Here is a 57,671-nt window from a genome sequence, read left to right as displayed (position 1 = left end):
AGTATCCTGTACTATGATGTTAAAAAAATGAAAGAATATAAATTATGATATTGAAAAAAATCAGGTAGGTACAGGATGCAATACCATAAAAAAACGAAGAAATTGCGTTTAAATTATCAAAATCATTAGGTATTTGATAATGATTATGTGCCTTTGAATTATTAAATTTTATGAAAATCAAAAACAATACCATTCACACACTCATTGGCTTACTACTGCTATGTCCTGCTCTAATTATTGGACAGGAAAAAACTCAGCGTAAAATGCATTATGTTCCCGAGGGAAATAGTTTTGTTTTGAAAAATGGTACCCGAAAATTCAACAGGGCACTTTATGGTTCTAATACAGGTTTTAGGGTTGAGACAGGAGATTTGCCTGAATTTGCCATGTACATGCCGGGAATGGGAGGAAACTTTAAACTGGGCTTGGTCAATGACAAAGAAAGCAAGTGGATTACAGAAGCTTCAAAAATTGATACAAAATATGTATTGGGTACGATGCAATACGAAATTCAGGACCCTATTTTAGATAACGGAAAACTGATTGTAAAAGTTGTTGCACTTAAAGAAAAAGAAGGTTTTATTGTAAAAGTATCAGGCGAAAATGTATCCAAAAAAGTAAATTTGGTCTGGGCTTATGGAGGAGCAACCGGTAAAAAGTTTAGTCGTGACGGTGATATTGGTGCCGATCCTGAATCGGTGTTTTATTTACAGCCTGAATATTGTACGAATAATAAATACACCCTAAAAAAACAGTCTTTTTTACTGGAATATGGTTCTGAAAGTAACAAAGAGAAAACGGGTAACAATAAAAAACTCACAGGTTATTTTCCGGGTTCTGATGTAAAATTAGCCAATCCAAAACGGCAAAAAACGCCTTTGGAATTATACAGTTCAAGTCCTGAAAATCTAACGCTTGTTACAGGAAAAAGTGCCATTTCAAAAAGCGAATTATACTGGCTGTTTGCAACTGAGGACTTAAAATCAGATGTTTCTCAAAAAGGATTATCGCAATTGTATGATAAATCGGTTCAGGAAACGCTTCTTTTGGCGAATAGAGTAAAGGTTACAACGCCGGATCCTTACATTAATATATTAGGTTCAGCACTTTCCATCGCAGCAGACGGGATTTGGGAAAGCCCGGCTTACCTTCACGGTGCTATCGCATGGCGTATGTATCTGAACGCGTGGCGTGGTGCTTATACGGCTGATCCTTTGGGCTGGCATGACCGTGCGAAAGCGCATTTTACAAGTTACAGCAATTCACAGGTTACCACTCCTGAAAACGGTCCCATTGTTTGGGATACGGTTCGCAATTTTGCACGCCAGAAAGAAGTCTTAGGAACCTCAATGTTCAGTAGTGGCTACATCAGCCGAAACCCAAATAAAAATACACTAGCACATCATTATGACATGAACCTGGTTTTTTTCGATCAGATGCTGAGGCATTTTAAATGGACGGGAGATACTTCGTTTATGAAAGAAATGTGGCCAACGATCCAAAGACATTTAAACTGGGAAAAAAGAAACTTTGATCCGGATAATGACGGACTTTATGATGCCTATGCGACAATTTGGGCGAGCGATGCTTTACAGTACAGCGGTGGCGGTGTAATACATTCTTCGGCTTATAATTTTTATGCAAATAAAACGGTGGCTGAAGTAGCCAAAAAGATTCAGCAGAATGAAAATCCTTTTGTTAAAGAAGCTGATAAAATACTAAAAGCTTCAAAAGACCAGCTTTGGATTCCGAAAAAAGGCATTTTTGCAGAATATAAAGATGTTCTTGGAAACAGATTATTGCATGATGTTCCCGGTGTCTGGAGCATTTATCACACTATCGATTCCGAATTATCGAATCCGTTTGAGAGTTATCAGATGCTGCTTTATGTGGACAAGCAGATTCCGCATATCCCGATTTCAGCGGAAGGACTTGATAAAACGGATCTTTACACGATAAGCACCACCAATTGGCAACCTTATACGTGGTCTATCAATAATGTGGCGCTGGCAGAACAATTACATACGTCGCTGGCTTTCTGGCAGGGAGGACATTCAGAAAAAGCATTTAAAATGTGGGAAAGTGTGCTGATCGAAAGTATGTATCTTGGCGCTTCTCCGGGTGGTTTTGAACAGCTTTTGTATCAGGATGCCATAAGAGGCGAATTGTACCGCGATTTTGCTGACCCGATTGGAATGGCGTCGAGAACTTTGGTAGAAGGACTTTTCGGTATTCAGCCTGATGCTTTGGCGGAGGTTTTAACGATTCAGCCTGGATTTCCTTCAAAATGGAATCACGCAGCTTTGGATATCCCGGATATTTCAATTGATTTTAAAAGAGAAAACAAAACAGACTCCTATTTCATAAAAAATCAGTTTACAGCAAAAATGAATCTGAAACTGGTTGTAAATGCACCTTTTGACGGAATTAAGGATATAACAGTTAATGGAAAATCAGTTAGCTGGAAAAATATTCCGGAAAGTATAGGTACTCCAAAAATTGATGTGGAAGTGCCGTATGAAACTGATTATGATGTAAAAATTAACTGGAAAGGTGATGTTTTAGAAGATATAAAACCTGTTGCTTCATTAACTGCAGGAGAATCTTTTAGCATAACAACCACTAAGGCAGAAATAGTTTCAGTTTATGACCCGCAGTCTATTTTGAATAAAATTTCGAAAACAAATAAATCGTATGAGGCAATTGCATACGGAAACCAGTCTAAAACATTTTTCGTTCAGTTAAAACAAGGAGATGTAACATGGTGGCAGCCAGTTGAAGTTGATTTGAAATCTAAAATTGAATCAGAAATTATTCAGTTAAAAAATAATAATGTAGAGATTACCCTAAAGAATAATTCGGAGAACAAAATTGAAGGAAATATAGTTTTTGATGCTTCGGAAAAAGGAAATCAGCAAAAGATTGTTTTAGATGCCAATCAAAAAGAAACCGTTGTAATTCCGTTTCAGAAATTAGTTCCGGGAACTAATAATTTTTCGATTCATACAAATTCAAATTCCATAAAAGAAATCACTTTTACGAACTGGGATATTCCCGTTAATGCTGCAACAAAAACAGAAACAGTTTCGCTTTCTTCTTTTTTTAATTCGAAAGTAACAGATGTTTTCAATCAAAAATATTTATCTCCAAGACCACAAACCGTGACTTTACAACTTCCAACAAACGGAATAGGGAATTGGTGTTACCCGAATGTATCGGTAAATATTGACGATTCAGGATTGCGCGGAAAAGCTAAATCAAACGGAGAAATTTCAACTCCATATGGTTTTTCTTTTAAAACTCCTTCTGATGGAAATCAGAAAAACATCATTTTTACATCGCAGTGGGATAATTTTCCAAAAAGCGTTAGTATTCCTTTAAGCGGAAAAGCATCGCACATTTATTTTATGGTTGCCGGAACTACTAATCCAATGCAAAGCCGAATCGTTAATGGTGAAATCGAGGTTAATTATACAGATGGAACTTCGGAAATTTTACAATTGAAAAATCCGGAAAACTGGTGGCCAATCGAGCAGGATTATTTTGTGGATGGATTAGCGTTTACAACCGATGCACCAAAACCACCAAGGGTATATTTGAAATCGGGAGAAATTTCAAGAACATTTAAGGATTTTAAAAGTATAAAAGGATATTCAAATTTTGGAATTGATGGCGGAGCTGCAACCATTTTGGATTTGCCTTTGAATAAGAATAAAACATTAAAAAACATGACAGTCAAAACTATCGCAAATGATGTGGTAATTGGTTTGATGAGTGCTACTTTAATTAGATAATATTTTTAAATTAGAAAATATGTCAATTAGATAATTAGATAATTTTTAAAACTTAAACGATCAAAAAATAAATTAAATATCAGATGAAAAAATATCAATTAATTATTGCATTTGTGTTTTCTATTTCCCTGTCGGCCCAGCAAAAAATAGACAGGAAAGCATTGGTAACAAGGCATAATTTTCAAATTACCGCAATAGATACTTTAGCTTCCTTGACAGTTGGAAACGGTACTTTTGCTTTTACTGTTGATGCTACTGGTCTGCAAAGTTTTCCTGAAAAATACCAAAACGGAATTCCGTTGGGAACACAATCTGAATGGGGTTGGGACAGTTATAAAAATACGGAGAATTATAAGTTTTCTGAGACTCTAAAAGACGTAGATCAGTATGGTCGTAAGATTTCGTATTCAACACAAATTAAAGAACCTGCACGAAAAAAAGAAGCAGTCGAATGGTTTCGTCAAAACCCGCATTTATTGCAATTGGGAAATATAGGTTTTGAAATCACCAAAAAAGATGGCAGTTTGGTAAAGCCGGAAGATATTGAAGCGATTAATCAAAAGCTGAATTTATGGACAGGAATAATTGAGAGCTATTTTGAGGTCGAAGGCACTTCTGTGAAAGTGATAACGGCTTGCGATCAGACAAAAGATGCTTTAGGCTTTAAAGTAGAATCAGATTTAATTCAACAAGGGCGTTTGAAAATTCGTGTCCGAATCCCTTTTCCAACAGGACTATGGGGTGATATGGGTACGAAATGGGAAGAAAAACAGGATGTAAGTATTTCAGCCGTAGCTATTGCGGGGACTGATATGGGGAAAAAATGGAGCGGAAAACAAGATTATAAAAGCAATCTGAAAATCAAAAATAAATCAGAAGCTACAATTACACACGTAATGGACAGTATTTCGTATGATATTAATTTGAAATGGAAAGGCACTGCATCGATTAAAGAAAAAGCGAAACATTATTTTGTTGTAGAGCCTTCAAAAAGCAATACAATCGAATTGAGTTGTTCGTTCGTTCAAACAGATAAAAACAAATCTGTAATTCCTTCTTTTGAAGCGATTGAAAAAAGCAGTATTGCTGGTTGGGAATCCTTTTGGAAAAGCGGTGCAGCAGTAGATTTTTCAGGAAGTACAGACAAACGTGCACATGAATTGGAACGACGTGTAATTCTTTCGCAATACCTGACCAAATTACAATGTACCGGAAAAGTTCCGCCACAGGAAACGGGGTTAACTTATAACAGCTGGTACGGAAAGCCGCATTTAGAAATGCATTGGTGGCACGGAGTACATTTTGCACTTTGGGACAGACCTGAATTACTGGAAAACAGCCTTCCGTGGTATCAAAAAATTTTCACAAAGGCTAAAGACATTGCCAAAAGACAAGGTTTTGAAGGGGCAAGATGGCAGAAAATGACAGATTATGATGGTAATGAAAGCCCGTCGTCTGTAGGGGCATTCCTGATTTGGCAACAGCCGCATTTTATTACCTACGCCGATTTGATCTATCAGGCGAAACCAACAGCAGCAACTTTGAATTTATATAGCGAACGTGTTTTTGCAACGGCAGATTTTATGGCTTCATTTGCCAATTACGACAGTAAAAACAATCGTTACGTTTTAGGGCCGGGCGTAATTCCTGCGCAGGAAAGATTCAAAGCCATCGAAACTTTTAATCCTACGTATGAATTAGCATACTGGAACTGGGCTTTGAAAACGGCTATCAGCTGGAAGAAAAAATTAAATCAAAGAGTGCCTGAAAAATGGGAAGATGTTTTGAAAAAACTATCGCCATTGCCAATTGCGAAAGATGTTTATCTGGCAACAGAAAGCGCTACTGATTCGTATACCAATCCGGAGTTTAAAACCGATCATCCGTCAGTATTAGGAACTTTCGGGATGCTTCCTGAAACGTCTCTTTTAGATAAAAAAATCATGAAAAATACTTTCGATTTGGTTTGGGATACCTGGTCATGGGACAAAACCTGGGGATGGGATTTCCCAATGACAGCAATGTCTGCAGCCCGTTTGCAAATGCCTGAAAAAGCAGTTGACGCTCTTTTTATGAATGTAGTAACCAATACGTATTTAATAAACGGACATAATTACCAATCGCCAAGACTAACGTTGTATCTTCCGGGTAACGGAGGATTACTAACGGCTGTTGCGATGATGTGCGCCGGCTGGGAGGGAAATACAATAGAAAATCCTGGTTTTCCAAAAGATGGGACATGGAAGGTTAAGAGTGAAGGGTTTAAGAAGATGTTTTAGTTTTTTTGAAGACGCTAAGTTGCTAAGATTCTGAGAAGCTAAGTTTTTTTAATCTCGCAAAGTAGCTAAGACGCAAAGAAAATGTAAAATCAAAACTTTGCGATTCTGCGACTTTGCGAGATTATTTTTTTTACAAATAAACCTTATCTGCTAAAATCAGTCTAAGTATGCATAAAACTTTATCTACCAAAACCAATTTATGAAAAATAAAATTTTAGTAACATTATTCCTTTTGTCGGGTTCCATTTTATTGGCCCAAAGACAAATGGAAAGTTTAGATCGTGGCGTTATTGCCATTAAAAACAAAGGACAGTTTTTTATTAGCTGGCGTGTTTTAGGAACTGATGCAGATGATCTGGCTTTTAATTTATATCGAAAAAGCGGAGTTCAAAAAGCTATAAAACTAAATGAAGAGCCTATTACCGGAGCCACGAATTTTGTTGATTCCAAAGCAAACCCTAAGGAAGAAAATACCTGGTTTGTAAAAACGGTTTTAAAAGGAAAAGAAACAGAAGCCAAAGGAAGTTTTACGATTCCGGCTTCAAGTTCGGACAAGGATTATTTGTCAATTGCTATAAAACCGGTTGAGGGTTATATTCCGAATGATCTTTCTACAGGGGATTTAGACGGAGACGGAAGATATGATTTGGTAGTGCATATGACCGGCAGAGGACATGACAATTCGCATACAGGTATTACGGATCCTCCTATTTTTCAGGCGTATACTTTAGACGGAAAATTTTTATGGCAGATTACCTTAGGCAAAAATATTCGCGAAGGGGCACATTATACACAGTTTATGGTCTATGATCTCGACGGAGACGGAATTGCAGAACTGGTTTGCAAAACAGCAGATGGCACAACTGATAGTCAAGGGAATGTAGTAGGAGATACTTCAAAAGACTGGGTAGAGCGAGACCCAAAATCACCGATTTACGGGAAAATTTTAAAAGGTACTGAATATCTTTCCGTTTTTGATGGAAAAACCGGAAAGCTGGTTACAACAACAGATTATATTCCGGAGCGTGGTGATTTGGCAGGCTGGGGCGGACATGGAGGTAGCGGAGGAAATGACACCAAAGGAAACAGAATTGACCGTTTTACCGCTTGTATTGCTTACCTGGATGGCATTCATCCAAGCGTGGTAATGTGCCGTGGATACTACGGCAGAACAGTTTTAGCAGCTTTTGATTTTAAAAATAAAAAACTGGTGCCAAGATGGTTTTTTGACAGTAAAGATGCTGACAATCCGTATTCCGGAATGGGGAATCACGGACTTACAGTTGCAGATGTAGATAACGACGGAAAAGATGAAATCATTTACGGATCGATGTGTGTAGATGATAATGGCAAAGGATTGTATACGACAGGTTTCAGGCACGGAGATGCGCTGCATGTTTCAGATTTAGATTTGGATTTTCCTGGCTTAGAAGCATTTGGAATACATGAGATTGAAAATAAAACTACCGGTCCGGGTGTAGCTGTGTTTTCAGCAGCAGACGGGAAAGTTCTATTTACGGATTCTCCCAATGAAGACGTTGGGAGAGGAGTAGCTGATAATATCGATCCAGCCCGAAAAGGCGCACAATGCTGGTGGTCCGGTTCTAAGTTTTTATATGATATGAAAGGAAATAAAATAGGGGATGCACCAAAATCAATTAACTTTTTGATTTACTGGGATGGAGATACTTCAAGAGAAATTCTGAATTCAAATTATATTGATAAATATAGAAAAGGAAGGTTGTTCACAGCAACGGGAGCTGTATCGAATAATGGTACAAAATCAACACCGGCGCTTTCTGCGGATATTTTTGGCGACTGGAGAGAAGAACTGATTTTAAGAAGCGCAGACAATACCGAATTACGAATCTATTCCACCATAATTCCAACTGATGTAAGGCAATATACTTTAATGCATGATCCGCAGTATCGTTTGAGTATTGCCTGGCAAAATGTAGGATACAACCAGCCGCCTCATACCGGTTTTTATTTTGGAAGCGGCATGCAGAAGGCTCCAAAACCTAATATTGTTTTGATGCCTTTGAAGTAAAATAGCAAAATAATCTGGATTAAAAAATGTATTGTTTTTGTACTAAAGATAAAAGTACCAAACAATATCTGTCAGTAACAGTTTTAGGATAATAAAAAAAGGGTCAGCTTTTAAATAAAGCTTAACCCTTTTTTAAATTATACATTTCTTAGAATAATTTTCTTCTTCCTAATAGTATTTTCTTTTTAAAAGTCTCGAATGAATCTTTTCCCCGGATATCAATTCGTTGTACTTCATAAATGGCTTTCATCGGAAATACATTAATTCTGTTCCCTATTCTAAGTCCATATTTAATTCCGTATTTTTTTAGTAATTCGAAAAACTGCTCTTGTTTAGGTCCTTTTTTTCTATAATACCCTCCAAAAGTATACGCTAAGGCAGGAAAAACATTTAAATTTTCTTTTGCGATTATTTCCTGACAAAGTTGTAAATCCTTTTCTATGTCTTCCAGTGATAAATGAGCATAATTATCATGCTTAAAAGTATGATAACCTAACTCAATATGAGAGCCAATTGCTAACAACTGTTCTTTGTTCATCAATTGCATATTATCACTTATAAATTTTCCATTCCAATCTACTTTCTGCCCAATCCTTCCAAGCACCATAAAACAGACTGCTTTAAAATCATACTCTTTTAGTAGAGGATATAGTTCTGTATAATTGTCTAAAAAACCATCATCAAAAGTAAGTACAATTGCTTTTTTGGGTAATTTTTGCTTATTATTTTTTAAAGCATCAACCTCTGAAAGCCATAATGTTTGATAATTATTTTTTTTAAGATACTCAAATTGTTCAATTATTTTATCTTTTTTAATTGTAATCTGATCTTCAAAACCATTTGTTGAAATAGAATGATATTCTAAAATTCTTAATTTATTTTTAGAAGGGTAAAATAATTTAAACTGGATATTTATTACGATTAAAAACAATAGTAATAAGACAATTAAAACAGAAACAATATAAATCATACTTTTTTAAATTACGAGATTAGTAGCTACTTCATTAATTACACTTAATATTTCAGTACCAATAATTAAGCGTGTAGAGGTACTCATCAAAAAATCAAATCCTTTTTGAACAAATTTATCTCTCATTATAGTATTATCAATAAGTGTTTCTACTTTGTTTGCAAAATCAATAGAATTTCCAGCTTCTGCAAGTAAACCGGTTTCATTATTTATCAAAACTGTTGGTATTCCACCTGCATTTGCTGCTACAACCGGAACTTTGCACGCATAACTTTCCAGAATTACTCCTCCGGTTGCTTCATTTTTAGATGTAAATAAAAACAAATCGAAATCCGGAAGACATTTATATACATCATTTCTAAAACCTGTAAAAATAATTTCATTTTCCAGTCCCTTTGAACGGACATAGTCTTTTATTTCATTCTGCAAAGATCCTTCACCAATCAAAACATATTTTGCCTTTACACCTCTATTATATAATTCTTCAACAGTATTTACCCAGGTAAAATGGTCTTTTACTTTACAAAAAGCAGAAACATTACCAATTATTTTATAATCTAAAGGAATATTAAATTCCTGATGAAGGAAACCATTTTTAGAGCTGAATATAAATTTATCAGTATCCACAACACTGCCTATAACAGTTAACTTTGTATGATCTTTTATAGATAGTTTCAGTATATCTGATACAGGATCTGATATACAAACAATTTTTTTTATTGACTTGTAATTGTATTTATATTTTCTGAAGAAATTTGTCCCCACATTTTTTATCAGGGTTCTAAACAAAACCATTGGTGTTTTTAATCCAAAAACCATTGCGGCCAATACAGCAATAGTATGTGCTTTACTATTATGAAGAAATGAAATATCCGGTTGAAATTTATTGGCCTCATTTTTAAATTTCTTAGCAAGACCAAGGCTGTACTCAGATTTAAAATCGACTCCTAAAACCTTTAAGTTTTTTTTTATGGCAACCTTAAATATCTCAGAATCTTTGGGACAAATAATCATTTGGTCTTTTACAAAATTATTATCTCTCAAAGACTCAAAAATGTCTATTATCATTTGCTCGTGTCCTCTCCAGCCAAGCGAAGAAGTAAAGTGTAGTATGCGCATAATTTTGAGAGGTCTTTTCCTTCTGCGAAAGTAATAGTTTTTTGAATTGTAAACTCTTTCATACCAAAAAAGTTATCTTAAGAATTACTTAAAATAAGATTACCCTGATTATACACTGAAAGCTTCAAAATTTCTTAACTTAAAACCGTTTGAAAATAGGGGATTTTTTATATCAGGTTTTGCAAAAAAGCGAGCTAATAGGTTTAGTTCGCTTTTTTATAAATCCTGACATTGCAAATATTACGATATTTGATTTAGAGAAAGGTTCAGGCAGATTCTAGCCTTTTGCTGGTGATACGTTTTTTAATAAATTATATAAATTACAGACTCTAATATCGATCCGATAAGAAAAGGTGTCCAATGCTTGTGGTCTGGTTCTCTGTTTTTATATGATATGAAAGGTAATAAAATAGGGGATGAGCCAAAGTCAATTAACTTACTTACGTTTGAGTGTTACATGGTAAAATATAGTGTACAATCAGCCGCCTCATAAAGGTTTTTATTTAGGAGTGGTAAGCAACTGGTTCCAAAACCTAATATTGTTTTAGTTGCTAAGAAGTAAAGTTTATATCAAAATAAAAAAGTCCGTTTCAAATTCATGAAACGGACTTTTAGATTTGTGATTTATTGGGGCAAAAAACAAACTTTGTTTTACTATTGAAAACTATTTGATTACTATTTTCGTGGTTGAAGTCTGATGGTTTTTACTCAGTTTTAAAATATATAAGCCAGTTTTTAAATTTAAATGAAGTGAATTGTTATTCGTTTTACCGGCAGCTTGTTTTTTACCTAATACATCAAACACTTCGTATTGTATATTTTCATTATCAGCATTATTGATAAAGAAATTTCCATCAGAAGGGTTTGGATATACCGCCACAACTTCTAACTTATCCTGATCTTTTACAGAAAGGGTAGGAGGAGTGTAGGTGAAAAGTTCCTGTCCGTCATTTCCGGTAGCTGCAAAAAACAGTTTATTTCCTACTTTCGTTAAACTGCTAACTCCTGTTGGATTAATGCTTCCTGAAACCAGAGAACTAACTAAAATTGTACCTGCTGAAGTATCATCAGTTTGCCATAATTCTCTAAAAGTATCTCCATCACTATCGGCCGCAAAATATATTTTTCCGTTTAATTCTACGTAGTCAGTAGATACCGTAGCTAATACAGCATTAAAATCGTATAATTTTGTTAAAAGATTATTTTCGTATTTGTAGAAATGATAATTAGTTCCGTTAACCGATGCAAAGAAGTAAACAACACCGTTTATCGATTGGATTTGAGTGGGATTTGAGTTACCTGCTCCAGGATTTATTTCTGTAACTTGAGAAGTTCCCTCAGGAGTCCCATCCGTTTTCCATAATTCTACTCCACTTGTTGTTGTCGTAGATCTAAAATATGTAATGTTGTCACTCGAATTTCCAAAATTTGAAGGTGATAAAACATTATTTCCAAGATTGTCTTTTACAGCTTTAGTTCCTCCTTCAGTTCCGTCTGTTTTCTATAATGAAGCCCCTGTTGTACCGTCATTTCCCTGAAAATAAATAGTATTCCCATTTTTAATATAACTTGTTCCTGAAACACCACTAGCTGTTAACGGATTAATATTTTTAATTATTTTAGTATTGGCTTTAGTACCATCAGATGTGTATAATTCTCTGCCTTGATCAACGGTTTGTGCTAAAACAGCAGTGCCGTTTAGGTTTTCTATCCAAACTATAGTATTGAGTGTGCCGGTGTAATCAACGACATTACTAACATTCGTTCCATCTGTTGTCCATAGTTCGTTTCCACCATCGTTATCTTTATTGCTAGGATCAATACCACTTGCAGTAAAAAGCATTGTCGTTGGATTAATTATAGTGAAGTTTTGCGGATTTCCATTGGCTGTACCAGGATTTATATCTTTAACCATTACTGTGCCTAATTCTGTTCCATCAGTTTTCCAAAGTTCTGAACCATTTAGTGTTGTACCAGTTGTAGCCGTAAAATAAATTTGATTATTAAAAGCTATAAAATTGGATGGATTTGAATTTGAAGTAGTACTTACAACAGGATTGATATTTTTGACCATTAGTGTTCCATTTGAAGTACCATCAGATTTCCATAATTCTACACCATCTGTACCATTATTTGCTCTAAAATATAATATTCCATTGTAATCAAAGAAAGTGGAAGGACTTCATGAATTTGCGACAGAATTAGCACTTCCGGGATTTATGTCTTTCACCTGACTAATTTGCCCAAACGACAGGGCGGATATTAATAATAAAAAAAGGTATTTGTTTTTCATATTTGAGTGGTATCAAATTAATGTACGTATAAAGAGTTGAATTTTTTTAATGAAATTATAAAGAGGTTATGATTTTACTTTTTTGATGTTAAGCGCAATTATTGCGGGTATTGAGACAATAAGCGGAAAGACAATAACAAGAAAAATCAAAACATAAGGTTGTTTAAATTTATGTCGGTCTTTTATAATATAGAATATTGCAAGAGGAGTTAGGATCAGATATAATAAAACGCAAAGTTGATATAGAAATAAACCTGTTTCAAATGGGGCAATTAATTCATTCATAATAGTTTCGATATTAAATTTTACTAAAATTATTTAGGAAGATCCGGAGCCATAATTCTTCTCGTTGGCGTACTTAAAGTTTCGATAAAGGCCAATAAGTCACTCATTTCTTCTTTGCTTAAGCTTAACTTTTTAAGCATTGGATCTACCTTTGGGATTAAAGAATCACGTGGCGTTCCCAGGTATTTTTTCTGAACAGGAGAAGGGTTGCCTAAATTGTAAAGTTCTACAACATCCAATAAAGTTGGAAAATGCCCATGATGCATCCATGGTCTGGTATTCACCACTTCACGAAGCGTAGGCGTTCTGAATTTTCCAATATCTTTTACATCTTTGGTCACATTGTAACGGCCGAAATCTTCATTTTTGGTTCCGAATAAAACCTGTCCGTCATTATGAAACTGGTTGTCACTGAAATAAGGAGTATTGTGACAGTTGATACATTGTGCTTTGGTTCTGAACAAATGCAGTCCTTTTACCTGTTGATCGGTGTAAGCCTCTGATTTTCCGCTAACGAAATGATCGAATTTACTTTTTGGACTGTTAATCGATCTTTCGAATGTGGCAATCGCATACTGAATTCGCTCAAGAGTCACTTTTTTATCTCCAAAAGCAGCTTCAAAAAGAGGATTGTAGCCTTTTATTTTTCCGATTTTACTTACTGCAATCGTAAGTTTTTCGTTCATTTCTAAAGGATCACCTACAGGAAATTGTGCCTGATCTTCTAAACTCTTAGCACGACCATCCCAAAATAAAGAAGTTGCATAAGCCGAATTTAAAATAGTCATCGAATTTCGTTTTCCGGTCTGGCGGTCATGACCAAAAGAACGGGTCAGGTTATCGGTCCATCCTAATTCCGGATTATGGCAGGAAGCACAGGCAATTTGTCCGCTGTTGGATAATCTTGGATCAAAAAATAATACTTTGCCCAGACTTTCTTTTTCTTTAGAATACGGATTGTAAGCAGGATAAGGAACATCAGGAAGTACCCCGATATCCTGAAATTTAGATTTGTCGATGCTTTCATGTAATTCTGCAGCAGGCCATTTTGAAGAGTCACCACTGGAATATAGCTTTCGTAATTCCTGAATATCGGTGTATTCAGGTTCTTCAATGCTTTTGTATGCTGTTAGGCTTAATAGCAATAAGACCGGTATTATTAATTTTTTTTCCTTCATAATTATAATTCAACTGCTTTTAAACAAGATTCACTTAAGGGTGGTAAAGTCGGAAATCCGGTTTTGTTGTAAATTCGATATTGGGAAGATACTGTTCCTCCAAATAGTTTATCATTTTTAAGCTGCAATTCGAATGAAATTTCATAAAATCCATTTGGCATTTGTTTGTAAGTTCCTTCTCCGGAAATAAAAATATTATGACTATTTCCGTTTTTGCCGGCAACCGTAATAAATTTAGGAATTACTAAGACACTGCCGCTCGTTTTGCTGTTTCTGTTATCTGGAAAAAATTCCAGAGCTGATGTAATATTAAATCCGGGAGAGTTTACAGCATCAGTAGACTCATTCGTAAACCAGTCTTTTAGCCCAAAGGAATTGGTTGTAGAGTTTCCGGTTACTACATTAAATCCAATTTTAAAAGCATCATGATAGACATCATCTGAAGGATCTGCAGTGTTCTGTCCGATGTATTGAATAGCGTCAGGATTGTCTTTTGTAACCACAATCGGAAATGTAAAAGCATTAAAATTGACCCAGGCGCATGTTCCGTTTCTGTCAAACCAATGTGCCCCATAAGTGCGGTAAAAAGTATCAGATAAATTATAAAAATTAGCTGCCGGGTTGGCCTGAACATCTCTTGGGGTTTTTATAGGTTTGGTAATCTGCAAAATAGTGTTGCCTTTGGTTGCGTATTCTTCAGTATTGTTAAGTATAATAAAGGATTGATAGCGAATGTCATCGTTTTGTAAATCTTCTAAAAGAGTTAAATGATAATTTATAGAGCTTCTATTATCTCCAAAATCATCGTGCGTTAAGGAATAGTCAAATCCATTTACGAAACTAAATATTTCCAAATTTTCAATTTCTGAAGGAACAAAGCCATTGGGGAAATTAACTTTGAAATCGATTGTTTCACCAATTTCTCCTTTAATAAAAAACTCATTTACGGGGAAAGTGTATACCGTATTTATTTCTCCTAAGTTAATAGTAAAAATAGCATTGAGAGCTTCAGTATTTAAGTTTCCAATATGAACTAATGGATCCGATACATCTTCTAATTTGAAAGTAATAGTCTGTTTATTCTGCCATCTTTTATCGAAAGAAATAAAAATAGTATCGGTTAGTTTATTACCTTCAAAAACTAATTCGTTTGCATGCTCAATTTTAAAGCTATCTGCTTCTCCCGAAATTAGGGTGCTAAAATCAACAGTTACCGGAGATTTTAAAGTTGTCGAAGTTAAAGTAACCGGAACTTTTAAGGTTTTAACTGATTTGTTTTCATAAGTATTTACCGGAACACGCCCTGTATTGACTTCTGGGTATTCTAAAGGAACACCAGCTGATGAAGTAATAAAGTTAAAACGCACAAAAGGATCAACACTTCTTGAATCTAAGTTGTAATCATCTTTTGAACAAGAATAAAGGGCTACAAAAACACTCAGGATACCTATAGTTTTAATAAGATTCATTTTGTTTTAAATTTGCGTTAAGGTTAATATTATTGCGTGGTATTGGTAAAATAAATTTGGGTGATGGGTAGGTAAGTCCGCAACTAAGGGCAATGCAGCCGTCATTTCTGGAAATATTTTTATGATTTCTGGCTATGTCAAAAAATAAATGTCCTTCAAAGCAAAGTTCTTTTCTTCGTTCTAAAAAGATGGCTTCTTCTAAATCTTCCGAATCTGCAAGTAAATCTGCGTTTGCTCTTTCCCTAAGAACATTAATGTCAGTTTTCGTCTGATCTGGGTTATTTAACTTTAATGCAGCTTCGGCACGAATTAAGTATTGCTCACTTAGTCTGAAGGCAACATAAGCTGCATTGTCTTGAAATTTTTTAGTGAAATAATAATTCACACTTACCAGTTGATTGTTTATTAATGTTTGAATTGGCCTTTCTAAAAACAGTTGTTTTCGAATATCCGAAGCTGAGTACAAATTCAATAAATCCTGTGAAGCAACATAATTATTAAAAACAGTTGGAGAAGTATAGCCAAAATAAGCAAACATAGAGCCTCCGACAGTTCCGGTAGTAGCATCTCTGGAGATTGAAAACTCCAGTAAAATTTCTGAAACAGGAGTATCAGTTTTTTCCCATTGCGCAATATAATCAGCTGAACTCATTAACGATACACCTGAATTTGTTATGACATCATTTGCAGTTGCATATGCATTTTGCCAGTCATTTTTTGCTAGATACACTCTCGATAATAAAGCTTTTGCACTATTTATATTGAAATAAGAATAAGCAGGTCCTGATGAAAGTTGAATGTTTGAATATAAATTTAAGGCTGTTGTAATATCCTCAACAATTAAGGTATAGGTTCTGGCAGCAGTTTCTCTGGCTGGGTATTTTAACCCTTTTGTTATGGACTCCGTATTGTAGATGATTCCTAAATGCGAGGCGTCATTGGTATAACTATAGTTTTGGCTATATATTTCAATCAACAAAAAGTGTGAATATGCTCTTATGGTTAAAGCTTCAGCTTTGATTTGATTTTTTTCACTTTCAGTAGCGTCTTTTAAAGCATCCGTAAATTCTAGAATCAAATTAGACTGGTTGATGATATCGTAACTATCACTGTAAAAACTAACGAAATTAGACTGATTAGCGTTGTCATTAAAAGAATATACATTTTGAATATTAGTCGGGGTAACGATTTCACCCTTGCCAGAAGATCTTGTAGTAGGGTAAGGGGTAAATTTTAAATTTCCGCCCTGAACATCAGCATAAACTGCAAAACGCTCACCTCTGACATTAGCTTCCAGCTCTCTGTAAGTTCCGTTAAGAGCTTGTAAAATACCAGCTTTTGTGCTGAGTTGTTCGTTAATAGAAATTTGTGTACCTGGTTCTTGTTCTAAAAAATCGCTGCAGCTTTGCAATAAAAAAAGTACTGCTAAAAGCATCGTAAATTTAAATCGGTATATGTTTTTTAAATCATTCATCTTCTTAAAATCTAGTGTTAATTCCTAAAGAAATTGTTCTGGCTTGTGGATAATTGTAGCTTAATTCGCGGATACCATTCATACCAGAAGGACTTTTTTCTTTGTACCAATACAATGCATTTGTAATATCTCCAAAAATGGTCAGACTATCCAAAAAGGTTTTTTTAACAGGAACATTATAGCTAAGTGTTATGTTATTGATTTTAATGAAAGTCGCATCATAAACATACTTACTCATGTTAGCTATTAAAGTATTATTACTCGGAGCAGGCTGAGTAACAATATCTCCCGGATTCCTCCAATAGTCATAAGCATTAACAGACATATTTCGGTTAGAAGTCGTGTTGGTTTTTGAAATAATCTGATCGGCTATTAATTTATCTCCGCCCCATTGAAAAGAGCCATTAAATGAAAAAGTAATTTGATTAAATGTGATAGAATTACTAAAACCACCAAAAGCATCTGCTCTTGTATCGCCAATAGGTTGCCAGTCAGCTTCTGTAAACAAACTGTCGTAAGTTGCAGCATCATAAACTTTACCATCTTTTCTAATCAAATCACGTCCAGTCGCCGGATCAACACCAATCCAGTTTACGCCCCAAATAGTGGTTGTACTGTAACCTACTTTTTGAGCAAGAGCCAGATTAGATACAGAATAAGCACTTCCTAAACCTATTAAATTGGTTACTTCGTTTTGAACAGTAGAGATATTAAAGGAACTTACCCATTTAAAGTTGTCTTTTTTAAACCAGTTTATTCTGGTCGTAAATTCAAAACCCTTATTGTACATACTTGAAGCATTGAGCTGCATCGTACCATATCCTAATTCTGTCGGAATGTTACGGCCGGTAATCATATCCTCCTTGTTATCGTAATAGTATTCGAAAGTAAGTTCAATTCGTTTAAAAATATTAAAATCAATTCCGGCATTGAATTTCAGGTTTTTTTCCCAGCTTAATTTTCCGTTTGGAGAGGCACCCGGAGTAACATCTGCTGAACCATTATATCCGTTTTGTGTAATGTTATAAAGTCCTTTAGATCGGTAAGAACCAATTCTGGAATTACCTGTCGAACCATAACTTGCTTTTAGCTTTAATAAATCGATCCATGAATTTGATTTCAGGAAGTTTTCGTTACTGATAACCCATGCCAATCCACCACTACTATTTAAAGCTACATCCGAATCATCACCAAAAACAGAACTCTGATCACGTCGGATATTGAATAACGCATAATATTTCTTTTTGTAATTATAGTTAAGCTGAGCAAATGCAGAAACTCTGGAGGCATTGCTTATTTCACTTCCAACAGTTTGTCTTCCATTTGTTTCATCTATTAAAGTATCCGGATCATCATCCTGAATAGCATCATGAATATTCTGAATTTTAGAATAATTCACAAATCCAGAAGCTGAAGAATAGTTGAAATCTCCATTTTCATCAGCAAGTTCAAAGCCTAAAACTCCGTCAATTTTATGGTTTTCATTGATTTCCTTTTCAAATAGCATTTGCCCTTGCCAATTCCATTTTTGGGTATGTCTCTGGTTTAAAAGTCTTCTCCCCCAGTTATTATATGATACTCCGTCTAAAGTAAATGTTCCGTTGTTTCTTCCGCTTTCATTATCTCCTGAATACCATCTGTCCTGGGTTTTATCAGTATAATCTATTCCGAATAAAGTATTGAATCTGATATTTTTACTCAATTTATATCCAATGTTTAAGCTACCAAGAAGTCCAAAACTTTCGGTTTCATTTTTGTTTTGTTCAATAGCTGCTAATGGATTCCCTCCGGTATTTCCCCCTGAAACCCCAAGCATCGAATAAGTTCCGTCTTCATTATAAGGAGACAGCGTAGGGATATAAGCAAAATCATAAAAAGTATTAGGTTCGTCTTTTTTAATTAAACTTGGGTTTAAAGACAAATTGACATTCCATTTTGAAGATTGAAACCCTAAATTGATTCCACCATTCAATTGTTTGGTCGTATTGCCTAATTGTGGCTCGTCAATATTTAGATAAGTAAGATTGTTTCGGTAGGAGAATTTAGAAGTTGCTCCGGAAACGCTAAAATTGTATTTGTTGTAAATTCCGGTTTGGTTTAATAAATCAAACCAATCTGTATTGATACCATTATAAGGTACAGCAACGTAGCCGGGTGTTGTATTTTTTAAGTATGTATTTCGAAGTTCTGTGTATTGTTCTCCGTTCAAATATTTAATTTGATTGATTGCCGATGAAACTCCTAATTGATTTGAAAAAGTAAATTTAGTGTTTCCTTGTTGCCCTTTTTTGGTGGTAATTAAAATTACACCATTCGCACCATCAGCTCCATAAATACCTACAGCAGCAGCATCTTTTAATACAGTCCAGCTTTCGATATTATCCGAAGAAATTTTCGCTAACGGATTTGACAATCCTTCCGAAAACCTTCCGCCATCAAAGTATTCATTGTCAATGCCAGACTGCTCACTCATAATGACACCGTCTACAATAATTAAGGGTTGTGTTGAAGTGTTTAAAATTGAACTATTTAAGGATTTTATGGTCCCTTCTCCACGAATATTAATTTTTACAGGTCCGCCAACGCCAGAAGTATTTTCAACTAAAACACCAGCCATTTGCCCTTCAAGCATTTTATCAATACTTTCTGAGGCTTGATGCACAGGGATATCTTTTGCCGTTATAGTTGAAATACTCCCTACAATTTCCTCTTTTAGCTTTTTTGTCCCATAAGAAGATGTAATAATAACTGGATTTAGTTCATCTATAGCTTCTTCCATGTAAAAAGTAAAATTATTTTTATGTCCAACTTCTTGATTTTGAGTTATCATTCCCAGAAGCACAACCTGAAGTACAACATTATTAATGTCTTTTTCTCTTAACTGGTAGATAAATCGTCCGTCAAAATCGGTTATGGCGCCTCTCCCGGTTCCTTTTACCATTACAGTAGCTCCTGATAGCGGCGAGCTATCTTTAGCACTTAGTACAATTCCTTTGATTGTTCTTTCTGTTTCGTCTGAACTATCTGCAGAGGCAGGAGCAGAGCTAGTTAATAAAACCTGTTTTTTCTGGATGTAAAATGAAATATTTCTGCCTTTGAATAGTTTTGTCAAAACAGTTTCCAAGGAGGCATTATTCACATTGATACTGGCTTTTTGATCTGTATCAATTTTTTTTGCATTGTAAATAATCCTGAAATCTGTTTGGCCTTCAATAGATTTGATAATCAGACTTATAGGTTCGTTGTTAAAATGTAACGTAATCGGCTTTTTTTGCGAAAAACCTTTAAAACAGGATAAAAAAATGGCTAAGAAAAATATAATTTTTCTTGAATAAATTTTTGTAAACGTCATATTTTTAATAAGTTATGGAAGGTTGTTAATGGTAATGGTATTTTGGTTAATTGTGTAATCAAACGGGGTGTCACGTTTTAGGAGTTCTAAAATGTTTTCGACGCTCGATTCACTAATTTTAATTGTCCCGGTAAAATTCTGTTTGGCCAAATCCGAATTTTTATTGATAATTTCAACATCATAGGTTCGCTGAATTATTTTCGCAATAGTTGAGAACGGGGTATCATGAAAAGTAAGCTCGCCTTTTGTCCATGTAGAATAAAAAGCAGAATCGACAGACTTTGTTGTGATTTTCTTCGTACTGTTTTGCCATGTAGCCATTTGGTTTGGTTTCAGCAATACAGAATTCGATGGATTTTGAGTTTCATACATCTGAATACTTCCTTCAACCAAAACACTATTAACAGAAGGATTTTCAGGATAAGCACTCACATTAAATTTAGTACCCAAAACCTCAATATCTACCTGATTTGAGTTTACTATAAAAGGATGTTCTTTGTCTTTAGTTACTTCAAAAAAAGCTTCTCCAGTTAAATAAACAGTTCTTTTTCCGTTAATTCCAAACTGTTCAGGATAGCGTAAAGTGGTTCCGGAGTTCAGGTTTACAATAGTTCCGTCTGAAAGTGTAAGTTTAAATGTTTTGCCATAAGGAACTTTAAGTAAGTTGTATATAACTTCGTCATCTTTTGTTTTTCCAAAGTAAACAATTTGACCGGGAAGTTTTTTTGCAATCAGTTCGCCTTTATCATTAACTAAGTTGCTGTGATTGTTTTTTGTGATATATTCTGTCTGACCATTGCCAAGTTCAAGTACAATTTCTTTTGAATTTTTTGCTCTTTGGTTGAAATTGAAGGCTATTTTCACTAAACCAAGTAATACAATAAAGACGGCAGCATATTGAAAATATTTACGAGTCTTATTTTTTGGTTTAATTTTAATTACCGGAGCAGTATCGGCAGAAATATCTTTTGTTAAAGCTGTAAGTACCCAGGTCTTCTTTATAATGATGAACTGCTTCTTATTTTCTTCAGAAGCTTCAATCCATTCAAAAAGAGTTTGAACTTCCTGCTCTGAGGCTTCCTTTGATAAGTACTTATAAATGATTTCTGATGTCATACTTTGAGTTTTAAACTTCTCGTTATTATTAGTACACTTCAGAAATCAAAAACCCTATGTTTAATTTTTAATTATTACAAATAAGAATAAAAATCAGGAATAAATAATCAGATAATTTTGTTTTTAAAATCTTCAAAGCCTTTGTCATATGGGCTTCAACAGCTTTTAAAGTTACCTGCATTTCTTCTGCGATTTCTGCGTTTTTTTTATTTTCAAAACGTTTTTTGATAAAAACTTCACGCGTTTTGGGAGGTAAATCGTTTATCGATTCGTTAATAATGCGTTCTAATTCGGTCAATTCTAAAGTATCAAACTGAATCGAATTTAAGACTTCGATGTCGAGTTCTCTTTCTTTGTGATTTAATAAGTCGTTTTTGAATTTATCTTTGACCTTATTATGCCTGATGAAGTTCAGGCATTTTGATTTGGCGTAAGTATATAAAAAGGATTGTATTCCGTTTATGGAATCAATGTTTTCCCTGTTTTCCCATAAATTAATGAAAGCTTCTTGTGCCAGATTTTCTGCTTCATCAGCATCATAAACAAATTGAACACAGAAAGAAGCAATCCTGCTAAAATAGTTATGATAAAAATAGGTAAACGCAGCTTCTTCTCCTTTTTTAAAAGATTCAAAAGTTTCGGATTCAAAGCGGGTATTAATATTCATCTATTTTATATAACTCTGGTTAAGGATTGGTTATCCCTTGGTGGTATTAGGCCAGAAGCTGGTGACAAAGATAAAATATTATTTATAATAATTCTAAATAAAAGAAATAAGTTTGAAGAATTAACATTTAAAGATTGTTTTGTAATGAATACAAATCTGAAAAAACGGTATAGTCTTACAATTAATTATATAGAGTTTCTATCTATAAAATTAAATGGGACTTTTATTTCTCCTTTTTCTTTGTTTAATATCATTCTTGCAGCAATTTCACCCATTTCATTAAAATCAGTAGACATAACTGTTATGCCCAATAAATCTTTTAACGGGGTGTCGTTGTAGGATATAATACCGATGTCACTTCCTAATACGTATTCTTCGTCCCTGATTTGTTTGACTAAATTAACCAGGTCTGATTCTTCTATAGTGATAAATAAGTCTCCTTTTTTAAGGATCATATCATCATAAACTTCACTTAAGATTTCAAAATTAATCTCGTGTTCTACACAAAATTTCCTGAAACCATGCAAAATTCTCCTTGGATAAGGATAAACGGCTTTTTCCGGATATATTAAAATCAGCCTTTTGTATTTGTTTATTTTAGTAAGTCCTTCTTTTAAGGCATTGTAAATATCATTTTCAAAATCCTGATATATTTTGATGACCTCGCTTCCTAATCCAATTTTTATGTTATCCATAATTACCAGCTTTTCCTGAGGTATTCTCTGGATCGCTTTTGCCACTTCATCGGTAAAACTTAAATGTTTTAATTCGTCTGTTTTAAAGTGTGTCGTAATAACATAATAATCGTATGCACCTTCAAATTTATCCAGCAGATTTAAAAATAAGGTTTCATCGCAATGGTATATATGTAAGTCAACATGTGCATTTGCTCCTAATGTATTAATAAAAGAGCTGTAGGTTTTCATTTTATACGCACTCAGTTTATTAAACAGGAACAAAATATTGACTTTAGATTCTAATTTCGTTCGGGTAATATAGTATCCTTTTCCTCTTATAGAAGAGATAATTTTACGCTCTTTTAAAATATTATAAGCTTTCTCAACAGTATCCCTTGACATGTAAAACTCTTCACTGAAGTTGTTTATGGAAGGAATCTTTTGATTTATTTTCAGGTTACCATTAGCAATATTTTGCAGAATTGAATCTACAATTTGCTTGTATTTTGGAACCCTTGAATCTTCATCTATCTTAATTAATTTAATCATGGTTGGTATAGTAAAGTCTCTCTCAAATGTATTGAGATGGTATTGTAAATTACATTATGTGTAATAATTTTCTTTAAAAAGCATTAAAAGATATTAATTACGCAGGCGTTTGCTAAAATATGAATTTTAAATTTAAAAAATCACAATAATTCGATTCTTATTGCAATAATTTATGATTTAAAATAAATATAAATTAAGGAAAGGACAGTACAGGATAGTTTTCTTTTTTACATTCTCTTATTTTACCAAACCAATAACTATCAACTTAAACCACAAAAAAAAATAAATGGAATCATTACTCGGAATTATTTTTCACTCCATTGGAGGATTTTCGTCAGGCAGTTTTTATATGCCTTTTAAAAAAGTTAAAGATTGGGCTTGGGAAAGCTACTGGCTAATAGGAGGTTTTTTCTCCTGGTTAATTGTTCCGCCAATCGCTGCTTACTTAACAATTCCGAATTTTACCGATATCATTGCTAATGCGGCTCCAAACATAAAAGTATTAGCTTACACTATGGGATTGATCTGGGGTATAGGAGGATTGACTTACGGATTAGGTGTTCGCTATTTAGGAATGTCATTAGGTAACTCAATCACCTTAGGATTTTGTTCTGCTTTCGGTGCTTTGATTCCGCCAATTTACTACAATTTCAGCCCAACAGAAGGTAAGGAATCAATTAGTGACATGTTTGCAAACACAGGAGGGCAAATGGTTTTGTGTGGAGTGCTTATATGTATTATAGGTATTGCTATTTTAGGAAAGGCTGGGATGCTGAAAGAAAAAGATTTTGCAACCGGACATGAAGATAAAGACAAGGATTTTAGTTTAGTAAAAGGTTTAATTATTGCCATAGTTTCAGGTATCTTAAGTTCATTCTTTAATTTCGGTATTGAAGCAGGAAAACCAATGGCAGATGTGGCTAATGAGGCGTGGAAAACATTGAATCCAAATCAGGGCGAATTTTTATTTCAAAATAATGTTACCTATATAGTTATCCTTTGGGGTGGATTAACAACTAACTTTTTATGGTGTATCTATCTTAATTTTAAAAATAAAACTTTTAGTAATTATACAGATACTAAAACACCGATTTCAAAAAATGTACTTTTTTCAGCTATTGCAGGTACTATGTGGTTCCTTCAGTTTTTCTTCTACGGAATGGGAGAAAGTAAGTTAGGAAACGGAGCAAGTTCATGGATTTTACATATGTCAACTATTATACTTACTGCCAACTTCTGGGGATTCTACCTTAAAGAATGGACAGGTGTAACTAAAAAAACGTTCAACACATTTTTGTTGGGCATCGGACTCATCATGTTATCAATTGTTGTAGTCGGAATTGGGAACTCTTTATAATAATCAATTAATATATTAAAATGTCAAATATAAACACAAACAATATGACTTTTCAGCATGTAAGCTATCTTTGGGACGATGCTAAAGCTGCAGCATTAGCAGGAGATGAAGTAGCTCTTTTTATCTATCGCTCTAATTTATTAGGAGCAGATTTAAGACTTACTAATTATGGAGGAGGAAATACTTCAGTTAAAATTACAGATAAAGACCCATTGACAGGCGCAAGCTCTGAGGTAATGTGGATTAAAGGTTCTGGTGGGGACATTGGAACATTGACAAAATCAGGTTGTGCTGCTCTTTATTTAGACAGATTGCGCAATCTTGAAAATGTGTACAGAGGAATTGAGTTTGAAGATGAAATGGTTGAATTGTTTAACCACTGTATTTTTGATTTAGCTTCAAAAGCTCCTTCTATTGATACACCTTTACACGGTTTCTTACCATTTAAACATATTGATCACCTCCACCCTGATGCTGCTATTGCAATTGCTGCAGCAAAAGACGGAGCAAAAATCACAGAAGAATTATTCGACGGAGAAATCGGTTGGGTAGGATGGCAGCGTCCAGGTTTCGACTTAGGGCTTCAATTGAGAAGCTGTCTGGAAGAAGCGGAGAAAAAAGGAAAAAAATTACGCGGAATCATGTTAGGTTCTCACGGTTTGTTTACTTGGGGAGATACTGCTTACGAAAGTTATATCAACACATTGGAAGTTATTGAAAAATGTGCTGACTATTTAGAAAGTAATTATGGAAAAAAACGTCCTGTTTTTGGAGGTAAAAAAATAGACAGCCTTCCGGAAGCGGATCGTAAATTAAAAGCAGCAAAAGTAGCTCCAATTTTAAGAGGTTTCTGTTCTTCAGAACGTCAGATGATTGGTCATTATACTGATGATGCAAGAGTTTTAGAATTTATTAATTCTAATGACTTGTCAAAATTAGCTCCATTGGGAACTTCTTGCCCGGATCACTTTTTACGTACGAAGATCAGTCCTTTGGTTTTAGAATTAGATCCAAACGAAGATTTATCAGATGTAAATGCAATTAAAGCAAAATTAACTCCTGCTTTTGAGGCTTACAGAGCGATGTACAAAGAGTATTACAATGCTTGTAAAAAATCTAATTCGCCTGCAATGCGTGACCCGAACCCAGTTGTAATTTTATATCCTGGAGTAGGTATGTTTACGTTTGCCAAAGATAAAACAATGGCTCGTTTGGCATCTGAATATTATGTAAATGCAGTAAATGTAATGAAAGGAGCAGAAGCTGTTTCTGAATATACTTCATTGCCACATCAGGAAGCTTTTGATATCGAATACTGGTTATTGGAAGAAGCTAAATTACAGCGTATGCCAAAACCAAAAGCACTTTCAGGAAGAGTAGCTTTAGTTACTGGTTCTGCCGGTGGAATTGGTAAAGCTATCGCAAAAAGATTTGCTGAAGAAGGAGCTTGCGTAGTGATCAATGATATTAATGAAGAGCGTTTAGAAGGTGCAAAAGCAGAATTTATAAAATCATTTGGTAAAGATGCTGTTTCAAGTACCCTATTAAACGTTACAGATGAAGTAAGTACTGAAAAAGCATTAGATGCTGCTTGTTTAGCATTTGGTGGTGCTGATATTATCATAAACAATGCTGGTATCAGTATTTCAAAATCAATTGCTGAGCATACACTTGAAGAGTGGGACAGATTATATGACATTTTGGTTAAAGGACAATTTATTGTTTCAAAAGCCGGAATTGAAGTAATGCGCAAACAAGGTTTTGGTGGAGATATCGTAAACATCGTTTCTAAAAATGCGGTTGTAGCGGGTCCTAATAATCCTGGATACGGTTCTGCAAAAGCGGCTCAGGCACATTTAACACGTTTGATGGCTGCTGAATTAGGTGCTGATAAAATCCGTGTAAACACAGTTAATCCTGATGCTGTAATCTCAGATTCTAATATCTGGTCTGGCGGATGGGCTGAAGGTCGTGCAAAAGCATATGGAATTACCGTTGAGGAATTGCCTGCTTATTATGCGAAGCGTACCTTATTAAATGAAATTATATTGCCTGATGATATTGCAAACGCATGTTTTGCATTCGTAGGAGGCTTGTTGAACAAATCAACAGGTAATGCCCTGAATGTAGACGGTGGAGTAACAATGGGCTTTTACAGATAAGTTGTTTAGTTTTTTTTAAGTTTATTTAACAAAGTGGTTTTTGTTTTCTAACGTTCGATTTCGGTCGGACGTTAGATTTTTTATGACAATTGTATTTTATAAATAAATTTCCTAAACACATTAAAAACAAACAAAAAAATACAAAAAAGTAACGTATAACAAGGGTTTGGTTTATAGAAATAGCCTTATATTGTAAACCCTATTTAAAAATAAATAAGTATGTTAATTCAATCAAACACTATCGCATCTCATAATGATGGTTTATTAAAAAAACATCAGAACAAATTGGTTTTTACAGCTTCAGAAATTGCAGAAAGTGAAGCTATCATTCAAAAATTAATCGATTTTCAAATCGCAATCCCATCCTGGGCTTTAGGAACAGGAGGAACAAGATTTGGACGTTTTGCAGGTGGAGGAGAGCCTCGTTCATTAGAAGAAAAAATTGAAGATGTAGGTTTGCTTCATAAATTAAACAATGCTTCAGGAGCTATTTCTTTACATATTCCATGGGATATTCCAACAGATTATAATGCGATCAAAACGCTTGCCGGACAACACGGATTGAAGTTTGATGCCATGAACTCAAACACTTTTCAGGATCAGGCAAATGCGGAACATACTTATAAATACGGTTCTTTACAAAATGTAAATAAAGCAGTTCGTAAACAGGCGATTGCTCATAATATTGAAGTGATTAAGCACGGAATAGAATTAGGATCTGACTCTCTTACGGTTTGGTTGGCAGATGGTTCTAACTTCCCGGGACAATTAAACTTCCGTAAGGCATACCAAAATACATTAGAAAGTTTGGAAGAAATCTACGATGCATTGCCTTCAAACTGGAAATTGTTTTTAGAATACAAATGTGCTGAACCAAACTTTTACTCTACAACGGTTGCTGATTGGGGACAGTCTTATTCATACGTTCAGAAATTAGGAGATAAAGCAAAAACGCTTGTTGATTTAGGTCACCATTTGCCAAACGCAAATATTGAGCAGATTGTTTCGATCTTGCTTATGGATAATAAATTAGGAGGTTTCCACTTTAATGATTCAAAATACGGTGATGACGATTTAACTGCAGGAGCTTTAAAGCCTTACCAGTTATTCTTGATCTTCAACGAATTGGTTGAAGGTATGGATGCTCGCGGAATGAATCATGCTAAAGATTTAGGATGGATGATTGATGCTTCACACAACGTAAAGGATCCTTTGGAAGACTTGTTGCAGTCTGTTGAAGCGATTATGATTGCTTATGCTCAGGCGCTTTCAGTTGACAGAAAAGCACTAGAAATCGCTCAGGAAGAAAATGATGTGGTAAAAGCACAGGAAATTCTTCAAAATGCTTTCCGTACAGATGTTCGCGCATTGGTTGCAGAGGCACGTTTGCGTTCAGGAGCGGCGTTAAATCCGGTTGAATTGTACAGAAGTCTTTACGTTAGAGGAAATCTAATTGGCGAAAGAGGATTGAAAACCGTAGCTACAGGATTGTAATAATTATAAGTTATGAATTATGAGTTATAAGCTAAAAAGACTCAGCTAAACTCATAATTCTGTAATTCAAAATTTATAATTTATAATTTATAATTCACAATTTACAATTAAAGAAATGAATGTAGTTGCAATTTTTGATATTGGTAAAACCAACAAAAAGGTATTTTTATTTGATGAAAATTATAAAATCGTTTGGGAAAAATCAGTAAATCTGGACGAAACCGTTGATGAAGACGGTTTCCCCTGCGAAAATATTGATGTACTAAAAAAGTGGATTCTCGAGCGATTATCAGAAATAAAAGACCTGAACAACTATGTTCTGAAAGCTATTAATTTTAGCACTTACGGAGCTAGTTTTGTTTATATTGATGAAGAAGGCAATTCATTGACTCCTTTATACAATTATTTGAAAGACTATCCTGAAGAACTGAAAAATGACTTTTATAAAAAATACAAAGGAGAAGAAGTTTTTGCAGTAAAAACAGCTTCTCCTGTTTTAGGAAGCCTGAATTCCGGAATGCAGATTTACAGATTAAAAGAAGAAAGTCCTGAATTATTTGAAAAAGTTAAATATTGCCTGCATTTACCGCAATACCTAAGTTTTCTTTTAACGGATGAAGCTTATACCGATATTACAAGTATTGGGTGCCATACGAATCTTTGGAATTTTAAAAAGATGAAGTACCACAAATGGCTTAAAAATGAAGGTATAAAAGAAAAACTGGCACCGATTCATCCCGGAAGAGATGTTATTAAAAAAGAAAATGATTTGGCTGTAGGTATTGGGTTGCACGATAGTTCATCGGCAATTATTCCTTATACCATAAACTTTACAGAGCCTTTTGTTTTATTGTCAACCGGAACCTGGAGTATTTCCCTGAATCCTTTTAACAATAAGCCTTTAACGTTTGAAGAACTTAAAAACGACTGCTTATGTTATATGCAGTATACCGAAAAACCAGTAAAGGCGGCTCGTTTGTTTTCAGGTAACGAACATGAAGTACAGGCAAAAAGACTGGCGGAACATTTTAAAGTACCGTTTGATACTTTTAAAGAAGTATATTTTGATAAAAAAATAGTATCGAATTTAAGAGCCGTAAATTTTCAAATTGTATACCCAAAAAAGTACGATTTTGATATTCTTAAGGAATGTCCTTTTCAAAAAAGAGATCTCTCTACTTTTAAAACTTACGAAATTGGGTATCATCAATTAATGCTGGATCTCGTTGAACAACAGGTTTTTTCAACTAATTTAGTGATTCATAATAGTCCTGTAAAGAAAATCTTTGTGGACGGAGGTTTTAGTAAGAATTCAATTTTCATGAATTTACTGGCAGAAGCTTTTCCGGATGTAGAAGTTTATGCAGCTTCAATGGCGCAGGCAAGTGCCTTAGGAGCAGCACTGGCAATCCATCAAAATTGGAATCCTAAGCCTATCCAGAACGATTTGATTGATTTGAAGTTTTACAAACATTAAATAATAAGTCAAAGATTAAAGATTTATTTCACGCAGATCTTGCAGATTTAAGCAGATTTAATTTTAGATAATTAATTATATAAAAATAATCTGCTTAAATCTTTTTAAAATCTGCGTGAAAAAACATTTAACACATAGAAAATAGATTGTATGTGTTTTAAAAATAATTATCCAGAATATGAAAATTGGACTTTTTATACCGTGTTACGTCGACCAATTTTATCCTAAAGTAGGAATTGCAACCTACGAATTATTAATGAAATTGGGATGCGATGTTCGTTTTCCGATGAAACAGACTTGTTGCGGACAGCCAATGGCAAACAGTGGTTATGCACATTTAACCAAAGGCTGTGATGCTAACTTTATAGCTAATTTTTCAGAATTTGATTATATCGTTTGTCCTTCAGGAAGTTGTGTTTTACATGTTAAGGATCACTTGCATGATGAAAAACAGGAAGAACTGGCAGCAGAAATGCGCAAAAAAGTTTTTGAATTAACAGAATTTATTACGGATGTACTTAAAGTAGATCATATCGAAGGTAATTTTCCGCACAAAGTAGGAATGCATCAAAGCTGTCACGGACAACGCGGACTTAAGCTTTCGCAGATGACCGAATTGAATGCACCGTTTTTCTCTAAACCGGGGCAATTATTAAGCAAAATAAAGGGTCTGGAATTAGTGTCTTTAAGCAGAAAAGACGAATGCTGTGGTTTTGGAGGTACATTTTGTGTAACGGAAGAAGCAGTTTCAGTAAAAATGGGTCAGGACCGAATCAAAGATCATGAAAAACATGATGTTGATTATATTACGGGTGGTGACATGTCTTGTCTGATGCATTTGGAAGGAATTCTGAAAAGACAAAAAAGCCATATAAAAACCATTCATATTGCTGAAATATTAAATACGTCAACTATTTAATTACTGAATTTTAAGTTGTAAAAAAGACCACTTTAAAATGAAAAAATTAACGCTCTGTTTTGCATTAGTACTTTCGCTTATTTTTTTATCGTTTAAAAAAGATACGTCTTTAGTAACTTTAAAAGAAGTAGTGGTAAAAGCGCCTTTTGAAATGCCGGCTATAAAAATTCCGGATTTTAGTAAATGCAAAGAATTTTCAATTGTTGATTTTGGAGCTATTCAGGGAAATAAAGACAAAACTTCTGAAGCAATAAATAAGGCTATTGCTAAAGCAAACAAAGTTGGTGGAGGAATTATCGTTATACCGGAAGGTGAATGGCTGACAAAGAAATTTCATTTTAAAAGCAATGTGAATCTTCATTTAAAGAAAGGTGCAGTTTTACTTTTTTCAGAAGATACAAACGATTATTTACCAGCTGTCCGTTCTACATGGGAAGGATATGAATGTTATAATTATTCTCCGTTGATTTATGCTTATCAGTGTAAAAACATTGCGATTACAGGCGAAGGCGAACTGAAAGCTAAAATGGATGTTTGGAAACAATGGTTTACCCGACCAAAGTCACACATGGAAAGCCTGAAAAAATTATACAATCTGGCTTCTTACAACAAACCGATGAAAGAGCGCCAAATGGCAAATGACACTGCACGTTTTCGCCCACAGTTTATTCAGTTTAACCGTTGTGAAAATATTTTGATGGATGGTGTTACGATTACAAACAGCCCTTTCTGGACGATTCATCCTTTTTTATCGAAACATGTTGTGCTTAGAAATCTGAAAGTTTATGCACACGGACACAATAATGACGGAGTTGATCCTGAAATGAGTCAAAACGTATTAATTGAAAATTGTGTTTTTGATCAGGGAGATGATGCCATTGCAATAAAATCAGGTTGTGGGAAAAACGCATGGGTATTAAATACACCTTCAAAAAACATTGTAATTCGTAATTGTATCGTAAAAAACGGTCATCAGTTAGTAGCCATCGGAAGCGAATTATCCGGTGGAATTGAAAATATTTTTATTGATAATTGTACAGTAGTGGATGGCGCAAAATTGAATCACCTTCTTTTTATCAAAACAAATGAACGCAGAGGAGGATTTGTAAACAATATTTACATGAGTAATGTTGTTTCTGGCAAAATTGATGCAGGAATTCTGGGTATAGATACAGATGTTTTGTACCAATGGAGAACTTTGGTTCCCACAATTGAACGCAGACTTACGCCAATAAAAAATGTATATCTGGAGAATGTAAAAGCTACAAATGTGAAATTTATTTCGAAAATTTCGGGACAGAAAGAACTTCCGGTAGAGAATATATTTCTGAAAAATGTTGTTGCTGATGTTGTTCAGGAAAACCAAAACATCCATGAAAATGTTTTGAATTTTGTAAATAAAAATTGATTCTAAATTGATCTCTATGGATTTATTTTAAACTAATAAAAAATGTCTTCAGAAAAAACAATACCACATAGCGAAGCCTCAAAACGTTTTAACAAAGATGTAGAACGAGTTAATTGGCATGATGAAACACTTTGGTTTGTTCGTGAAAAACGAGATAGATCTGCGCATCAAATTCCGGATTGGGAATTGCTCAGGGAAACAGCGTCACAGATTAAAAATAATGTACTCTCGAATATTCATGATTATTTAGTTGAATTTGAGACAAACGCTCAAAAAAACGGAATAATCGTTCATTGGGCAGCCGACGCAAAAGAGCATAATGAAATTGTACATTCTATAATGGCAAAAAATAATGTTAAGCAAATGGTGAAATCCAAATCCATGCTTACTGAAGAATGCCATCTGAATGATTATCTGGCCGAAAAAGGAATTGAAGTCATCGATTCTGATTTAGGAGAATTTATTGTTCAGCTTCGTAAGGAACCACCAAGTCATATCGTTTTACCTGCTATTCACCTTAAAAAAGAAGATGTAAGTGAAACTTTTCATGAACATTTGGGTACGGAAAAAGGAAATTTTAATCCTCAATATTTAACTGAATCAGCACGTCAGACTTTAAGAGATACTTTCTTAACACGTAAAGTTGCTTTAACCGGAGTCAATTTTGCTGTTGCAGAAACCGGTGAATTTGTGGTGTGTACGAATGAAGGAAATGCAGACATGGGCGCACATTTAGCTGATGTTCACATTGCCTGTATGGGATTCGAAAAACTGATTCCGCAGCGTAAACATTTAGGTGTTTTTCTTAGATTATTGGCCAGAAGCGCTACGGGACAGCCGATTACTACATTTTCAAGTCATTTTAAAAAACCTAGAAAAGGTCAGGAGATGCATATTGTGATTGTTGACAACGGCAGAAGCACACAATTAGGAAGAGAAGATTTTAGAAATTCATTAAAATGTATCCGTTGTGGCGCTTGTATGAATACTTGTCCGGTTTACAGAAGAAGTGGTGGACATAGTTATCACAATGCAGTTGCAGGACCAATTGGTTCTATTTTGGCACCAAATTTAGATATGAGCAAAAATGCGGATCTGCCTTTTGCCAGCACACTTTGTGGTTCTTGTACCAATGTTTGTCCTGTAAAGATAGACATTCACGATCAGTTGTATAAATGGCGTCAGGTTTTGGTTAAGGAAGGGTATACCCCTACTGCAAAAACGATTGCAATGAAAACGATGGCAACCGTTTTGGCAAATCCTACTGTATTCAATATTGCTGGAAAATCCGGAAGGTTTGTAATGAAAAATATTCCCGGAATGGTGAACAATAAAATGAACAAATGGTATGACCAGCGTGAAATGCCGGACGTCCCTGAAGAATCATTTAGAGAATGGTACAAGAAAAATTCACGTGAATCTAAAGCTAAGGATAATGAGTAGTAAGGCTGAAATTTTAAATAAAATAAAACAAAACCAACCGGGAATCATTACAGATTTACCGAACTTGGATGTTATAAGTTCCGAAAACCCTAATGTTTTGGAAACGTATAAAACGGTTTTAAAAAACATTGGTGGAGAAAGTGTTGAAGTAGCTAATTACAATGAAATTTTGGATTTTATCAGAAACAATTATGCGCTTGACAGAAGAATTATTACGACTATCCCTGAACTTTCTGAAGTTGCATCATTGGACTGGAAAAATGATGATCCGCATACGCTACAGGATGTTGAATTAGCTATTGTAAAAGGTCATTTTGGTGTTGCCGAAAATAGCGCAATATGGGTTACGGATGATATTTTAGGCCAGCGAGTTGCTCCTTTTATTGCTCAATATTTGGCAATCATTGTAAAAAAAAATGACATATTAGCAACGATGCGCCAGGCTTACGAAAAAATTGGAAATCTAGAGTATGGTTTTGCCACTTTTATTGCAGGACCTTCAAAAACAGCCGATATCGAACAATCTTTAGTCTTGGGCGCACACGGCGCAAGAGGATTAATTGTATTTTTGCTGGATTAAAAAAACTAAAAGACAAAAAAATTGAAAACAGATTTTGAATTAAACGGAAAAGTAATAATTGTTACCGGTGCAACTGGAATATTAGGTGAAGCTTTTATCAACGGAATTGCTGCTGCAGGCGGAATCGTAGGTGTTTTAGGAAGAAACGAAAAAGTAGCTAATGAAAGAGCTGATTTAATTATAAAAAACGGTGGAGAAGCAATCGCTTTAATTGCAGATGTAACTATTGAAAGTGATCTGATAAAAGCACGTGATTTGGTTCTTTCAAAATACGGAAAAATTGACGGTTTGGTAAATGCTGCCGGAGGAAATATGCCGGATGCTGTAATTCAGTCAGATCAGGATATTTTTAAATTAAATATGGATGCTTTGCAAAAAGTGATGACCCTGAATTTATTCGGAACACTTTTGCCAACACAAATTTTTGGTGAGGTTATCAAAAATAACGAGAGCATTGGAAGCATCGTAAATATTTCATCTGTTGCTACAGAACAGGCCATAACAAAAGTGTTAGGATACAGTCTGGCAAAATCTGCAATAGATTCTTATACTAAATGGTTTTCTGTTGAACTGGCAAAAAGATATGGCGATAAAATCAGAATGAACTCTATTGTTCCGGGATTTTTCCTAACAGAACAAAACCGTACATTATTGACTAATCCTGATGGAAGTCTAACTGAAAGAGGAAATTTAATCATTGCAAATACACCTTATAAACGTTTTGGAAATCCTGACGAATTAATTGGAGCTTTGGTTTGGTTACTAAGCGATGCATCAAAATTTGCAACAGGCTCAAAAGTGACAATAGATGGTGGTTTTACCATCTTTAGTGGTGTATAATTTTAAGAAAAGAAAAGTATGAACAGAATGATACAAACCTGGAGATGGTTCGGACCAAATGACCCGGTAAGTTTACAGCATATAAAACAAACCGGTGCTACCGGAATTGTAACAGCCCTGCACCAAATTCCTCACGGAGATGTTTGGACAGTTGATGAAATCAATAAAAGAAAGGCTGAAGTTGAAGCATACGGCCTGACATGGGATGTTGTAGAAAGTATTACCGTTCACGAAAGTATTAAAACAAGAAGTGGAAATTTTCAGGAATATATAGACAAATACAAACAAAGCATCCGTAACGTGGCAGCTTGTGGCATTAAAATTATTACCTATAATTTCATGCCGGTTAATGACTGGACAAGAACACAGCTGGATTACGTAATGCCTGATGGTTCTGAAGCTTTGTATTTTAACTGGGTAGATCTGGCTATTTTTGATATTTATATATTAAAGAGAGAAAATGCAGAAAATAGTTTTCCTGAAAATATTGTAACCAAAGCTAAGGAACGTTTTGCAACGATTACAGAGCAACGATTACAAGAAATAGCAGATACGGTAATGTTCGGGATTCCTGGCGAAAAAAAGATTACGGTTGAATGGATGCGTAATGCTCTGAAAGCTTATGACAATATTGACAGAGATGCATTAAGAAGCAATTTGAGTTATTTTCTAAACGAAATTTGTCCTGTTGCTGATGAGTGCGGAGTACAATTGGCCATTCATCCTGATGATCCTCCATTTGATATTTTAGGTTTGCCTCGTATTGTTAACTCAATGGAAGACTATGATTTTATTCTTTCAAATGCTCCTTATAAATCAAACGGAATTTGTTTTTGCACTGGTTCTTTAGGAGCTAAGGAAACGAATGACTTACCGGAAATGGTGAAAAAGCTAGATGATAAAATTTATTTTATTCACCTGAGAAATGTTCGTAGTGATGAAGAAGGAAATTTCTTTGAAGCCGATCATTTAGACGGAAATACAGATATGTATGCTGTAATGAAAGAATTATTGCTGATTCATAAAAAGCATAATGTTTCAATTCCGTTCCGTCCTGACCACGGACATCAAATGCTGGATGATCTAGGAAAAGTAAACAATCCGGGTTATTCTGCGATTGGAAGATTAAGAGGTTTAGCCGAATTGAGAGGGCTTGAAGAAGGGATTATTCGATCGCTGTAAATTTTATTTCGCAAGTATTTGATTATGTTAGTTATCGAAAATAATTTATAAATGGTTGATTAAAAAGCCAATATGATAAGAACGAATTATTTATTACTGTCAGTATTTCTACTATTTTTAATTCAAAGTTGCGGGCCTGGAATTCAGGATTTTGAAAAACCATTGACAGATAATTATACTCTCAATAGAGCTTCCTCTGAAGATATATGTATTTCTCCTAAAGAAGGTTGGAGTGACGATGAAGAAATAATTCCTTTGAAGGTGGTTAAATTGAATGTTTTTGAAAATTATATTATTGCTCAACGTCTTGAATCGGAAGATGAAAAACCTTATGACAACATTTATGATAATAAAACTTCTGCTAAAGACCGATATGATTATTGGATAATTGATTCTGATAAAAAGCAAATTTTAAAAAAATTAAGCTACTCGCAATTCCTAATGAAATTAGATTCATTGAAAATTCCACGGAATATAAAATTAATAGATGTTTATGAATATTAAAATTGCTGGTAACATCGTAGTCCAGAAAAATATTGACTGAAATATTATAAATTTCAAAGAAGTATAAGTCATATGAGTGCATTTAAAGAGTAGGAAAATCTCTGGTTTAGATGAATTCATATGACTTTTTTGTATTTAATACATTAAAAAATTTAGGAACATGAAAGTTAAAAAATCACATACTGCTATAATATCGTTTTTGATGTTGGCTTCAATTTTTAGTACAAGTATTATCAGTAATGTTAATGCACAGAGTGGTAATATCAAAAATGATATTTTCTGGAACACAAAAGACGGACAGCCATTAAATAGTCAGGGAGGTGGTATTTTTAAATTTGCAGATCCTAAAACAGGTATTCAAAAATATTACTGGTACGGTGTTCAGTATGAAGAAGCGAATATTTATAGAAATGCTCCACATATTACTTTACCCAATGCTACTTTTAAATCGGTTACCTGTTATAGTTCGGTTGATTTAGTGAATTGGACTTTTGAAGGAGATGTTGTTACTAAAGAAGAAGCAAATAAGGCAGGCAAAACCTGGGTTGGCCGTTTAGGAGTCGCTTATATGAAAGAGCTGAATAAATATGCCATGTTTGTTCAGCATGGAAGCGAGGTATTGATTACACTTTCTGATTCTCCAACAGGACAATTTACCTGGCATCAAAAAATAAATATGGAGAAAATGATCGGAACCAGTAATACTGGTGATCAAACCGTATTTACTGATGAAGATACCGGAAAGTCCTATTTAATTTATTCTTACGGTAAAGGACGAAACAAAATATATGTTTCTGAAATTGGAGTAAAAGAAGGAAAAGTAAATCTTTTGGACTGTACGCAGATTTTTAAAGGGGAAAGTCGTGAAGGAAATTGCATGTTCAAATACCAAAACAAATACTATATGTATGCTTCCAATATTTATGGATGGGATGCTTCATTTGCATATTATTTAGTTGCCAATGATATAAGAGGACCCTATCTGCCGGTCAATGATATGTTGGTAACAAATGGTTCGTCAGAAGATTTTGCCCATATTTCACAAACTGGTTTTTTCTTTTCTTTAAAAGGAAGCAAACAGGAAACAATTGTGTATTGTGGAGACCGATGGGCAGATTTTGCAGGCAATGGCTTAGGATATAATCAATGGTGTCCGATGTCTTTTGATGGAAAAACACCTTATTTTAATTCACTTAACTCCTGGGATATTAATACTAAAACAGGTGAGTGGAAGGTTGCTAAAGATAATGATTACGTTAAAAATGGCAGTTTTGAAGCTGATCGCAGGCATATTCCAAGTCCTGTTAAACCCGTGCAAATAGAATTAACAGGATGGACTAATGAGGTTATTGAGGGAAATAAAATTGGACTGGATACAATAACTTCTCCGGTAATCAATTATTTTAATACTGAAAATGACAGAAAAATTGTCATAGGCGAAAAAAGCTTAAACATTAGCGATAAGATTAATTTTAAAAGAAAAACGTTTCAAACCATTACTTCTTCAACGTATGTGAAATTAGAAGACGGATCGTACACACTTACTGCCAAAGTGAAGAATACAAAAGGTTTTACAAACTTAGAAATGTATGCTTTAAGTAATGGTAAAAGACTAACATACAATCTAAAGGAAGAAAATGCTTCATGGAAAACTATAATCATAAAAAACATACCTGTTAAAGCCGGAAAAGTGGAGATTGGTTTTCTGGCTGATGGTACTGCAAATGCTTCTTGTCAGGTTGATGATGTTTCATTGGTTAGGAAATAATCTTCGTTTCCAACGGATTTTAATCCGTAGAAAGATGCGCAATATTGTCTTTCGACGTAAGGAGAAATCACATTAGTAATTCGATAACAGTGCGTTGCTCTCCTTCAGTGATTTCTCCTCCGTCGAAATGAGAAACTGTATCAATAACATTCTTATGAAAACGATTGCCCTAGCCCCGATAGCAGTGAAAACCCTTTTGTGGCGTGGTTCGCCACAAAAGATTGTAACGGATAGCGGGATTAGCTTCTTAAAAATTATCAAAGTTTAATCATTAAAATTCATTAAACTTTGATAAAATACTATTGATTCCGGTAGTCCAAAAAGGGTATATTTATAAACTTTATACAATTATCAAATTAACCGGAATTATTTATGAAATCTATTGGTATTAATCGATTTTTTCTCTTTTTAGTATTTTCCATATCTTTTTGTATTTCAGCACAAAAACAAACTGAAAGAGATTTGATTTTAATTGATAAAGACTGGCGTTTTTCGTTTGGTCATTTATATGATACCCAGAAAGATTTTAATCATGCAACAGGCTATTTTTCCTATTTAACTAAAACCGGATTTGGTGACGGACCTGCAGCGCAAAATTTTGATGACCGTGCGTGGCGAAAATTAGATCTTCCACATGATTGGGCGGTGGAGCAGGCTTTTAGTGAAAAAGGCAGTTTCAGCCACGGATTTAAAACAGCCGGAAAAGGTTTTCCTGAAAAAAGTATTGGCTGGTACCGAAAAAAAATCAATATTCCGGAAACAGATAAAGGAAAAATTATTTCGCTGAAATTCGACGGTGTTTTTAGAAATTCAAAAGTGTTTTTTAACGGATATTATCTCGGAACTGAAGAAAGCGGCTATAATGGATTTGAATACGATATTACTGCTTATGTAAATTACGGCGGAGAAAATACGATTGTTGTGCGTGTTGATGCTTCTATGGAAGAAGGCTGGTTTTATGAAGGTGCCGGAATTTACAGGCATGTATATCTGAAGAAAACAAATCCAATTCATGTAATTGCAAATGGGACTTATGTAACCTCCGAAATAAAAGAAAACAATGCTGAAGTTACCGCTGAAGTCTCTGTTGAAAATAAAGGGAATTATAAAGGTCAAATTGAAATTCTCCAAAGTATTTTAGATGCTGAAGGAAAACAAATTGCAAACATTTCCCAAAATGTTATTGCTCCGGATTTTTATAAAACGTCCAATTACAGTTCGAAATTACAAGTCAATAATCCATTATCATGGGATATCGAAAATCCGAATTTATATCGCTTGATAACTGAAATTAAGCAGGAGGGCAAATTAATTGACCGTTATGAAACTTCTTTCGGAATCCGCACAATTCGGTTTGATGCTGAGAAAGGATTCTTCCTTAACGGAAAACCGGTAAAATTAAAAGGAACGAACAATCATCAGGATCATGCCGGAATTGGAACAGCTTTGCCGGATGAGTTGCAGTATTTCCGAATCAAAAAGCTGAAAGAAATGGGTTCTAATGCCTATCGTTGCTCGCATCATCCGCCTACACCAGAATTGGTTGATGCCTGTGACAAACTCGGAATGCTGGTTATTGATGAAACCCGTTTGATGGGAATTAACGATTATCACCTCAATGATTTAAAACGAATGATAGAGCGTGACCGAAATCATCCAAGTATTTTTTGCTGGTCGGTTGGAAATGAAGAGTGGAATATTGAAGGTGGTATCGCTGGCGAACGTATTACAAATGTCATGCAGGGATTTACAAAAAGTATTGACACTACAAGACCTGTTACGGTTGGTATCAGCAGTGGTTTCAAAAGCGGAATATCGTCAGTGGTTGAAATTATGGGCTATAATTATTTGGGTAACGGAGATATAGATGCGCATCGAAATCAATTCAAAGAACAGCCTGGAATGGGTACAGAGGAAGGCTCTACGTTTGCAACGCGCGGTATATATTTTGATGATGAAGCCAAACATTATAAAAGTGCTTACGACAAAAAACCACGTCCGACATTTTACAGTATTGAAGAAGGATGGAAGTTTTATGCTGAGAGACCTTATTTAGCCGGAATGTTTATCTGGACAGGTTTTGATTATCGTGGAGAACCTACACCTTATGGCTGGCCGTCGGTTACCTCTTATTTTGGAATGATGGATGTTTGCGCTTTCCCGAAAGACAATGTGTTTTATCTGAAATCATGGTGGGGGAAAGAACTGGTTTTACATATTATGCCACACTGGAACTGGAGTGGAATGGAAGGAAAGGAAATAGATGTCTGGGTACATTCAAACTGTGATGAAGTAGAACTTTTTATGAACAAAAAGAGTCTTGGTAAAAAGAAAATGGAGCAAAATAGCCATTTAGAATGGAAAGTGAAATATGCATCCGGAACTCTTGAAGCAATTGGATATAAAAACGGCAAAAAAGTACTTTCGGAAGTTCAAAAAACTACAGAAACACCTCAAAATATAAAGCTTTCTGCTGATAAAGAAAATCAGCCTAATGGAAATGTAGTAGTTGTGACGGTTGAAACTACAGACAAAAAGGGATTGCATGTACCAACAGCGAATCATGAAATTACATTTTTAGTAAAAGGAGGAAAGATTCTAGGTGTTGGAAACGGTAATCCGACTTCTTTAGAAAGAGATCAATTCATTGACGCAGTTGAACTTGTTCCGATTACGAATTTTGAAGAAAAAAAATTACCCTCAACAAATGCTTCAAAATCAATATCGTCTGATGATAACAGCTGGAAAGAAGCCTTTAAAGACCGTGATTATAAAAATCAGGCTCCGGCTTATGTGTATCGCGGTAAATTTGAATTAAGAAACGATCAAAAATCAAATACTGTGAATTTCTTTTATAAAAAAATAGGCACAGATGCAGTTGTTTTTGTAAACGGAAATAAAATTGCTGCCAGTGCAGAAGATGATCAAAAGTATGTTTTGAATAGCAATGTTTTAATGCAGGGAATAAATACCATTCAGATTATTGCACCGCCTTTACAAAAAATAAAAGACTGGGATGTTATGAATGCAGACCCTGGAATTATTCAGGTGATTACAACGGCTGAGGCATGGAAAAGAAAACTCTTTAACGGATATGCTCAAATTATCATCCAAAAAGACGAAAATGCTGCTGAAGTAGTTTTATCGGCTGCTGCCAATGGATTAAATACAGGAACTTTAGTTATGAAAAAATAATTTCAGGTTTCAAGTTTTGCGTTTACTAAACGTGAAACTTGAAACCTGAAAAAAAAACTTAATTTACCCTTTGAATTGTATAAGATGACTGGCTCTTATCTCCGGATAATAATTTACCTAATTTAGAGCTAATAACATAAACATTGCCGTCAGAAGCCAAAGCAGCGGTGGTTGGGAATTCATCTTTTCCAATGTTGGTTTCGCTTATTTTAGATGCACTAGACCAATTGTCTGTGCTGCTAAAAGTATACGTTTTGCCTAATCCTAAACCATTTTCTACAATAACTAAATTGTTGTTTTTGTCTAATTCTATTCCGTCAGGAGCGTTAAATGCTATTCCTGTTACTTCTGTAATGTTTTTAGGATCAGTAAGCGATATTTTTAGCAATTGAGAAGTATCTGTTTTAACTGCCAGTAAATAGCCGTCGAGGTGAAAAACAATTCCGTTTAAACCGAATTCATTTGGCTTTGGCTGAAATAAAGTGTTTTCTCTAAATACGGAAGCATTGTAATTAGTATCAAGTTTATAAATAATCGGGGAGAAAGAATCGGTAATATAAATGTTTCCGTTGCTATCAACCGCAATATCATTCGGGCAGGAATCTGCATTTGGGGTAAAAATCTTTAGATCAACTTCTTTTATTAATTCACCTGAGGTAATATTAAAAATACTGGCAGTCGCTATAGTTCCTGCGCTTCCTGTGATACTTTTTTGCGAAATTCCCAAATCTGCATTGGCTACTATCAGTCGGTTCCGAATTTCGTCAGTGTACACACCTGTTGGTAAAACAAGTTTACTGCTTGTAGCAAAAACAGATACTTCGCCTTTTGGATTCATTGCATAAACGGCTCCTTTTTGTAGGGAACTCAATAAAAATTTTTGGTTTTTGGAATCATAATCAATTCCTTCAGGATAAAGACCTGAATTTGTAACGGTATATTTGCTTTTAAGGGAAACGGAAGTTTCTCCGGATTTTTTCTCGCTGTCGCAAGCCATAAAAAGAAGCGAAAATGCTGAAATCAAAATGGTAGTTTTCATTTTTATTAATTTAAAATTATTTGTCGGTATTGACTATGCAAATCTGGGACAGAATAAGAAAAATAAAAATGAACTGGTTTAGGAAATAAAGTTGAACCAGTTTAACTTTTTGAAATTTTGCGATTGCGTATTTTACTTAAATACTCGGTACTGAAACCTAAATAAGAAGCTAATGCATATTGAGGAACGCGTTGAGCAATTGCGGAATATTTGCTCATAAATTCATCATAACGTTCTTCGGCAGTTTTGGTTAAATTCGATAAAAGTCTTTTTTGATGAAAAGCTAAAGAGCGCTGCGTAATAATGCGTTCAAATTTTTCAAGTTTCGGAATCTCTTTTAAAAATTTTTGCTCGTCTTCGTATTCAATCTGAATGAGAACTGAATCTTCGAGCGCTTCTACAAACAATGTGGCAGGTTCCTGATAAATCAAACTGCTGTAATCGGAAATCCACCAGTCTTCGATTGCAAATGAAAGTGTATGTTCTTTTCCATCATTATCGACCAGATAACCTCTGAATGCTCCTTTAACCACATAACTTTTATGTCTGCATACAAAACCGGGCTGTACAATAAATTGTCTTTTTTTGACTTTAGTTATCTTTAAAAAGGTAGCCAGATGCTTTTTTTCGTCATCAGTTAAATCAATGTATCTGGAAACATAATCTATTACAGGCTGTAAATCTTTCATATAGCAAAGATAAAATTTTTGTTTCAGGTTTCAGGTTTCAAGTTTAACCGCAAAGTTTACAAGAAAAAAAAATTGTGGCTTCGAGAGCATGCTTTTGCTCTGGTTAAAAAAACTTAGCATAGTTATTAACCCTTTGCGTACTTTGAAAGTAAGTCTATAAACTGAAACCTGAAACTAACTTTTTTTTGTTTGATTTTCATAACTTTGCAAAATGAATAATGAAACACAAACTCAGAATTGCGATTTTACTTCAGATTTAAAGTTGAAGGGCTTTAAAGTGTATCAAATAAATGGAGATTTAAGTAAAATTCCGGTTTACAGTCGCAGAGATTTTTATAAAATTTGTATTAACACCAGTAAAAGTATTATACAATATGCTGACCGCGGAATAGAAACTGACGGTACAATTCTGTTTTTTGGTAATCCGATTATACCTTATTCCTGGGAAATAGTTTCTGGTGAACATGAAGGCTATGCTTGTGTTTTTACGGAAGAATTTTTGAGAGCAAAAGATCGTTCAGATACACTTCATGAATCACCTTTGTTTAAAATAGGGGGGACTCCAATTTTTTCTTTATGTGTTGAACAAAAGAACTTTATAGATTCTTTATTTCAGAAAATGATAAAAGAATATGAAACAGATTATGTTTTTAAAGACGATTTGATGCGTAGTTATATTAATCTGATTATCCATGAATCAATGAAGATGCAGCCTTCAGAAAATTTTTTCAGACATAAAAATGCTTCATCAAGAATTACCTCTTTATTTTTAGAACTTTTGGAAAGACAATTTCCGGTTGAAACAAAAGATCAGCCTCTTGCCTTGAAAACACCGCAGGATTACGCTCAAAGCCTTTCGGTACATGTGAACCATCTTAATCGCTCGGTAAAAGAGATTACCGGAAAATCGACCACAGCACATATTACAGAAAGAATTATAGGAGAAGCAAAAGCATTGCTTCAGCATACAGACTGGAGTATTGCCGATATTGGGTATTCTCTCGGATTTGAATATCCAAGCTATTTCAATAATTACTTTAAAAGACTTACAGGTACGATTCCGAAATCCCTGCGAGTATAAATTGTTTCAATTTCATAATTTTTTGTTTGAATATTGTTATTTTCAAAAAGTATTGTTGACCTAATTTTGCTTTGAAATTATAGTATTGATCATTGATCAGTTTTTTACAGACTAAATAATACTTCATAAAGCGATTTCTGGCTTTCTTAAATTTAGTTCTCTGATTCTGAAACTTATGATTGATGTATAGTAGTTTCAAGTAAAGTTAATCTCAAAAAAATAACTAAATTTATGTCAACAAATTATTCAGCTGTTATCGAAGAAGGAAAAGTTCCTGGTGCTTATATGACGGGCGAGGTTTCCTATAAGAAACAAAGCAGTGATATTCATCCTGAAAATACTGTTATTAAGGAAGTTACTTTTGAACCTTGCGCAAGAAGTAACTGGCATAGCAATGCAACTTTGCACATGCTTATTGCAAAAGACGGAACTGGATATTATCAGGAAAGAGGAAGTGCAGTTCGTATGCTTACTAAAAATGAAGTCGTTACAATTCTGCCGGAAGTTGAACATTGGTATGGAGCTACTCCGTTTGACAAGTTCTCTTATGTTGCCATTATTACAGAAATTGATAAAGGCCACGGAACATGGTTAGAAAAAGTAACCGATGGAGAATATTATCTTCTAAGCAGTCACTAATTTTTTTGAATCGCTAAGGTTCCAAGTTTCTTGAATCTGAAATCTAAAACAAACCAAAAAACAAAAAATATTATGGAAACAAAAAATATAAAAGCCTTTGGTACAGAAGCTGCTGAAGCACCATTGAAAACATTAGACATCAAACGTCGTATTGTACAGGCACACGATGTAGAAATTGAAATTTTGTATTGCGGTATTTGCCATTCTGATTTACATTCAGCCAGAAATGAATGGCACGGAACAATTTATCCAATAGTTCCGGGACATGAAATTGTGGGAAGAATTATCAAAGTTGGTGACCATGTTAAGAATTTTAAGGTAGGTCAATTAGCCGGAGTAGGGTGTATGGTTGACTCCTGTAGAGAATGTGAACATTGTAAAAGTGATTTGGAGCAATTCTGTGATGAAGGAAGTATTTTGACTTTTAACTCTCCGGACGCTCATTTAGGAGGACAAACTTTTGGTGGTTATTCAGAAAGTATTGTTGTGGATGAAAATTATGTATTACACATTTCAGATAAGCTTGATCTTGCCGGAGTTGCTCCGTTGCTTTGTGCCGGAATAACAACGTATTCTCCTTTAAAACACTGGAAAGTGGGGCCTGGACAAAAAGTGGGCATTGTAGGTATTGGCGGTTTAGGTCATATGGGAATCAAATTAGCTAAAGCTATGGGGGCTCATGTGGTAGTTTTTACAACTTCATTATCTAAAACCCAAGATGCTAAACGTTTGGGTGCTGATGAAGTAGTTTTATCTACCGATACAGAACAGATGTCACAACATGCTCGAAGTCTAAATTTTATTTTAGACTGTGTATCGGCAGAACATAGTATTGATGCTTATCTGAATTTATTAAAAGTAGATGGAAATTTGGTTTTAGTCGGCGCACCAATGGAACCGCTCCCAGTAACATCATTCAGCCTTATATTAGGAAGAAGAAGTTTTGCCGGCTCAATGATTGGCGGAATTGCAGAAACTCAGGAGATGCTCGACTTTTGTGCAGAACATAATATTATTGCCGATATTGAATTAATTGGGGTAAACGATGTTAATGACGCCTATGAAAGATTATTAAAAGGAGATATTAAATATCGTTTTGTAATTGATATGGCTTCTTTGAAAAACTAATACAAAACATTTTTAATATCAAAAAACTGCTTTTTGTTTAAAGAGCAGTTTTTTTGTTTTATTGAATTATAATTCGTCACTATTTTCAATCTTTTTGATTTCTACTTTTTCTTTTTTAATTGTCTGTCTTAACAAAGCAAAAAGACTCATGTAGATATTGGCAACAAAAACCAGCGAAAATCCGGCAATTAGATAGCCTCTTGCATCGTCAATTAAAAGTTTAAAATTGCAAATACAGATAAAAAAAATAGTGATATAATGGCTGAAGCAATATTCGCATGTAAAAAGATAAAAAAATTTCCGAATTAAAATTTTCTTATTGTTTTTAGAACAGTTAACACACCATTCTCTGGGTTCGCGGAATATTTCTTCCTGAGTTACAGTCCAGCTTATGCAGGCAATGGGAATCGCAAGTATAAATAACCAGAAGATTTGAGTTTCTGTTTCCATTCATTCTTAAATTTACGGCATAAAAATAAGGATGAATTTTTATGATTGTTTTATATAATTTAGTTCCTAAATTATATAATTGTCTGATTTGTTTCTAAAAAATCTCTAAACCATATTCCTGATTGTTTAATGGTTCTCTTTTGAGTTTTAAAATCTATATGCACTAAGCCAAACCTTGCATTGTAACCTTCAGCCCATTCAAAGTTGTCAGTAAGGCTCCAGACAAAATAACCATCGACTTTACAACCTTCTTTTTTAGCTTTAAGTAACTGCTCTAAATGATCTTGTATATAATGAGTTCGTTTAATATCATATACTTTTCCGTTTGTAACTGTATCAGGAAATGCAGCTCCGTTTTCGGTAATTATAATTTTTTTAATTCCTTTATACGAATTAAATTTTTGAAGAATATAATATAGGGCAGGAGGATAAATTTCCCATCCCATTTCAGTAGATATGACATTTCTTTTTTCTGCACTTACCAATTCGGCACCAATATATGGAGTAAGCAATGATGATTTAACTATTTCCCTGGTGTAACACTGCAGCCCTATGAAATCAAAGTCAAAAGCTAAATTTTGTAAATCATCACCCTGAATATAATTATTAAGTTTTTTAAGTACCGGAAGATCACTCTGTGGATATCCAAGCCCCAAAATTGGCTCTATAAAAGTTCTGTTTAATAGCGTGTCGACACGTTTAGCAGCCTGAACATCTGTAGGTTTATCTGAGAAGGGTTCGATATGAGTACAGGAAAAAGTAGTGCCAATATTGGCATCAGGAATATATTGCCTTAGTTTTTTGGCACCGGAAGCTGTTGCCAGCGTTACGTGATGAATTGCTTTTAAATAATTGGTAATGCCTTTTTTGCCTGGAGCATGAATGCCAAGAAAATATCCTGCGCCCGTAAAAACCGAAGGTTCGTTTATAACCATCCAGTTTTTTACGCGATTACCAAAATGCTGGGCACATACTTCTGTATAATCCGAAAACCATGAGGTACATTCTCTGTTTGTCCATCCTCCTTTTACTTCCAGGGCATGTGGTAAATCCCAATGATAAAGAGTGACCCAGGGTTCAATTTCGCATTCAAGTAAAAAATCAATTACTTTGTTGTAATAATCTATACCTGATTGGTTTACAGGATAAACGCCAGTAGGCATAATTCGTGACCAGCTAATAGAAAATCTAAAATTAGGAATGTTTAATTCACGGACTAAACTAATATCATCCTTATAGCAATTATAAAAATCACATGCATTTATAGCATGATGCCCGTTTTTTATTTTACCCTTTTGACTGGTAAAAACATCCCATATAGAAGGGCCTTTTCCATCACTTTCATGAGCTCCTTCTATTTGAAAAGCGGCGGTAGAAACACCCCAAAGAAAATCCTGACCAAATTGGTCTTTATTTAAAAATGACTTCTCTAATTTATTCATTCAGATGTACTTTCCTTTATTTTGAAAATTAATGAATGAATGATGAATGCATAGCTCTGAGAAAAAGCCATTCTTTGAATGAAACCAGAAATTTTAAGCTAAAGAATTTCATAACGATTTGTTTTATTCAAAATAAGTAAATAAATATAAATTTACAGTAACCTAAATGTTATCAAATAGTTAACTATTGTGGTTGTTGTTTAAATGATTATCTCTTGTCTAAATAAAAATTTATTTAAATCAATAATTCTTGAAAATAATTTTGCTTCCTAAGTTTTCAGTGATATTACCAATATTTAACTTTAATTAACAATAAATAATTTTTGACAAAACTTCATTAGTTTATATTTGTAAGGCAAAAAATATTAAATTTTGAAAATCTATGAAAATTCACACTTTTAAAATATATATTTTTCTCTTAATCTTTTCAGCTACTACCTATAGCCAAAATGTAAAGCTAATTAATATCAACCAGTTGAACGAACGTATAAAGACTGGAAAAGACAGTACGTATGTAGTGAATTTTTGGGCTACCTGGTGTGCTCCGTGCATCAAAGAGTTGCCTCATTTTGAAAAACTTGGAGCAGAATATAAATCTGACAAATTGGTTGTATTACTGATTAGTGTTGATTTTAAATCCAAACTGAGTTCTGCCGTTGAGCCTTTTGTCAAAAGGAAAAACCTTCAGAATGAAGTTTTTTTACTGAATGAAAGCAGTCCGCAGGAATATATAGACCGTATTGATCCATCCTGGTCTGGCAGTATTCCGGCAACTATTTTTATTAAAGGAAATAAACGAAAATTTGTCGAAAGCGAATTTAACTATGAACAATTATTAACTGAATATAAAAAAATACAATATCAATAATTAATTAACTATAAAACATCAAAATTTATTATGAAAAAAATAATCATTTTAATAGTACTTGCATTTTCTGCCTTTCTTTCTCAGGCACAAACTACAACCCTTAAAGCGGGGGATGCTGCACCTGATTTCAAATTGAAAAACATTGATAATAAAGAAGTTTCATTTGCAACTTTTCCAAAAGCAAAAGGATTCATTGTAGTTTTTACTTGTAATACATGTCCGTATGCAGTGGCGTATGAGCAAAGAATTATCGATTTAGACAATAAATTCAGACCTCAGGGATATCCGGTAATTGCAATTAACCCAAATGATCCGGAAGCACAGCCAGATGATGCTTTTAATAAAATGCAGGAATTAGCTAAAAATAAAAAGTATCCTTTCCCTTATTTATTTGATGCAGGACAAAAAGTAACGGATCAATATGGAGCAAAGCGTACACCACATATTTTTATTGTCTCAAAATCTGCTAAAGGAAATGTGGTAGAATATGTTGGCGCAATTGACAATGATCCGGAAGGAACTAAAACAGAAAAAATAAAATATGCTGAAGATGTTATTGAATCATTAAAAAACAATCAAAAACCAGCCATTACTCAGACAAAAGAAATTGGCTGTACAGTTAAAAGAAAAGTAAAAGCTTAATTTATTGGTTTTCATTTATACAAAAAAACGCTTCACATATCTGAAGCGTTTTTGCTTTTTACAAAGTTTTCAACTTTTTCATGAAGACGGGAAAGACTTCATTTATTTCATCAAAAAGAGGATTCTTCCGGTGTTTCAATTTTATTTCCCCAAATAATTTTAAACCCAATGCAAATTGAGTTGCTTCAGATTCATTATCAAATAAGTTTTTAGCTTTTATTTTTTCAATAATGCTAAAAATCTCATCGTGATTTTCAAATTCAATTCCAAGTTCTTTTGCAGGCATTGTTTCTCCATTTGCATATTCCTTAAGACTTAATGTCAAATGATATTTATTGCTTCTTTTTTCCATGTGGTATTTATTATATTATTTAAGCCATTTTTCAACAATAGTTTTAAATGCCTCTTTGTATTGCTCGCCAACCGTAATTTCAGTTTTTCCAATAAAAATGGAATTCTTGCTGATGGCATTTATTTTGTCAAGAGGGACAATATAAGAACGATGAATTCTCATAAATTTTGCGGATGGTAATTTTTCTTCTAAGGCTTTCAATGATATAAGTGAAAGCACGGTTTTTTGAGAATCGACAAGATGTACCTTTACATAATCTTTTAAACTTTCGATATATAAAACATCTTTTAGAGAAATCCGAACCCATTGATATTCTACTTTTAAGAAAAAAAACTCATCATCTGCTGCTGTAATTGGCTGGTAATGATTAGAAGATTCTTCAGTTATTTGCAGTACTTTATTTGCAGCACGTAAAAACTCTTCATAGCTAAAAGGTTTTAAAAGATAATCGACTGCATTAACTTTATACCCTTCAATTGCATAGTGATTGTAAGCGGTTGTAAAAATAATTTTCGGAGTCAATCCAGGCTGTTCCTGCAGGAGTCTGGCCAATTCCATTCCGGTTAAATTAGGCATATTGATGTCCAGAAAAACAAGATCAGGCTGCTTGTCCTTAATTATAGTCATGGCTTCAACTGCATTATCACAGCTGGCGCTCAATTCTAAAAAGGGAGTCTGCTCAATAAAGGTTTGAACTAATTTTAATGCTAATGGTTCATCATCTACTGCGATACATTTTAATGCTATCATTATTCTAAAGTTATTTGCAGTTTTACTTTGTACTTTCCGTTTTTCGCAATGCCTGATGTTAAGGTATGTTTATGCGGGTAAATTAAATGAAGTCTGCGTTTCGTATTCGTTAGTCCAATACCGCCTTCATCTGTAGTAGAAGTTTTTTCGAAATAGGTATTTTCTACTTCAAATTCAAGATTGTTCCCATTCTGCTTAAACGAAATATGAATTTCACTTTTATCAGTAGCATGAATACCATGCTTAAAAGCATTTTCTACTAAAGGTAATAATAACATCGGAACAATTGGATAATCGTGTATTTTTTCAGGGATATCAGTTGTAATAGTCAGTTTGCTGTTGGTACGAAGTTTCATCAAAGCGATAAAGTCTCTCATAAATTCAGCTTCTTTCAGCAATGTTGTTGTTTCTTCTGTGCTGTAAAGCAAATATCGCATCATTCGGCTTAAGGTGTGAAGCGCATTTCTGGAATCTTCAACATCTGTATAAGTAAGTGAATAAATACTATTTAGCGAATTAAAGAAAAAGTGTGGATTGATCTGCGCCTTGAGCATTGCTAATTCTGCTACTGTTTTATCCTGTTCCAGTTTTTGTTTGTGCTGTGCTGCTTTCTGCCAATATTGAAGCATCGACCAGCTTGTACTGATTCCTAAAACCAATAGTGTCAGCATAAGTACATAATTGTCAAAATAAGGATTTCTATATTTTTTAAATCCTAAGACCTCACTGACTTTAGTGTGAAGATCTGTTTCCGAAGTATAAAAATAAGCGATTAGCTGCATCACAAAAACAGCAAGAAAAACCCAAACTAAAAACGGAGATGTATTATCTTTTATAATGGTTTTTGGAACTATAATTTTGGCATTGGAATAAAAAATAATAATTAATAAAACTAAGATAATCATCTGCCAAAGCCAAAATACAGATGGAAGTAACACGTTCCATGTTATAGGGATATAAAACAACATGATAAATCCCAATAACACCCAGCTTAGAATGTGTAATCCGGTAAATAAATAAGGTCTGAATAAGTTTGTGGACATTATAATTTATGTTTTAATTGACAATATTACACTTTATTTGAATAAAATTTTAAACCAATCGCCAAAGAGAGTTTTACACTCCATAAAAACAATGTTAGAGCCGATGAGTTTGTAAATTAAACACTTGTTTAGTTTTTTTTAAAAACCATCGGTTCTAAAGTTATCTCTATCGATCATCTTCGACTCTACGTCTATCAGATGTTTTTCGTGTATCGTATTTTATTTCTTTTGCACCTTTATAAATAGATAATTACAAATTTGTAAGTTATGAATAAGCAATCCTTTTTAAGCATTTTCGCAGCGTCTGTGATCATCGCTTCGTGTGGTAATAAAAGTGATCAGGCTCCTATGGGCGGACCCGGATCACAAGTTAAAGAGTATAAAACGCTGACTTTACAGCCCCAATCAGCAACCTTGTATAACGATTTTCCTGCGAGTATTCAGGGACAGCAAAATATAGAAATTCGCCCAAGGGTTGAAGGTTATATCGATAAAATTTTTGTAGACGAAGGAGTTGTAGTAAAAACGGGACAGCCTTTGTTTAAAATAAGTGCTCCGGAATATGAGCAGCAGGTTCGTACAGCTACGGCAAGCATTAAAAGTGCTCAGGCAGATTTAAGCGCGGCAAAACTGGCCATTAATAAAGTGAAACCCTTAGTTGAAAAAGGAATCATTAGTAAATACGATTTAGAGTCGGCACAATATAGTTATGAATCTGCTTTAGCAACGCTGGCACAAGCAAATGCAGCTTTGGTTAATGCCAAAACTAATTTGGGATATACAACCGTAACAAGCCCTGTTGACGGCGTTGTGGGGTCGATACCATTTCGTTTAGGAAGCTTGGTAAGCTCTAATAATGCAGATCCTTTAACGACGGTTTCAAGTATTGGAAATGTTTATGCCTATTTTGCAATGAACGAAAAAGTACTTTTAAACTTCACAAAAAGTTCAGGTTCACTGGCTCAAAAAATTAAGCAATTACCTCAGGTTTCCTTATTACTTTTAGATGGATCAACTTACACTGAAAAAGGGCGCATTGAAACCGTAAACGGATTAATTAATACAGAGACAGGCTCCGTAAACATTAGAGCTCGCTTTCCAAATCCGAAAGGGATGATCAGAAGCGGAAGCAGTACCACTGTTCGAATTCCAAATGAAGTAAAAGATGTTTTGATCGTACCGCAAAGTGCCACATTTGAACTACAGGACAAGATTTTTGTAGTTACCGTTGGAAAAGATGGAAAAACAAAAAATGTAAATATAACAGTGTCTGAAAATACAGCGGGTAATTACTATGTGGTGACAAGTGGCTTAAAGGCAGGCTATCAAATCGTATTAGAAGGAGTAGCTTCATTAAAAGACGGAAGCGAAATAAAAACTAAAAATCAGAATCCAGAAACGGTTTACGCTGACTTAAAATAAGAAAAGATGTTTAAAATTTTTATACAAAGACCTGTTCTTTCGACAGTAATATCTGTTATTATTGTCATCTTGGGGCTAATAGGACTGTCAGCATTGCCAATTGCGCAGTATCCTGATATTGCTCCGCCAACAGTAAACGTTTCGGCAAGTTATACCGGAGCAAATGCTGATGTGGTATTGAAAAGTATTGTAATTCCGCTTGAAGAGCAGATTAACGGTGTAGAGAACATGACCTACATGACTTCGACTGCAACAAATGATGGAAGTGCTTCTATCAAAATATTTTTTAAAGTGGGTACAAATCCTGATTTAGCGGCGGTAAACGTGCAGAACAGGGTTTCCAGAGCAACGAGTTTATTGCCTTCAGAGGTAACTCAGGCGGGTGTAACGGTTACAAAGAGTCAGAGTAGTAATTTATTGATTTTCTCTTTATACAGCGAAAATAAAGCGTATGATCAGACTTTTCTTCAAAATTACGCCAAAATCAACCTTGTTCCGCAAATTCAGCGTGTTGTTGGAGTTGGAGATGTGTCCGTTTTTGGATCAAAGGATTATTCAATGAGAATCTGGCTAAAACCGGATATCATGCAGCAATATAAATTGATTCCGAGTGATATTTCGGCTGCTTTGGCAGAACAGAATATCGAAGCTGCTCCAGGTAAATTTGGTGAAAACGGAAATCAGGCTTTTCAATATGTAATTAAATATAAAGGACGTTTAACGAATGCTGAGGAATTTGGTGATATAGTAATAAAATCGGTTGGTAACGGACAAATACTGCGATTGAAAGATGTAGCGAAAGTAGAGTTGGGATCTCTGAGTTATGCTTCTACAATTAAGACAAACGGTGTAGAATCAGCAGCAATGTCAATTAGTCAGACTCCCGGATCCAATGCCCGTGATGTAATCAATAACTCTAAAAAACTGATTGAAGAAGCAGCAAAGAATTTTCCGAAAGGAATAAAATATACACTGCTTGTTGATGTTAACGAAAATTTGGATGCTTCGATTGAGAAAGTAATTCACACTTTGATAGAAGCTTTTATTTTGGTTTTCATTGTAGTATTTATTTTCCTTCAGGATTTTAGATCAACATTAATTCCGGCAATTGCGGTTCCGGTGGCGATTATAGGAACATTTTTCTTCCTGAATTTATTTGGATTTACAATTAACTTATTAACGCTTTTTGCGATGGTACTGGCTATTGGTATTGTCGTCGATGATGCCATTGTTGTCGTCGAGGCGGTACATGCCAAACTTGATCACGGTTATAAATCATCTAAAAAAGCGACTATTGATGCGATGGATGAAATTTCCGGAGCGATCATTTCTATTACGCTTGTAATGGCCGCCGTATTTATTCCGGTAACGTTTATTACAGGATCAACAGGAGTTTTTTACAAGCAATTTGGTATTACATTAGCTGTTGCGATTATTCTTTCGGCTGTAAACGGTTTGACTTTAAGTCCGGCTTTATGTGCTTTGCTTTTAAAACCGCATGCTGACGATCATAAACATAAAAGTTTTATGCAACGATTTTATACCTCGTTTAACGTTGCATTTGATAATGTAACCAACAGGTACAAACGTTCGGTAAGTTTTCTTTCTGTCAAAAAATGGATTGTTTTGGTTTCTATTTTTATAGCAGGAGCAGCCTTATTTTATATGATGAAAACTACGCCATCTGCTTTTGTTCCTGCAGAAGATCAGGGTACTGTTTTTGCGAATATTAGTTTACCGCCATCGGCTTCTATGGAACGTTCTGATATTATAGCCAAGCAAGTAGATAGTATTGCGAATACTATTCCGGGAGTTAAAAATACGCTTCGTATTGTGGGACAAAACTTTACTGCAGGAGCCGGAAGTGCGTACAGTATGGTTATTGTAAAATTAGAAACGTGGGACAAACGTGACTTAAGTGTTGATGAAGTTATTGGTCAGCTTTTTGCCAAAACAAGCGGAATTCGTGAAGCTAATATTTTCTTTATTTCTCCGCCAACCATCCAGGGGTTTGGACAAAGTGGAGGATTCGAATTTCAGCTTCAGGATAAAGGAGGACACTCGACAGCAGAATTCTTTAAAGTGAATACTGATTTTCTTGAAAAATTAGCAAAACGTCCTGAAATACAATATGCGACAACTCCATTTAATCCAGGTTTTCCTCAATATATGATGGATATTAATCTGGCTAAAGCCAAAGATGCAGGTGTAACAGTCAATTCGATTTTATCAACGATGCAAGGGTATTATGGAGGTTTGTATGCTTCTAACTTTAATAAATTCGGAAAACAATACCGTGTCATGATTCAGGCTTCTCCTGAATTCAGAACCAATACCGAGGGGTTGAACAAAATCTTCGTGAGAAACAGTGCAGGAAACATGGCTCCGATTACGGAATTTGTAACGATGACTAGAGTTTTTGGACCGGAATCGATTTCAAGATTTAACTTGTTTACTTCAATTTCGATTACAGGAGCGCCAAATCCGGGATATAGTTCCGGAGATGCTATTAAGGCGATTCAGGAAGTGGCGGCAGAAAATCTTCCTGCGGGATACGGATACGAATTCTCTGGTTTAACGCGTGAAGAATTAGCATCAGGAAGTGAAACGATTTTCATTTTTATCTTGTGTTTGGTCTTTGTTTATTTCTTATTGAGTGCACAATACGAGAGTTATATTCTGCCTTTTGCAGTATTATTCTCCATTCCGTTCGGATTGGCCGGAGCGTATTTGTTTTCGATTATTTTCAAATTAAATAGTAATATTTACCTGCAGATTTCCTTAATCATGCTGATTGGATTACTGGCGAAGAACGGAATTTTGATTGTTGAATTTGCATTGGAGAGACGACGAAAAGGATTACCTATTGTAGAGGCAGCAATTGCAGGAGCTGTAGCACGTTTAAGACCAATTCTAATGACCTCGTTCGCCTTTATTTTAGGACTTGTTCCGTTGATGTTTGCTTCAGGAGCGGGAGCAGTAGGAAACAAATCAATCGGAACTGGTGCAGTAGGAGGAATGTTAATCGGAACCGTTTTAGGAGTATTTGTTATTCCTGTTTTGTTTATTATCTTCCAGACTTTACAAGAAAAAGTAAGCGGTCCAGCAAAAGATGGTTATGATGATGGAGATGAAGAGGATGAAATTCAGTTAATAGAAGTTCACAAAGAGTAAAATTTAATTAAAACAGAGATGACTAACAGTTCAAATAAATATATTTTACTAGTGCTGACAGCCGTACTTTTGAGTGCATGTTCAGTTACCAAAAAGTACGAACGCCCCACAACTTTAAAAACAGATCAATTGTATCGTGATCAGGTTTCAGCCGATTCTACTACGATTGCCAATATGCCGTGGCAGAGTGTTTTTAAAGATGAAAAACTAAACGCATTGATTCAAAAAGGATTAGATAATAATCTTAATTTGAAAAATGCTATTGAGAATATTATTCAGGCACAAGCTTCGTTGCGTCAAAGTAAATTGGCTTACTATCCAACGTTAAGTCTGGATGCAAGTGCCACACATAGTAAACAATCTGAAGCTTCTTTAAATTTTGGGGGCGCTTCGATCAACACATTAACAACGACTTATAAACTAGGCTTAAGCACTTCTTGGGAAGCGGATATTTGGGGAAAATTGAGCAGCTCTAAAAGAGCAGCTTTTGCTTCGTATTTAGCTACAGATGCTGCAAAGCAGGCAGTGCAGACACAGTTGATTTCAGATATTACAAATAACTATTTTTTGTTATTAGCGTATGACAAACAATTGAAAATCACACGGGAAACTTTAGAAAGCCGCGTTAAAAATGTGGAAACAATTAAAGCTTTAAAAGAAGGCGCAATTGTTACAGGAGCAGCAGTGGTACAGAGCGAAGCCAACCAACATGCAGCAGAAGTTTTGATTCCGGATTTGAAACAAAGCATACGTGAAACTGAAAATGCCATTAATATTTTATTAGGTCAAGCACCTGGGCCAATAGAAAGAGGGGAGTTAGGAACACAGATTATTCCTGAAAATATTGCAATTGGGTTACCTTCTCAATTATTGCAGAATCGTCCGGATGTTCGTCAGGCAGAATTTAATTTTAGAGTTGCATTTGAATCTACAAACCTGGCAAGAACCAATTTCTATCCAAGTTTGACCCTTACAGCAAGCGGTGGATTTTCTAATTTAGAATTGAAAGACTTTTTTACCAATTCGATTTTTTATTCGATAGTGGGAGGTCTGACCCAGCCTATATTTAATCAAGGGCTTAATAAAATGAGATTAACAACAGCGCAATCAGAGCAATTGCAGGCTTATAATAATTTTCAGCAGAGTCTCTTGACAGCAGGTCAGGAAGTTTCGAATGCGTTATACGCTTATCAAATGGCGGTTGAAAAACAAGATTCGAGAGAAAAACAAATTGCAGCCTTAGAAAAAGCAGTCGATTTTACACAACAGCTTTTAGAATATAGTTCGGCTACGAATTACACAGATGTATTGACATCAGAACAGAATTTATTGGATGCTCAATTGAGCGGCA

43 protein-coding genes (1 of these 43 running past the window's edge) are annotated in these 57,671 nt (G+C 34.6%); 25 read left to right on the top strand and 18 right to left on the bottom strand.

Translation table 11 applies throughout. The features are described 5' to 3' along the window. Positions 1-170 precede the first annotated feature (170 nt). The 3 genes from FLACHUCJ7_RS17830 (at position 171) to FLACHUCJ7_RS17820 (ending at position 8,123) form a co-directional block, all read left to right on the top strand. Positions 171-3,794, top strand: a complete 3,624-nt coding sequence (locus FLACHUCJ7_RS17830) for a DUF4450 domain-containing protein (RefSeq protein WP_180909857.1) — start codon at positions 171-173, stop codon at positions 3,792-3,794. A gap of 83 nt (positions 3,795-3,877) precedes the next feature. Next, positions 3,878-6,073 carry a hypothetical protein gene (locus FLACHUCJ7_RS17825; protein ID WP_180909856.1) on the top strand — a complete coding sequence of 732 codons (2,196 nt, stop codon included), beginning with the start codon at positions 3,878-3,880 and terminating at the stop codon, positions 6,071-6,073. Positions 6,074-6,272: 199 nt separating this feature from the next. Further along, entirely contained in the window at positions 6,273-8,123 is a 1,851-nt protein-coding gene (locus FLACHUCJ7_RS17820; protein ID WP_180909855.1) for a rhamnogalacturonan lyase, read from the top strand. Between the two features lie 148 nt (positions 8,124-8,271). Here the strand turns inward: FLACHUCJ7_RS17820 and FLACHUCJ7_RS17815 are convergent, their stop codons facing one another. From FLACHUCJ7_RS17815 to FLACHUCJ7_RS17805, 3 genes are all read right to left on the bottom strand, one after another. After that, positions 8,272-9,093, bottom strand: a complete 822-nt coding sequence (locus FLACHUCJ7_RS17815; protein ID WP_110305205.1) for a polysaccharide deacetylase family protein — start codon at positions 9,091-9,093, stop codon at positions 8,272-8,274. 6 nt (positions 9,094-9,099) lie between these two features. After that, the gene (locus FLACHUCJ7_RS17810) at positions 9,100-10,212 is read right to left on the bottom strand and encodes a glycosyltransferase (protein WP_180909854.1); all 1,113 of its coding nucleotides are present in this window, start codon (positions 10,210-10,212) and stop codon (positions 9,100-9,102) included. Positions 10,213-10,876: 664 nt separating this feature from the next. Beyond that, positions 10,877-11,092 (bottom strand): T9SS type A sorting domain-containing protein, encoded by a 216-nt coding sequence (locus tag FLACHUCJ7_RS17805; RefSeq protein WP_180909853.1) that lies wholly within the window; start codon positions 11,090-11,092, stop codon positions 10,877-10,879. A gap of 49 nt (positions 11,093-11,141) precedes the next feature. Here FLACHUCJ7_RS17805 and FLACHUCJ7_RS17800 point away from each other — a divergent pair, with 49 nt between their 5' ends. Then, positions 11,142-11,357, top strand: coding sequence for a hypothetical protein (locus FLACHUCJ7_RS17800; RefSeq protein ID WP_180909852.1), 216 nt, complete (start codon positions 11,142-11,144; stop codon positions 11,355-11,357). Between the two features lie 356 nt (positions 11,358-11,713). Here FLACHUCJ7_RS17800 and FLACHUCJ7_RS17790 read toward each other — a convergent pair whose 3' ends face one another. The 8 genes from FLACHUCJ7_RS17790 to FLACHUCJ7_RS17755 form a co-directional block, all read right to left on the bottom strand. Then, positions 11,714-12,364, bottom strand: coding sequence for an ELWxxDGT repeat protein (locus FLACHUCJ7_RS17790; RefSeq protein ID WP_230408864.1), 651 nt, complete (start codon positions 12,362-12,364; stop codon positions 11,714-11,716). Between the two features lie 455 nt (positions 12,365-12,819). Further along, positions 12,820-13,968 (bottom strand): cytochrome-c peroxidase, encoded by a 1,149-nt coding sequence (locus FLACHUCJ7_RS17785; protein ID WP_180909851.1) that lies wholly within the window; start codon positions 13,966-13,968, stop codon positions 12,820-12,822. Between the two features lie 2 nt (positions 13,969-13,970). After that, a complete protein-coding gene (locus tag FLACHUCJ7_RS17780; protein ID WP_180909850.1) occupies positions 13,971-15,437 on the bottom strand; it encodes a hypothetical protein in 1,467 nt (488 codons plus the stop codon). Beyond that, positions 15,424-16,911 (bottom strand): RagB/SusD family nutrient uptake outer membrane protein, encoded by a 1,488-nt coding sequence (locus tag FLACHUCJ7_RS17775; protein WP_180909849.1) that lies wholly within the window; start codon positions 16,909-16,911, stop codon positions 15,424-15,426. The genes FLACHUCJ7_RS17780 and FLACHUCJ7_RS17775 overlap by 14 nt, the downstream gene beginning before the upstream one ends. A 4-nt stretch (positions 16,912-16,915) precedes the next feature. After that, the gene (locus FLACHUCJ7_RS17770) at positions 16,916-20,263 is read right to left on the bottom strand and encodes a SusC/RagA family TonB-linked outer membrane protein (RefSeq protein ID WP_180909848.1); all 3,348 of its coding nucleotides are present in this window, start codon (positions 20,261-20,263) and stop codon (positions 16,916-16,918) included. A gap of 12 nt (positions 20,264-20,275) precedes the next feature. Next, complete coding sequence (locus FLACHUCJ7_RS17765; protein WP_180909847.1) at positions 20,276-21,379, bottom strand: FecR family protein; 1,104 nt, start codon at positions 21,377-21,379, stop codon at positions 20,276-20,278. A gap of 67 nt (positions 21,380-21,446) precedes the next feature. Next, positions 21,447-22,046 (bottom strand): RNA polymerase sigma-70 factor, encoded by a 600-nt coding sequence (locus tag FLACHUCJ7_RS17760; RefSeq protein WP_180909846.1) that lies wholly within the window; start codon positions 22,044-22,046, stop codon positions 21,447-21,449. 185 nt (positions 22,047-22,231) lie between these two features. Next, positions 22,232-23,272: a GntR family transcriptional regulator gene (locus FLACHUCJ7_RS17755; protein WP_078228191.1), complete on the bottom strand. Its 1,041-nt coding sequence runs from the start codon at positions 23,270-23,272 to the stop codon at positions 22,232-22,234. 286 nt (positions 23,273-23,558) lie between these two features. On the opposite strand from FLACHUCJ7_RS17755, the gene rhaT reads away from it, so the two are divergent. The 13 genes from rhaT (at position 23,559) to galA (ending at position 41,601) form a co-directional block, all read left to right on the top strand. Further along, positions 23,559-24,629, top strand: coding sequence for an L-rhamnose/proton symporter RhaT (gene rhaT / locus FLACHUCJ7_RS17750; RefSeq protein ID WP_180909845.1), 1,071 nt, complete (start codon positions 23,559-23,561; stop codon positions 24,627-24,629). Positions 24,630-24,649: 20 nt separating this feature from the next. Next, on the top strand, positions 24,650-26,791 hold the full coding sequence (locus tag FLACHUCJ7_RS17745; RefSeq protein WP_180909844.1) for a bifunctional aldolase/short-chain dehydrogenase: 2,142 nt from the start codon (positions 24,650-24,652) through the stop codon (positions 26,789-26,791). A gap of 219 nt (positions 26,792-27,010) precedes the next feature. Beyond that, entirely contained in the window at positions 27,011-28,285 is a 1,275-nt protein-coding gene (locus FLACHUCJ7_RS17740) for a TIM barrel protein (protein ID WP_180909843.1), read from the top strand. Positions 28,286-28,400: 115 nt separating this feature from the next. Next, positions 28,401-29,762, top strand: coding sequence for an FGGY-family carbohydrate kinase (locus FLACHUCJ7_RS17735; RefSeq protein WP_180909842.1), 1,362 nt, complete (start codon positions 28,401-28,403; stop codon positions 29,760-29,762). 178 nt (positions 29,763-29,940) lie between these two features. After that, entirely contained in the window at positions 29,941-30,681 is a 741-nt protein-coding gene (locus FLACHUCJ7_RS17730) for a (Fe-S)-binding protein (RefSeq protein ID WP_078228186.1), read from the top strand. A 37-nt stretch (positions 30,682-30,718) separates the two neighbouring features. Further along, positions 30,719-32,089, top strand: a complete 1,371-nt coding sequence (locus FLACHUCJ7_RS17725; protein WP_180909841.1) for a glycoside hydrolase family 28 protein — start codon at positions 30,719-30,721, stop codon at positions 32,087-32,089. A 42-nt stretch (positions 32,090-32,131) separates the two neighbouring features. Then, a complete protein-coding gene (locus FLACHUCJ7_RS17720; protein WP_078228184.1) occupies positions 32,132-33,532 on the top strand; it encodes a lactate utilization protein B in 1,401 nt (466 codons plus the stop codon). Continuing rightward, a complete protein-coding gene (locus FLACHUCJ7_RS17715) occupies positions 33,525-34,112 on the top strand; it encodes a LutC/YkgG family protein (RefSeq protein ID WP_180909840.1) in 588 nt (195 codons plus the stop codon). The genes FLACHUCJ7_RS17720 and FLACHUCJ7_RS17715 overlap by 8 nt, the downstream gene beginning before the upstream one ends. Positions 34,113-34,133: 21 nt before the next feature. Further along, on the top strand, positions 34,134-34,952 hold the full coding sequence (locus FLACHUCJ7_RS17710) for an SDR family oxidoreductase (protein ID WP_180909839.1): 819 nt from the start codon (positions 34,134-34,136) through the stop codon (positions 34,950-34,952). Positions 34,953-34,979: 27 nt separating this feature from the next. Then, the gene (gene uxuA, locus FLACHUCJ7_RS17705) at positions 34,980-36,134 is read left to right on the top strand and encodes a mannonate dehydratase (RefSeq protein WP_219634134.1); all 1,155 of its coding nucleotides are present in this window, start codon (positions 34,980-34,982) and stop codon (positions 36,132-36,134) included. A gap of 72 nt (positions 36,135-36,206) precedes the next feature. Then, entirely contained in the window at positions 36,207-36,638 is a 432-nt protein-coding gene (locus FLACHUCJ7_RS17700) for a DUF3997 domain-containing protein (protein ID WP_180909837.1), read from the top strand. A 160-nt stretch (positions 36,639-36,798) separates the two neighbouring features. Further along, entirely contained in the window at positions 36,799-38,406 is a 1,608-nt protein-coding gene (locus FLACHUCJ7_RS17695; protein WP_180909836.1) for a family 43 glycosylhydrolase, read from the top strand. 372 nt (positions 38,407-38,778) lie between these two features. Continuing rightward, positions 38,779-41,601, top strand: coding sequence for a beta-galactosidase GalA (galA, locus tag FLACHUCJ7_RS17690; protein WP_180909835.1), 2,823 nt, complete (start codon positions 38,779-38,781; stop codon positions 41,599-41,601). Between the two features lie 58 nt (positions 41,602-41,659). Here the strand turns inward: galA and FLACHUCJ7_RS17685 are convergent, their stop codons facing one another. Then, positions 41,660-42,640: an SBBP repeat-containing protein gene (locus FLACHUCJ7_RS17685; RefSeq protein WP_180909834.1), complete on the bottom strand. Its 981-nt coding sequence runs from the start codon at positions 42,638-42,640 to the stop codon at positions 41,660-41,662. 101 nt (positions 42,641-42,741) lie between these two features. Beyond that, positions 42,742-43,329, bottom strand: coding sequence for a Crp/Fnr family transcriptional regulator (locus FLACHUCJ7_RS17680; protein ID WP_078228177.1), 588 nt, complete (start codon positions 43,327-43,329; stop codon positions 42,742-42,744). Between the two features lie 211 nt (positions 43,330-43,540). Between FLACHUCJ7_RS17680 and FLACHUCJ7_RS17675 the strand changes: the two genes are divergently transcribed. From FLACHUCJ7_RS17675 to FLACHUCJ7_RS17665, 3 genes are all read left to right on the top strand, one after another. Then, positions 43,541-44,410 (top strand): helix-turn-helix domain-containing protein, encoded by an 870-nt coding sequence (locus tag FLACHUCJ7_RS17675; protein WP_180909833.1) that lies wholly within the window; start codon positions 43,541-43,543, stop codon positions 44,408-44,410. 231 nt (positions 44,411-44,641) lie between these two features. Next, on the top strand, positions 44,642-45,049 hold the full coding sequence (locus FLACHUCJ7_RS17670) for a cupin domain-containing protein (RefSeq protein WP_078228175.1): 408 nt from the start codon (positions 44,642-44,644) through the stop codon (positions 45,047-45,049). A 72-nt stretch (positions 45,050-45,121) separates the two neighbouring features. Next, complete coding sequence (locus tag FLACHUCJ7_RS17665) at positions 45,122-46,177, top strand: NAD(P)-dependent alcohol dehydrogenase (protein ID WP_180909832.1); 1,056 nt, start codon at positions 45,122-45,124, stop codon at positions 46,175-46,177. Between the two features lie 66 nt (positions 46,178-46,243). Here FLACHUCJ7_RS17665 and FLACHUCJ7_RS17660 read toward each other — a convergent pair whose 3' ends face one another. Next, entirely contained in the window at positions 46,244-46,627 is a 384-nt protein-coding gene (locus FLACHUCJ7_RS17660; protein WP_031453540.1) for a hypothetical protein, read from the bottom strand. Positions 46,628-46,698: 71 nt separating this feature from the next. Then, positions 46,699-48,069 carry a GH1 family beta-glucosidase gene (locus FLACHUCJ7_RS17655; protein ID WP_180909831.1) on the bottom strand — a complete coding sequence of 457 codons (1,371 nt, stop codon included), beginning with the start codon at positions 48,067-48,069 and terminating at the stop codon, positions 46,699-46,701. Positions 48,070-48,451: 382 nt separating this feature from the next. On the opposite strand from FLACHUCJ7_RS17655, the gene FLACHUCJ7_RS17650 reads away from it, so the two are divergent. Further along, positions 48,452-48,937, top strand: coding sequence for a TlpA family protein disulfide reductase (locus tag FLACHUCJ7_RS17650; protein ID WP_078228173.1), 486 nt, complete (start codon positions 48,452-48,454; stop codon positions 48,935-48,937). A gap of 30 nt (positions 48,938-48,967) precedes the next feature. Continuing rightward, complete coding sequence (locus FLACHUCJ7_RS17645; protein ID WP_078228172.1) at positions 48,968-49,579, top strand: thioredoxin family protein; 612 nt, start codon at positions 48,968-48,970, stop codon at positions 49,577-49,579. 58 nt (positions 49,580-49,637) lie between these two features. On the opposite strand, the gene FLACHUCJ7_RS17640 is transcribed toward FLACHUCJ7_RS17645, so the two are convergent. From FLACHUCJ7_RS17640 to FLACHUCJ7_RS17630, 3 genes are read right to left on the bottom strand one after another with little or no spacing between them, the layout of a single operon-like run. Beyond that, entirely contained in the window at positions 49,638-49,931 is a 294-nt protein-coding gene (locus tag FLACHUCJ7_RS17640) for a DUF3861 domain-containing protein (protein ID WP_078228171.1), read from the bottom strand. Positions 49,932-49,946: 15 nt separating this feature from the next. Beyond that, positions 49,947-50,681 (bottom strand): LytR/AlgR family response regulator transcription factor, encoded by a 735-nt coding sequence (locus FLACHUCJ7_RS17635; protein ID WP_078228170.1) that lies wholly within the window; start codon positions 50,679-50,681, stop codon positions 49,947-49,949. Continuing rightward, positions 50,681-51,724 carry a sensor histidine kinase gene (locus tag FLACHUCJ7_RS17630; protein WP_078228169.1) on the bottom strand — a complete coding sequence of 348 codons (1,044 nt, stop codon included), beginning with the start codon at positions 51,722-51,724 and terminating at the stop codon, positions 50,681-50,683. Before FLACHUCJ7_RS17630 ends, FLACHUCJ7_RS17635 begins: the two co-directional genes overlap by 1 nt. Before the next feature lie 267 nt (positions 51,725-51,991). On the opposite strand from FLACHUCJ7_RS17630, the gene FLACHUCJ7_RS17625 reads away from it, so the two are divergent. The 3 genes in view from FLACHUCJ7_RS17625 to FLACHUCJ7_RS17615 are tightly spaced (at most 18 nt apart) and all read left to right on the top strand, a layout consistent with a single transcriptional unit that may run on beyond the window. After that, the gene (locus FLACHUCJ7_RS17625; RefSeq protein WP_180909830.1) at positions 51,992-53,146 is read left to right on the top strand and encodes an efflux RND transporter periplasmic adaptor subunit; all 1,155 of its coding nucleotides are present in this window, start codon (positions 51,992-51,994) and stop codon (positions 53,144-53,146) included. 6 nt (positions 53,147-53,152) lie between these two features. Continuing rightward, on the top strand, positions 53,153-56,320 hold the full coding sequence (locus FLACHUCJ7_RS17620; RefSeq protein WP_180909829.1) for an efflux RND transporter permease subunit: 3,168 nt from the start codon (positions 53,153-53,155) through the stop codon (positions 56,318-56,320). A gap of 18 nt (positions 56,321-56,338) precedes the next feature. Beyond that, positions 56,339-57,671, top strand: the 5' portion of a protein-coding gene (locus FLACHUCJ7_RS17615) for an efflux transporter outer membrane subunit (RefSeq protein ID WP_180909828.1). The gene runs 71 nt beyond the window's last position; 1,333 of the gene's 1,404 nt are visible here — the first part of the coding sequence; its start codon is at positions 56,339-56,341; the stop codon falls past the right edge of the window.

Source organism: Flavobacterium salmonis, assembly GCF_903819435.1.
Classification (GTDB): Bacteria; Bacteroidota; Bacteroidia; order Flavobacteriales; family Flavobacteriaceae; genus Flavobacterium; species Flavobacterium chungangense.
The sequence above is the reverse complement of the archived record's forward strand: the minus strand, read 5'-3'. Positions and strand labels throughout refer to the sequence as shown.

Bases quoted from the DNA above. Each gene is read 5' to 3' on its own strand.
- FLACHUCJ7_RS17830 (WP_180909857.1), top strand. From the start codon at position 171: ATGAAAATCAAAAACAATACCATTCACACACTCATTGGCTTACTACTG.
- FLACHUCJ7_RS17825 (WP_180909856.1), top strand. From the start codon at position 3,878: ATGAAAAAATATCAATTAATTATTGCATTTGTGTTTTCTATTTCCCTG.
- FLACHUCJ7_RS17820 (WP_180909855.1), top strand. From the start codon at position 6,273: ATGAAAAATAAAATTTTAGTAACATTATTCCTTTTGTCGGGTTCCATT.
- FLACHUCJ7_RS17815 (WP_110305205.1), bottom strand. From the start codon at position 9,093: ATGATTTATATTGTTTCTGTTTTAATTGTCTTATTACTATTGTTTTTA.
- FLACHUCJ7_RS17810 (WP_180909854.1), bottom strand. From the start codon at position 10,212: ATGCGCATACTACACTTTACTTCTTCGCTTGGCTGGAGAGGACACGAG.
- FLACHUCJ7_RS17785 (WP_180909851.1), bottom strand. From the start codon at position 13,968: ATGAAGGAAAAAAAATTAATAATACCGGTCTTATTGCTATTAAGCCTA.
- FLACHUCJ7_RS17780 (WP_180909850.1), bottom strand. From the start codon at position 15,437: ATGAATCTTATTAAAACTATAGGTATCCTGAGTGTTTTTGTAGCCCTT.
- FLACHUCJ7_RS17775 (WP_180909849.1), bottom strand. From the start codon at position 16,911: ATGAATGATTTAAAAAACATATACCGATTTAAATTTACGATGCTTTTA.
- FLACHUCJ7_RS17770 (WP_180909848.1), bottom strand. From the start codon at position 20,263: ATGACGTTTACAAAAATTTATTCAAGAAAAATTATATTTTTCTTAGCC.
- FLACHUCJ7_RS17765 (WP_180909847.1), bottom strand. From the start codon at position 21,379: ATGACATCAGAAATCATTTATAAGTACTTATCAAAGGAAGCCTCAGAG.
- FLACHUCJ7_RS17760 (WP_180909846.1), bottom strand. From the start codon at position 22,046: ATGAATATTAATACCCGCTTTGAATCCGAAACTTTTGAATCTTTTAAA.
- FLACHUCJ7_RS17755 (WP_078228191.1), bottom strand. From the start codon at position 23,272: ATGATTAAATTAATTAAGATAGATGAAGATTCAAGGGTTCCAAAATAC.
- rhaT (WP_180909845.1), top strand. From the start codon at position 23,559: ATGGAATCATTACTCGGAATTATTTTTCACTCCATTGGAGGATTTTCG.
- FLACHUCJ7_RS17745 (WP_180909844.1), top strand. From the start codon at position 24,650: ATGTCAAATATAAACACAAACAATATGACTTTTCAGCATGTAAGCTAT.
- FLACHUCJ7_RS17740 (WP_180909843.1), top strand. From the start codon at position 27,011: ATGTTAATTCAATCAAACACTATCGCATCTCATAATGATGGTTTATTA.
- FLACHUCJ7_RS17735 (WP_180909842.1), top strand. From the start codon at position 28,401: ATGAATGTAGTTGCAATTTTTGATATTGGTAAAACCAACAAAAAGGTA.
- FLACHUCJ7_RS17730 (WP_078228186.1), top strand. From the start codon at position 29,941: ATGAAAATTGGACTTTTTATACCGTGTTACGTCGACCAATTTTATCCT.
- FLACHUCJ7_RS17725 (WP_180909841.1), top strand. From the start codon at position 30,719: ATGAAAAAATTAACGCTCTGTTTTGCATTAGTACTTTCGCTTATTTTT.
- FLACHUCJ7_RS17720 (WP_078228184.1), top strand. From the start codon at position 32,132: ATGTCTTCAGAAAAAACAATACCACATAGCGAAGCCTCAAAACGTTTT.
- FLACHUCJ7_RS17715 (WP_180909840.1), top strand. From the start codon at position 33,525: ATGAGTAGTAAGGCTGAAATTTTAAATAAAATAAAACAAAACCAACCG.
- uxuA (WP_219634134.1), top strand. From the start codon at position 34,980: ATGATACAAACCTGGAGATGGTTCGGACCAAATGACCCGGTAAGTTTA.
- FLACHUCJ7_RS17700 (WP_180909837.1), top strand. From the start codon at position 36,207: ATGATAAGAACGAATTATTTATTACTGTCAGTATTTCTACTATTTTTA.
- FLACHUCJ7_RS17695 (WP_180909836.1), top strand. From the start codon at position 36,799: ATGAAAGTTAAAAAATCACATACTGCTATAATATCGTTTTTGATGTTG.
- galA (WP_180909835.1), top strand. From the start codon at position 38,779: ATGAAATCTATTGGTATTAATCGATTTTTTCTCTTTTTAGTATTTTCC.
- FLACHUCJ7_RS17685 (WP_180909834.1), bottom strand. From the start codon at position 42,640: ATGAAAACTACCATTTTGATTTCAGCATTTTCGCTTCTTTTTATGGCT.
- FLACHUCJ7_RS17680 (WP_078228177.1), bottom strand. From the start codon at position 43,329: ATGAAAGATTTACAGCCTGTAATAGATTATGTTTCCAGATACATTGAT.
- FLACHUCJ7_RS17675 (WP_180909833.1), top strand. From the start codon at position 43,541: ATGAATAATGAAACACAAACTCAGAATTGCGATTTTACTTCAGATTTA.
- FLACHUCJ7_RS17670 (WP_078228175.1), top strand. From the start codon at position 44,642: ATGTCAACAAATTATTCAGCTGTTATCGAAGAAGGAAAAGTTCCTGGT.
- FLACHUCJ7_RS17665 (WP_180909832.1), top strand. From the start codon at position 45,122: ATGGAAACAAAAAATATAAAAGCCTTTGGTACAGAAGCTGCTGAAGCA.
- FLACHUCJ7_RS17660 (WP_031453540.1), bottom strand. From the start codon at position 46,627: ATGGAAACAGAAACTCAAATCTTCTGGTTATTTATACTTGCGATTCCC.
- FLACHUCJ7_RS17655 (WP_180909831.1), bottom strand. From the start codon at position 48,069: ATGAATAAATTAGAGAAGTCATTTTTAAATAAAGACCAATTTGGTCAG.
- FLACHUCJ7_RS17650 (WP_078228173.1), top strand. From the start codon at position 48,452: ATGAAAATTCACACTTTTAAAATATATATTTTTCTCTTAATCTTTTCA.
- FLACHUCJ7_RS17645 (WP_078228172.1), top strand. From the start codon at position 48,968: ATGAAAAAAATAATCATTTTAATAGTACTTGCATTTTCTGCCTTTCTT.
- FLACHUCJ7_RS17640 (WP_078228171.1), bottom strand. From the start codon at position 49,931: ATGGAAAAAAGAAGCAATAAATATCATTTGACATTAAGTCTTAAGGAA.
- FLACHUCJ7_RS17635 (WP_078228170.1), bottom strand. From the start codon at position 50,681: ATGATAGCATTAAAATGTATCGCAGTAGATGATGAACCATTAGCATTA.
- FLACHUCJ7_RS17630 (WP_078228169.1), bottom strand. From the start codon at position 51,724: ATGTCCACAAACTTATTCAGACCTTATTTATTTACCGGATTACACATT.
- FLACHUCJ7_RS17625 (WP_180909830.1), top strand. From the start codon at position 51,992: ATGAATAAGCAATCCTTTTTAAGCATTTTCGCAGCGTCTGTGATCATC.
- FLACHUCJ7_RS17620 (WP_180909829.1), top strand. From the start codon at position 53,153: ATGTTTAAAATTTTTATACAAAGACCTGTTCTTTCGACAGTAATATCT.